Origin of the sequence: Pseudomonas sp. 37 R 15 (assembly GCF_900004865.1) — a bacterium.
Classification (GTDB): Bacteria; Pseudomonadota; Gammaproteobacteria; order Pseudomonadales; family Pseudomonadaceae; genus Aquipseudomonas; species Aquipseudomonas fluorescens_AM.
Window position 1 is genome coordinate 1 of sequence record NZ_CVTV01000024.1, and the last position, 43,995, is coordinate 43,995.

Consider the following 43,995-nt stretch of genomic DNA (forward strand, 5'->3'; position numbering starts at 1 on the left):
TGAACTGGTCAAGTAATCTTGGACACTGATTAAGGTTCACGCCGCCAACCTTTCCTTCACGACCGGCGACCGGTAGTCGTTGTAGCTATGAGGCCTGCTGATGTTGTAGCGCGAGACATAGCGCTGCACGTCTGCTCGGGCCTCATGTTCCAGTTTGTAGCCCGTTTCAGGCACCCACTCTGATTTCAAGCTGCCAAAGAAACGCTCCATCGGGGCGTTGTCCCAGCATTCGCCTTTACGGCTCATACTCTGCCTAAACCCCTGTTTCAGCAGCTCGTTTCGGAATTTATGACTGGTGTACTGACAACCTTGGTCAGAATGAAACAACACATCCTGGGGATGGCCGCGTAGCTCAACCGCCATGCGTAGCGCTTCGCAGGTCAGGTTGGCATCAGAAATCATCGAGAACGACCAGCCCACGATCCTGCGAGCGTACAAATCCAGAACGGCGGCGAAGTACATCCACCGCTTGCCGACCTTGATATATGTCACGTCGCCACACCACACCTGATTAACCGCCGTCACATCAAATTTTCGCTTGAGCACGTGCGGCGCCACCAAGGCCTCCACGCCCGGCGACCTGTACTTATGGCGCCTGCGCTGACGGCTGGCGATGCCAGCTTCGCGCATCAAACTGCGAGCCATATAACGCCCGATACGATGCCCTTTGGCTTGTAGCTCCTTGGACAACGTACGTGCACCGGCCGACTCTCTGGACGCCTTGTGGTGCCTGACCAGCGCGGCTTTGAGCTTATCCCTCTCAGGATTTGCTCTGCCTTGGCGCTGGCGCCAGGCGTAGAAGCTACTGCGGTTGACCCCAAACGCCTGGCAACACCTTTTAACGCCGTACTGCTCGTCCAGCTCATCGATCAACGTGAATGATCTTTGGCGTCCAAAAGCAGGAGAGCACTGGCCTTTTTTAGAATTTCGATATCCAGGTCTTTCTCTCTGAGCAGAGCTTTGAGCCTCTGGATTTCTCGTTGATCAGCAGTAATCGCCTTGGCCCCTACCGGGGTCGAGCCCAAGCGTTCTTTTTGCACTTGATCGACCCAGCGGCGCAGGGCTGTGGGGCCGATATCCAGGGTGGCACACACCTCGGTAACCGGCTGACCTTCATCCAACACCATGCTGGCAGCCTTGAGCTTGAACTCACTCGAATAAGATTTACGCATAACCAAACACCTCAGATTTGGGCGCTATCATAGCGCCCGATTGAAGTGTCCAAAATCATTAGGCCAGTTCAGCTTGCCCCCGATGGCGGTTTATCAGCATCACCTAGAGTGACTGACACACTGCAATCGGGGGCAAGCCCCCTCCCACATTGCGTCCTCTGTGCCTGAAGGGTCGATGTCAGGACTTGATGGCGAGTTCTTCCAGGTGGTCCATCAGTGCCTGCGGCTTGAGCACCAGCACGTCGCTTTCCACCGCATCGAGCACCACCTCCGCCGTATTGCCGATCAACGCCCCGGACATCCCGGTACGCGCCACGGTGCCGATGATGGTCACGGCCGCTTGCCATTTATGCGCCGCGAAGGGAATCAGCACATCCGCCGGCCCTTCCTCGATATGCAGGTGTGCATCATCCACGTCGAATTCGACCTGGAAGGCTTTGCATTGCTCGCGATAACGCGCCTCGATGGTTTCCCTGAGTTGGAAGGTCGGGTCCGCCGCCGACAGCATCGGCGATGGATGCGCGCTGATGACGTGCAACTGCGCCTTGGCCAGGGTGGCGATATCGAAACCGTGGTCGATGATGGCGTTATGCAGCGAGCGGTGTTCGCCGTCGGTATTGCCCACGTCGATGGCTGCCAGAATCACTCGTTCGGCCCATGGCGTAGCGGTCTTGACCAGCAGCACGGGCGTTGGGCAGTAGCGCAGCAGTTTCCAGTCCGCCGGGGTCAGCAGGGCTTTTTTCAACGGGCTGTCGGGAAAGTGCTGCTTGATCACCAGCCCGCAGCCTTCGGCCTGCTGTACCTCGATGATGGTTTCATGCAGGCTGTCGTTCCACGCTTGTTCGGTGGTGACGCTGTAGCCGTCGTTCTTTAAACCTTCCTTGAGCACGCTCAACAGCGCCGAATGCTCATGTTTCTTGTCGCATACCAGCAAGTGCAGGTGTGCGTCAGTTACCCCGGCGATCAGCTTGGCGCGCTTGAGGGCCAGGCTTTCGGAATGCTCGGGCTCGATGACCACCAGGATGCTGCGGATGGCTTGCATGGTCGGATCTCCAGGAAGGGGGCTCAAACAACTATAGTTGCTGCTGGCCTGGCGTCATCTTGATGTACATCAAGGCCCATGGCTGGCGGTCTGCGGCGGGGTCGGTATAATCGGCGCCCTTTTGTGATCCTTTGCCCGTGAGCCCGATGATCCTGCCCGAAATCCACGAATTCCTCGGCTGCCGCACCCCTGATGCCTGGGTGCAGGCCGCGTTGGCCGATCAGGACACCCTGCTGATTGATCACAAGAACTGTGAATTCAAAGCCGCCAGCACGGCCCTGAGCCTGATCGCCAAATACCATGGCCACGTCGACCTGATCAATATGATGTCGCGCCTGGCCCGTGAAGAGCTGGTGCATCACGAACAGGTCATGCGCCTGATCAAGAAACGCAAGGTCGAGCTGCGTCAGTTGTCCGCCGGCCGTTACGCTTCGGGTCTGCGCAAGGTGGTGCGCAACCATGAACCGGTCAAACTGGTGGACACACTTGTGGTGGGAGCCTTCATCGAAGCGCGCAGTTGCGAGCGTTTCGAAGCGCTGGTGCCACATTTAGACGAAGAACTCGGCAAGTTCTACTTCGGTTTGCTCAAAAGCGAAGCACGGCACTTCCAGGGTTACCTGAAATTGGCGTACCAGTACGGTGACGCCAAGGACATCGCCCAGGTGATCGAGCGGGTGAGGGCGGCCGAGCAGGCGCTGATCGAGTCACCCGACATCGAGTTCCGCTTTCACAGTGGCGTGCCAGCCTGAGGCCACGGCCACGCCGATCAAGGCGCTGATTGCGCTCAGCAGCAGGATCACCGTTTGCGTGCCGACGGGCGCGGCCAGAACGGCAATCATCAGGCCTGCCAAGGGCTGGGCCAGATTGTTGAGCAAGGTGATCACGCCCACGGTCTTGCCGAAATCCTGCACCGGAATGACCCGTTGACGCAGGCTGCGCATGTACACGTTGAACATCTTGTCGAAACCGGTCACCAGCAGAAAGCCCACGGCGTATGCCCACAGGCCGGGGCTGATGGCGGTGATCAGCGCGCCGACGGCAATCATCGAATACGACAGCCCGCCGAGCAGCTTCAGCGCCAGGGTCGAACGCGCCAGGTAAAACAGAATCACGAGGGTGACCACTGCGCCGGCGGCTTGCAGCAGGGCGTAGGCGTCTTTGTCGGCCGCGTATTGCCCGGTGACCATCGCCGCCGATGTAGCCAGCGTGACCCCGACAATCAGGTTCACACCGACCGCCAGGGTAATGATGCGTTTCAACTCCGTCCGGTTGCGGATGTGGCCGAAGGCGGTCCGCAAGGGTTGCAGCCAGATACCTGCGCGTTGTTCGTGCAGCGGCAGGTCCACCGTGGTGTGGCGCTGCCAGACCAGCATCGCCAGGTCCGCCAGCACAAACAGCGCAGCGATTCCCAGCACCACCCAAGGCCACTGCCAGACTTGCAGCATCAGCGCCGCCACCAAAGGCCCGAGTACCAGGCCGCTCTGGTCGGCGATCTGAGAATAGGACAAGGTCTTGGCGTAGGTGTAATGCTGGAAGATATGCGGCATCACCACTTCCCGCGCCATGATGCCCTGGGTGGTCAATATCCCGCATACCGCGGAGAGGATCACCAGCCACTGGATACCGTCGAACAGCCCGTACAGCGCTACCGCCATTGCGCAGGCCAAGGCCCGATACACCTGGCTGATGTGCAGGATGCGCACGGGGGAAAACCGGTCGCACAAGGCCCCGCATATGGGAAATGCCAGGTAGCGCGGCAGTGATTCGACAAAGAATGCCAGGCCTGCCCACGACACACTCTGGGTCGTCTGGAACACCACCAGCGGCACGATGAACAGCAGGATCTGGTCCGCCAGCCGCGACAGGAACAGCGAAACGAAGAACGCCAGGTAATCCCTGCGCATATGAGTCCCTGTGAATGGCGTAAAAGATTGCAGGCTATTTGTTAAAAACTCTTAAAAGCATGAAGCTTCCTGGCACGGTACACGGACGCTGCTCTCCTCGACCAGCTTGCCACCTATAATGCCGGCCTTTCAATCTGCATTCGCACACAGAGAACTTATGGAAAACCTGGGTCTGGGCAAGGTCCTGCTCGTTGAGGACGACGAGAAGCTGGCAGGGCTGATCGCGCATTTTCTGTCGCAGCATGGTTTCGACGTGCGCGTGGTGCACCGGGGCGATCAGGCCTTGACCGCGTTTCTGGCATTCAAGCCGAAAATGGTCGTGCTGGACCTGATGCTGCCGGGCCAGAGCGGGTTGCATGTGTGCCGCGAGATTCGCAATGTGTCGGACACGCCCATCGTGATCCTGACGGCCAAGGAAGATGATCTGGACCACATCCTCGGCCTTGAGTCCGGCGCTGACGATTACGTGATCAAGCCGATCAAGCCGCCGGTGCTGCTCGCCCGTTTGCGCGCGTTGCAACGGCGCCAGGCGCCCGAGCCCGTGGTGCGTGGCGCCCTGGCGTTTGGCCGGTTGTCGATCGATCGCAGTTGTCGGGTGGTCAGGCTGGGCGATGAACAGATCGACCTCACCACCATGGAGTTCGAGTTGCTGTGGCTGCTGGCGAGCAACGCCGGAACCATCCTTTCGCGCGACGACATTCTCAACCGAATGCGCGGTATTGCCTTCGATGGCCTGAACCGCAGCGTCGACGTGTATATCAGCAAGCTGCGCGGCAAGCTCAATGACAACCCGCGTGAGCCGGTGTGCATCAAGACCATCTGGGGCAAGGGCTACCTGTTCAATCCGTTCGCGTGGGAGGTTTAGGTGCTGCGCCTGTATCTGCGCCTCTATGTGATCCTCGCGCTCGGCCTGGCCGGGTCGATCTGGCTGGTCAACTACGGCCTGGACGCGTACATGCCCGAGTCCAACGAGACCTATAACCGAGAGGCCTTGCGCGGTCCGGCGTGGGCCCTGGTGGAGCAACTGCGGCCGGTACAGGGCGCGGCGCGCCAGGCGCGCCTGGATGAACTGCAACCGCATTATGGCCTGCGCCTGAAACTGGTGCAGCGCGGCGCCCAGCACCTGAGCGAGCGCGAACACAAGCTCCTGGCCAATGATCAGGTGGTGGTGCGCGAGGACTTCATGAAGTTTCTCGCGCCTATCGACGACGGCGCGCAATTGCTTGAGATCCAACTGCCGGAAGAGCCCAAGTGGCTGTACCTGTGGGCCTATGGCTTCCTCGGCGTAAGCCTGGCCATCGTCCTGTATTTCTGGGTGCGCCCGCACTGGCGCGACCTGGAGCACATCCGCCTGGCGGCGCAGCGCTTCGGCGACAACGACCTCGGTTCGCGCATCCTGCTGCCGCGCCGCTCCACCGTGCGCGCACTGGCCGGGCACTTCAACCAGATGGCCGAGCGCATCGAAAGCCTGATCGCCAACCAGCGCGAACTGACCAACGCGGTGTCCCACGAACTGCGCACGCCGATTGCACGCTTGTCCTTTGAACTGGATCAGCTCAAGCAGCAGTCCGATCCGCGCCAGAGCCGCCAGTTGATCGCCGATATGTACGGCGACCTTGGCGAGCTGGAAGACATGGTCTCCGAACTGCTGACCTACGCCAGCCTGGAGCGCGGCGCGACCCAGGTTACCCGCGAAACTATCGAGGCCCATAGCTGGCTGGACAGCGTGATCGGCAGCGTAGCGCTGGAGGCCGAGGCCGCAGGCGTGCACTTGTCGCTGCGCGCCTGTGAAGTCGATTTTATCCAGATCGAACCGCGCTTCATGGCAAGGGCGGTGATCAACCTGCTGCGCAACGCGATCCGTTATGCCGATCACCGCGTGGAAGTGTCGCTGGTGACGTTCGGCAGCGGCTATGAAGTGCGGGTCAATGACGACGGCCCGGGCGTGCCGTTGGAGGGGCGCACCAAGATCTTCGAACCCTTCCTGCGCCTGGATACCAGCCGCGACCGTCGCACGGGCGGCTTTGGCTTGGGCCTGGCGCTGGTCAAACGGGTCAGCCAATGGCATGGCGGGCAGGTGCAAGTGCTGGATTCGGAGTGGGGCGGGGCGTCGTTCAGGATGACGTGGGCGTATGCCGAACAGGAGAAATAGACATGCCAGCCTCTAAAGGACTGGCATTGGCTTAGCGTTTGAACTGGCGTGGCTGGTAAGTGATGACCGTGTCCCGCCAGACTTCCGGAGCATCCATAGGGGCTATGTTGACGCGAATTGTGCTCCCATGAGCTTTTTCTATATGGGGAGTGACCTGACCCTTGCCGAACATGGCGTCCATCAGCTTGTCGGCTTCTCTATTCACCGCGTGCGGGCCCAGGTGCGGCGAGTTTCGCGTCACTATCTCTTGGGCCTTTTTATGAAAGTTCGCCATGGGCGTCGAGCCGTGACTCATGAACACCGGTCCCTCAAAGGCTTTGACCGGCCGTTTTATTTCTTTTTGAAATAGACGTGCGAAGGGCCTGTGGCGTCCATTTGCCGAGTAGCAAATCAAAAGACGTACACTTTTGTACTTGGCCGGATCGACCCCTTTGCTCCGCAGCAATTTGACCAACCCAGGGGCGTCATAAGGAACATTATCCACATAAGCACGTGTACCCGTACCGAATCCCTGGTCCATCGCACTGGGCTTACGGCCGTGTGCGACGATGTTGAGTCGCGTCTTGCCTTTATCGGAGAACGTGTGCATTTCATGGCCCAGCATTTTCAAATCCTCCATCGGGCCCCCCATCTGAATCACGTTATCGCGCCCCAATGCGGTATCCAGCGCACGCTCCCTGCCCGTAAGGCTACTGCGACTGGTGCCGGGGAGTGCATTATCAACGTGCGCATGGGGCGTGAAGTTCTCCAGCGGTTTTCCATAGGTGCGGTTTTTCACCGGGTCGAATGCGTGAATTTTCCCGGTTTTTTTGTCCAGCTTCGCCTGCACTGAGAAAGTCGCACCGTTTTTCCTGTAAGTACCCTCTGCGACATCGGGGCGGGTGGCGAATTTCGAGAGATCGTTGCGCCCCGTACGCCCGCGCAATAGCCGGTCGACGTCAGTCGCTGGTGTCGATGACGTCAATGCCCGCGTGCGATTGAAGAAGCGGTTGCCAAAGGTCTGAGGTGTACGCTTTGTGGCGGCCCCCAGGATTTTAACCCCCTTGAGCCCACCTCCCAGGCCGGCGGTGGTGGCATACATCACCCCATCAAATATAAGCCCGGATGTCACGGCCAGCCAGTCTCCCTTGACCACGTTCCTGACCAGGTTCACGCCAGGTATCGATCCCAGCAACAGCTCCTTGCTATGTTCGAAGTCTTGATCTTCTTCACTGAAACGCGTGGTGTGACCGGTTGCGCTCACCCACTCGTCGAGCGGGCGATTGCCAAAGGTGTGCCGGGCCAGAAGCTCACCGAGAAACTGGCTGCGGGCGCTGGTATACGAGGCCGGGACAGCCCCTTCGCCAGGTGGGGTGGCGTCGAGACTGCCGGGCACGCCCGCCGGCACGTCAAAGGGCACGATGGCGGTGTTGGAGAATTTGTCGCCGCCGATAATGCCGGCTGGCTGGCGGGCCCAGTCGCCTTGCAGGCCGGGCTTGAAGTCGCTCAGTGGTTTCAACGTGTTCTGTTGCGGGCAGAATTCATAGGCCTTGACGCTGTCGCCATGGGTGGCCCTGACGATCAATGAGCGCTTGTCGCTCGCCTGTTTCGGGAATGGCTGGTCGTGATTGATATCGCCCGCCCGGGTGTAGCTGGTATGTTTGATGACGGTGCCCTCGATAAAGAGGTCGAGTTTGCCGAACTCAAGGTGCTGACGGTCCTCTATCGGCAGTTGCGCGATCAGGTGTTTGGTCAGGTTGACCAGGCCGCTGGCCCGGCTTTGCTGAAAGTTGGCCACCGCGTCGCGATGCCGGGACTTGATGTCAGGCAGATCGCCCAGCAGTTTGATCGCGGCGTCCGGCACCTTTGAGGGGTCGAGTGAATACCAGGTGTTATCGTCCTTGAGGTTAGGTGCATGCTCGGAGAGGTACATGTCCAACAACGAATAAGGGCCGGTATTGACGTGCAAAAGCCCGTCGTTGAGTGCGTTATTGGTTCTTGACTGGGGGTTTGTAATGACCGCTGCTTCAAGCGGGACATTTTTTATGTGCTGTCCCAGTACCTCCAGTGCCATCGACTTTTGCAGGGGCACAGGTGCGTTCACCTCCTGCTTGATCTTCTTCAGCCCGGTCATGACTTCAGTGAACGTCGTGTGCGCAGCGTTCAGCTGTTCGGCCGAATACTCACCCGTCGCCGAGGGTTTGAGTACGCCATAGGCCAAGGCCCAGTCAATGACTGCAGCCTGCTTGACCTCATTGAGCAAGGTTTGGTCGGCGTCGCTGATCGGGTTGACGTCGCCGTACTTGACCACTTCGGCAAAGCTCATCAATGAACTGCTTCCCGGGTGCTTCGCTTCGATGTAGGCCACCGTGGCTTTCAGGCTGAACCAGGCCGGTGAGCCATAGGTCACGTCTTTGGGGATGTCCTTGACCTGAAGCTCCGGCGCCGCGCTCGCCAGCAGCAGATGCGCGGCCACGGGCGCCATCTCTTGCGAGGCGCGCCGGGTCTGCACCAGATGCTCGACCAGCGCATGTTTGATGGTGTCGAGCGGTTTTCCGTGAAAGGCTTTGTCGGCCAGGTCGAAGCCTGCGGTTTGATTGGCTTTTTTAGGCGTGCGCAGCCAGGTTGGCGCGTCCAGCCCCAATAGCATGGCGGCCAGTACCCAGTCGCAGCTGTCGGGGTTTTCGGCGGCGCCCATTTTTTTCTGCAGCGAGGCTTCCAATTCCCTGGCCTTTGGCGATGCAAGTATCTCCCGCAGCACATGGGCAGGGTTGCGCAGCTCGGTGCTTGTCCAGTGTCGATTTTTGGTCAGGTAATTGAAAGCATCTGTTTTTTTTCCCGCGCTGAGACCTGGCAATTGCAGGTTGTTGTACGCAATGTGGGAATAAAGCTCCTGTTGCTCGGACGCGCTGACGGGCGCTTCCCACCCCAAGGCTCCGGTGTAATTGCCATGGGGGGGCGTCGCGGGTTCCGTTTGTTTGAGAAGGCCTATCAGGTTGAGGATTTCTGCTCTTGTCTCGGGAATCTTACCGAACTTGTCATGGATGAATTGCTCCAGCGTCACGTTGTCTTCGGGCATGAGTTGCTCATCCTGGAAGTACCAGGACGAAGGATCTATTTCAAGGTGAGTGCCTTTGAGCAGGTCTTTGATCCTGGCTTTTTCAGCCCCTTCGATCGCTTCGGCTGTAGGCAGTGTGGTGATGGAGTAGGGGCGGGTTTCGTCTGGCTCGGTGTCGGCGTCGATCAGGTCCAGAACATTGCTCAACTGTTGGAACAATCGGTTGTCATTACGTATGTCGCCCAGGGTTTTCTGTTGGTGCTCAAGCCGATCCCCGGTGCGCGTGTCGAGCTGCGCCGTCGAAAGTGAGCTATCACCGGCGGGAAACGAATCTGCCTGTTTGAGCTGAGTGGCTCGTTGCGCGGCGGTTTGCACGGTGGAGGGCAGCACCTCGCCATAAAAGCTGGCGATCTCTCTGATTGAGGCGGGGCGTTCGGCGTGCATGCTGGACGATGCTCGACCGGCCGCAGGCACCTCAAGTGAATGACCGTTGGGTGACAAGGTACTGGCGGCCTGCATGATGAGTGGCCACGTGTGCGGCAGCGTCTTGCCCTGGCCGGCCGCGAATAACACCAAGGGCGCCTTCTCGCGGGGTGAGGCTGCCTTGAGCGAGGCGACGATATGCGCCTGTGAGGTGCCATTGGCAGGGGCGATACGGATGGGTTTGGATTGATCGATATGCTGGGCGTCGGCCCACTGTCCAAAGTCGTGGCTCGCCAGCAGGGCGTCGAGTTGCTGGCGCCATTGCCCGAACGTCGAGTCTGGAGACACGGGCAAGTGCGGCGTGTCATAGGCATTGGTATCTGTGCTGGTCGCAGCCTCCACCAGCGCATCGGCATAAGCGGCCGAGAGCGCCATGTCAGCTTTGTAATCCGGGTTTTTCTTGATCAGTTTCACCCACGCAGGCACATCGGCGCTGGGGACTGGTGCAGGGGCGGGTACCGTCACAGCGGTTACCGGCGGGGACTGGGGGGGCGCTTGTACGGCGGGGCTGGGAATCAGAGCGGGAGAAACTGCCGGCATAAATGAACTCCAGGAAGACGACGATCGCTTCTGCACGCTTCGTACGTGCAGCAGCGAGATTCGTTGCAGGAGTCGAGCGCGACGTTCCAGGCTCAGTTATTTCAGCTTGCTTCCCCGGCGACGCCGGCTCGTGCGGGCTGGTTAGACATCAGCGATGTCGAGGCCTTGCTCAGCCACTCGGTTTCAGTGGTCCATGGCACGCAGGATTGAATGGGCCACTTTCACGCGTTCTGCATTCGGGTAATTTTTATTGGCCAGGATCACTACGCCTATTTTCCTGCTCGGTACGTATGCCACATAGGCGCCGAAACCACGGGTCGAACCGGTTTTGTTGAACAGCACATTGGCCGGTTGTACCTGCGGCGTCGGCAACCAGGTGACTGGGTGCGGCTCCATGGCCATCGGCGTGGAGTTTGCGTCGATCAGGGTTTGCAGCTTGACCGGGTACGCGTAGTACTCCCAGCCCAGTGCCTGGGTGGTGGCGCCGACTTGGTAGTAGCCGGTCTGGACGTTCGCGATGGCCTGTTGCACCGGTTTTTCCAGGCCAGCCGGGTTGAGGTTCGCTTCAACGTAGTGGAGCAGGTCCGCGGCACTGGTCTTTATACCGTAGGCTTCGCTGTCCAGGGCGCCCGGACTGACCCGCACCGGTTTGCCTTCAGAGCTGTAGCCCTGTGCGTACAGGCCGCGCTGCTCGGCGGGCACATGGAGGAAGGTGTGGTTGAGTCCGAGCTTGGGCAGCAGTGTGTCCTGCATCAGCGTGTCGAACGGTTGCCCGAGACTTTGTGCGGCCAGGTAGCCGAACAGCCCGAGGCTTGGGTTGGAATACAAACGCCGGGCACCTGGCGCGAAGTCGGGTTTCCACTGCTGGTAGTAACCGATCATGCGCTGCGCAGTGTCCGCCTCGGCGGGAAATTGCAGCGGCAAGCCGCCGGCGGTGTAAGTGCCCAGGTTGAGTACGCTGATGCGATCGAATGGGGTTCCACGCAATGCTGCCAGGTAGTGGCTGGCAGGGTCTGCCAGCTTGAGCTTGCCCTGCGCCACGGCGTACCCGGCCAGCGTGGCGGTAAACGTCTTGCTGACCGAACCCACCTCGAACAGGGTGTTTTCGGTCACGGCGCGTTGGGCATCCTTGTCGGCCATGCCGTAACTAAAGTATTGCGCCTTGCCATCTTGCACCACGGCGACCACCAGGCCGGGGATGGACTGCTGCTGCATCAAGGGCTTGACCCCGGCATCCACCACGGCACGCAAGTCGGTGGCGGCGAGGCAGTCGCCAGTGGCGATAAATAACGCAAGGGCGGTGAATTTACGCACTGCGGACAGGTTGTGTTGGGGCATCATAGCGCTTCCATGAATGTGATCGAATCAATGAGCAGCCTGCGCAGGCGGGGCAAATCTATACAGTTTGTCGACATTGGACAAAGGATCATATCTCGCGTCAGCCATTAGAAAATTTGGGGTCACCATGTTGCGTTCTCATTTGCCTCTCAACGCGTTAAGAGCGTTCGAGGCATCCGCCCGGCACTTGAGCTTTACCCGGGCAGCTATTGAGTTATGCGTTACTCAGGCGGCGGTCAGCCACCAGGTCAAAAGCCTGGAAGCGCAACTCAATGTCACACTGTTCAAACGCTTGCCGCGCGGGCTGATGCTCACGCGCGAAGGCGAAACCCTGTTGCCGGTGCTGCGTGAATCGTTCGATCGCATTGCCCATACGCTAGGCCAGTTCGAGGCCGGGCATTACCGTGAGGTGCTGGCGGTCGGCGCCGTCGGTACCTTCGCGGTGGGCTGGCTGTTGCCGCGCCTGCCGGAGTTCCAGAGTCGCTACCCGTTTATCGACCTGCGCCTGTCCACGCACAACAACCGTGTCGATGTCGCCGCTGAAGGCCTGGACTACGCGATCCGTTTCGGCGCCGGCGCCTGGCACGGTACCGAGGCCTGCCAACTGCTGGAAGCACCGCTGAGCGTACTCTGCGTGCCGCACCTTGCCGAACAGCTGCACACGCCGGCCGACCTGTTGAAACATACGTTGCTGCGCTCTTACCGCGCCGATGAATGGAGTCTGTGGTTCCGGGCCGCCGGCCTGCCGTCAGACACGCTGGTGCCGCGCAGCATCGTGTTCGATTCGTCGTTGGCGATGATGGACGCGGCGCTGCAGGGCATCGGCGTGGCATTGGCGCCGGCACGGATGTTTTCGCGGCAGTTGGAGAACGACAGGATTCGCCAGCCCTTCGAGGTGCAGATCAGCACCGGCAGTTACTGGCTGACGCGCTTGCAGTCACGGTCCGAAACGCCGGCAATGCTGGCGTTCAAAGGCTGGTTGCAGACGAGTGCTGGCTGATGCGGAAGGGGCAGTTGCCCTTCCACAGTTTGATTGTGTCTAAGCGAGGTACTTGCGAAACCATCCCAGGGTGCGTTCCCAGGCCAGGTTCGCCGCCGCATCGTCATAACGTGGCGTCGAATCATTATGGAAACCGTGATTGGCGCCCTTGTAGATATACGCCTCGTACGTCGTGCCCGCGGCCTTCAGCGCCTGCTCGTAGGCCGGCCAACCCTCATTGATGCGCGCATCCAACTCACCGTAGTGCAGCATGATCGGCGCCTTGATGCGCGGCACGTCCCCGGCCTCAGGCTGGCGTCCGTAGAACGACACGGCTGCGCCAAGCTCGGGGTAGGCCACCGCCGCAGCGTTGGTTACGCCGCCGCCATAACAGAAACCGGTGATGCCGACTTTGCCGGTGCTGCTGTCGTGGTGCATCAGCCACTCGATGGCGGCGAAGAAGTCGTTCATCAGCTTGGTCGGGTCGACGGTCTGCTGCAGGGCCACGCCTTTTTCATCGTTGCCGGGGTAGCCGCCCACCGAGGTCAGGCCGTCCGGCGCCAGGGCGATAAAGCCGGCCTTGGCCAGGCGCCGCGCGACGTCTTCGATATAGGGGTTCAGACCACGGTTTTCATGCACCACTACCACTGCAGGTAACTTGCCGACGGCCTTGGCCGGCCGCACCAGGTAGCCGCGTACCGTGCCGTTGCCCTGGGGTGATGGGTAAGTGATGTAGTCGGCGACGATATCCGGATCGGTGAATTTCACCTGTTCGGCCAGCGCATAGTCGGGGCTCAGGGCTGCGAGCAGGGCCGAGGCGGTCAGGCCGCCCAAGGTAAACAGTGCGGCGCGGTCGAGAAATTCGCGGCGGTTAAGCGTGCCGTGGGCGTAGCCGTCGTAGAGTTCCAGCAGTTCGGGCGCAAAGTCTTTGGCGGTGAGACGCGTCATCGGTGCAGTCCTCGATTGGCAATAGGGCGGGGGACGACACTTCTGTTTAGCAGGCCTTGGGCCGTCGCGCTAGCGTGCGAACCTTTTGGCCCCGGCCACGCAACCGATTACCGCCACCGTGACCAGCAGCATCCCCAGGCTCACCTGCTCACGCAGCAGGCCCGCCGCCAGGGCCAGGCCAAAGAACGGTTGCAGCAGCTGCAACTGGCCGACTGCGGCGATGCCACCCTGGGCCAGGCCGCGATACCAGAACACGAAGCCGACCAACATGCTGAACACTGCTACGTAACCCAGGCTCAGCCAGGCCGGCAGGCTGATGCCTGCGAACGAGGCGGGCGCCAGCAGCAGGCTCAACGGCGCGACGATGGGCAGCGCCACCACCAGGGCCCAGCAAATCACCTGCCAGCCGCCGAGACTACGTGACAGCGTGGCGCCTTCGGCATAGCCCAGGCCGCAGACCAGCACCGCCAACAGCATCAGCACATCCCCGGCGGGCGCGGCGCTCAGGCCCTGGGCGAAGGCGTAACCCATCACCAGCGCACTGCCCAGCACCGAAAACAACCAGAACACCCGCCTTGGCCGCTCACCGCCGCGCAGTACGGCGAAAATCGCCGTTGCCAGTGGCAGCAGGCCGATAAACACAATGGAGTGCGCCGAGGTGACGTATTGCAGCGCGAGCGCGGTCAGCAGTGGGAACCCGATCACCACCCCGAGTGCGACGATGGCCAAGGGCGCCCATTGTTGGCGAGTGGGGCGTTTTTCCTTGAACAGCCGCAGCAGGCACAACCCCAGGATGGCCGCGAGCGTCGCGCGGATCATGGTCAGGAACACCGGGTCGAACGCCATCACCGCCAGGCGCGTGGCCGGCAACGATCCGCTGAAAATCAGCACGCCGATAAAACCGTTGATCCAGCCCTGGGTGCGGGTGTCCAGAGTGCCGAGAAACGAGCTGCGTGCCATGGGGCGGTCCACAAAAGGGAAGTTGCGTAGGCGCCATCCTAGGGCTGAAGATTGGGGCAATCAAAAAATTGTCATGGATACATCCACTATGCCGCGCGCTCGTTACAAATCGCTGGTCGATACGTTCGCCGAAGGCATTCGCTCGGGCGACATGCCGCCCGGCACACGCCTGCCTACGCACCGCCAGCTCGCCGCCGACCATGGGCTGGCGCTGGCTACGGCGAGCCGGGTGTACAGCGAGTTGGAGGCGATGGGGCTGGTCAGTGGTGAGACCGGGCGCGGCACCTTCGTGCGCGAGATAGCGTTGCCGCCGGGGCAGGGCAGCGGGCAGATGCCTGTGGCGGCGGGCATGCTCGACCTGAATTTCAACTACCCGTCCTTGCCCGGCCAGACAGAACTGTTACGTAACGCACTGCGCCAGCTGGCGTTGTCGGGCGACCTCGAAGCGCTGTTGCGTTATCAACCCCATGCCGGCCGCCTGCATGAGCGTGCGGTGGTCGCGCGGCACCTGTTGCATCGCGGGCTGGCGGTGCAGGCCGAACAGGTGTTGCTGGTCAGCGGCGCCCAGCACGGCTTGGCAGTCACGATGATGGCGCTGCTCAAACCCGGCGACGTGATTGCCGTGGACGCGTTGACCTATTCGGGCTTGAAAGTGCTGGCCGAAACCTTGCACCTGGAAATCGTCGCAATCCCCGCCAGCGCCATCGGCCCGGACCTGGATCACCTGCAGGCCCTGTGCCGCAAGCGCCCGGTACGCGCGGTCTACAGCATGCCGACCGTGCATAACCCGCTGGGCTGGGTGATGAGCCTGGCGCAACGCGAGCACTTGGTGGCGATTGCCCGACAGCATCAGCTGATGATCATCGAGGACGCCGCCTACGCGTTTCTCGCCGAACACGCACCGCCGCCGCTGGCGACGCTGGCGCCTGAGCGCACGGTGTACGTCGGCGGGTTTTCCAAGAGTGTCGCCACTGGCTTGCGCGTGGGTTTTGTCGCGACGCCCCTGGCTTGGGTCAAGCGTTTGGAGCGCACCCTGATGGCAACCACCTGGAATGTACCGGGGGTGATGAGTGCGATCGCCGTGGCCTGGATCGAAGATGGCACCGTTGCGCGGCTGGAGGCGCAAAAACGCGAAGATGCCCAGGCGCGGCAACGTTTGGCGGCGCAAGTGCTGGCGGGGCTGAGCTATATCAGTCACCCCTCATCGTATTTCTTGTGGCTACCGCTGACCGAAGACGCCCGCGCTGATCAGGTGGCCATGAGCTTGCAGCGCGAGGGTATTTGCGTCTCCACCGCCGAACCGTTTGCCGTCTGCGCACAGGTGCCCCATGCCCTGCGCCTGGCCTTGGGGTCGGTGTCGATGACGGCGTTACACCAGGCGTTGATCACGGTGCGCAAGGTGGTGCAATGGTGAGCCGCGGCTGAACGGCTCACCGGCGAGGATCAGTATTTATAAGCCTGGCGACCGATCAGCAGCCATTTGCCTTGCTGCTTCTGCCAGACCTGGAAGTTGTCGATATCGGTCGGCACCTCCACGCCACTGTTCACCGCCAGGGCGTGAAAGTGGTTGCGCACCAGCGCGGTGTCGCCGTTCAGGGTGATGGTCTGGTTTTGCATTTCCAGGGTCTTGAACGCGCTGGTATGGCTTTCCAGATCTGCGATGAACTGTGCCTTGTTCTGCACCTTACCGCTGGAGTGGCCGTAGGTGAGGGTGTCCGAGGTCAGCGCTTGCAGTTGCTTGAGATCCAGGTGCAACATGGCCTGGGTCAGTTGATCGACCGCCTGGGCCACATCCTTCTCGGCGGGAGCCGGCGCGGCTGTGACGTAGCCGCAGAACAGGCACAGGAAAGCGATCAGCACTTTGAAGTTGGGCATGGGTGTTTCCTTGTTTTTGTGGGTGTAAATACGACGAGGTACGTCGTCGTACAACCATGCATTAAGTGCGAGGGAGAAGGAAAGTGAAATTTTGCAGTGATCTGATCGCCTTTGCGGTCATGTGGGTGACCAGCATCCCCACTCGCGAGGCATAAAATGGATTTTGACTGGCACAGTGGCGTTATCACCCGTGCTACACCCGTAACCCCAAGCTACAGGAATACCCAGAACGTGCGCCGCTTCATGCTTGAGCACTGCGGCCCGGCGTTCAAGTTCAACCGTCCATTCATGGCCTGGATACGCAATGGCGTGCCCAAGACGCTGGGCGATGTGGTGGACGAGTGGCAGCGTCGCGCTGCTTGAGGTGAATACAGCACCCGTGTGGGAGGGGGCCTGCCCTGGTACCACTCGATTAACGTACAGCGCCCACTGCAGGAGCGAGCTTGCTCGCGAAAAACGTCAACAATAACGCGTGCTTCCTGAATGAACGCGGTGCCTGTGAATTTTTCGCGAGCAAGCTCGCTCCTACACAACGCTGCAGCGCCCACCCGTAACCACGATGCGAAGCGAGTCGCTGTTGATCTCAGGCGCCCCGTCAAACCACGCTGGCCGCAGAGAGGGCACACCGCCATCGGGGGCAAGCCCCCTCCCACATTTGGACCTCGGAGCATCAGCTGGATACACGTTGCCTGTTAGGCTTGCAGCGGCGGTGTGCGCGGCGGGATTACGCGTTTGTTGCCAGTGGCTTCAAACGCCGCGGCAAAGCGCAGCAGCGCCGAATCGTTATAGGCCCGCCCGGCAAACGTCAGCCCGACCGGCATGCCGATGTCCGCCATCACGCCCATCGGTACAGTGACGGTGGGCACGCCGAGGTGGCGGATGGCAAGGTTACCGTTGGCCACCCATACGCCATTGCTCCAGGCAATATCGGCAGAGGCTTCGTTGACATCCGCATCGGCGGGGCCGACATCAGCCACCGTCGGGAACAGCACTGCGTCGAGGCCCAGGGTCTCCATCCAGTCTTCCAGGTCCAGGCGACGGGTTTGCTCAAGACCGCGCAAGCCATCGGGTAAGGTGCCGATCTCGTTCCACGGCGTGATGCCGCGCTGGGCCATGCGCACGTATTCGTCCATGCCGGCGGCCAGGTCGTCTTCGCGGTTGGGCAGGGTGCCGGGGTCGTGGGGGAAAATTTTCGCGCCATCGACATCCGCCAGGCGGTTCAGGGCCGGGTCGCCGTTGGCGCGCAGGAAATCATCAAAAGCCCAGGCCGAGAGTTCCCATAACTCATCGTGCAGAAATTGCCTGGACACCAGGCCACGGGTGAACACCGTGGGCGCGCCGGGGCGGTCGCCTTCGCAATTGGACACCAAGGGGAAATCCACCTCGATGACTTCGGCGCCGGCGGCTTCCAGGGCCTGGCGCGCGGCCTGCCACAGCTCGATCACCGAGGCGCGGGTGTGGATCTTTTGGCCGGTCGGCCCACCGATTCCCGGTTTTTCGCTGGTGCCGGCCTCGGGGTCGGCGTTGATGTACATGCGCGGCACGCCGAAGCGTTTGCCGGCGAGGGCCGTGCTGCCCTCTGCGAGTTCGGCATAAGACGCCGGGCGTACCGAGCTGACGCTGGGGATCGGCACCCAGGGCTGCAGGCGCCACAGGTCGCCGCGGGTGTCGGGGTCGTCGGCGACCACCACGTCGAGCACTTCCAACAAGTCGGCCATGGTGCGCGCATAGGGCACCACCACGTCCATGGTCGGGGTCAGCGGCCAGTTGCCGCGCACCGAAATCACCCCACGCGAAGGCGTGTACGCACACAAGCCGTTATTGGAGGCCGGGCCGCGACCGCTCGACCAGGTTTCTTCGGCCAGGCCAAACGCGGCGAAGCTTGCCGCTGTCGCCGTGCCGGCGCCGTTGGACGACCCCGAGGCGAACGGTGCGGTCAGGTAAGCGGCGTTGTACGGGCTTTCGGCACGGCCATATACACCCCGTTGCATGCCGCCGTTGGCCATGGGCGGCATATTGGTCTTGCCCAGGCAGATGGCACCGCCGGCGCGCAAGCGCTCAATGGTGAAGGCATCGCGCTGGGCGATCAGCCTGGCGAATGCCGGGCTGCCGGACGCGGCGGTGAGGCCCTTGACCAGGTAACTGTCCTTGGCGGTATAGGGAATGCCATCCAGCGGCCCCAGGGTCTGGCCTTGTGCCCGGCGTGCATCGGACGCTTGGGCTTCCTTCAAGGCTTCGCGATTGCGCACCACCACGGCGTTCAGCGCAGTAGCGGTCTGCGGGCCGTCATAGGCCTCGATCCGCGCCAGGTAGGCGCGGACCAGTTCAACGGCAGTGGTGTGGCCGGATTCAAGCGCAGCGCGCAATTGGGCAATGGAGACTTCGGTAACTTGCATCACGTTTTTTCGCCGCCTTCAAATGGGGGTATGGCGGCAGTCTACGTACAGATATTTGCCAGTGCCAGCTTACCGCTAAGGTAAGCGGCCTGATCATCCACATTGCGCTCCAAAGAGGAGAAACATACCAATGTGGGAGGGGGCTTGCCCCCGATGGCGGTGTTTCAGTCAAGTAGATGTCGACTGACACATCGCTATCGGGGGCAAGCCCCCTCCCACATTGTTCAAGTGTGCACCCACTGGTCAGCGGCAGGCTCAGACGCCTTTGGTCGCGGGCAAAAAGATCGTCAGGATACCCGCCAACGGCAGGAACGAGCAGAGCTTGTAGACGTATTCGATACCGTGGTGATCCGCGAGCAAGCCCAGCAACGCCGCGCCGATTCCGCTGAAACCGAACATCAGGCCGAAGAATATCCCGGCGATCATGCCGACATTACCCGGCACCAGCTCCTGGGCGAATACCACGATGGCCGAGAACGCCGAGGCGATGATAAAACCGATGATCACGCTGAGCACGGCGGTCCAGAACAGGTCGACGTAGGGCAGGGCGAGGGTGAACGGCGCGGCGCCGAGAATCGAAAACCAGATGACTTTCTTGCGGCCGATCCTGTCGCCGATCGGCCCGCCAGCGAAGGTGCCCACGGCCACCGCGCCGAGGAACAGGAACAGGTACATCTGGGAGCTGGCGACCGACAGCTGGAATTTTTCGATCAGGTAGAACGTAAAGTAGCTGGTCAGGCTGGTCATGTACCAGTATTTGGAGAACACCAACAGCGCCAGTACCACCAGGGCAAAGGTCACGCGGCCTTTGGACAAGCCGTGGGTCGGCTGACTGCCTTGCTTGAGCTTGAACAGGTTGAGGTGGTGACGGTACCAGCGGCTCAAACCGTACAGCACCCCGATTGCGAACACCGCGAACAGGCCGAACCAGGCGATATGGGACTGGCCGTAGGGAATGATGATGGCCGCCGCCAGCAACGGGCCGAAGGCGCTGCCGGTGTTGCCGCCGACCTGGAACGTCGATTGCGCCAAACCGTAGCGGCCGCCGGAGGCCAGGCGTGCCACGCGGGATGTTTCCGGGTGAAACGTCGATGAGCCGACACCCACCAGCGCCGCCGCCAGCAGGATCGCCGGGAAGCTGCCGACAAATGCCAGCATCAGGATGCCGATCAAGGTGCAGACCATACCCGCCGGCAACAGCCAGGGCTTGGGGTGACGGTCGGTGTGATAGCCGATCCACGGTTGCAGCAGGGATGCGGTCAGTTGGAAGGTCAGGGTGATCAGGCCGACCTGGGTAAACGTCAGGCCATAGTTGGCCTTGAGCATCGGGTAGATCGACGGCAGCACGGCCTGGATCAAGTCATTGATCAGGTGCGCCAGGGCACAGGCGCCGAGCACGCGCATGACCAGCGGGCTTATCTGGGGCGTAGTGGTTGCAGCGGCGGGTGTCGCGGTGAGGGTCGACATTCATGCATTCCATACAAGGCAGCTAACAGAGGCAGACAGTACTTGAGCTGACGGCCCATTTCTAATTGTTTCGGGCACTATGCTAGAGTCGACAAAAATGCCTGTCTCGCGAAATTCGGGCAGAAAACATCGCAAAAAGGGCGAAACCATCAAATCCCTCGACGAATTCCTAAACGAGATCGATGAAGGCGATTGGGCCGTCATCAGCTCGGCCACTGATTATCCGCAAAACTGGGTGATTCCCGAACACAGTCACAACAAACATCAGCTGCTCTACGCTATCGAGGGCGTGATGGTGGTGCATTCGGCGCTGAACCAATGGACGGTGCCGCCCAATCGGGGCTTCTGGATGCCCTGTGGGCATGTGCATGCGCTGCGCTGTGTGGGCACGTTGAAAATGCGCAGCGTCTTCGTGCGCCCGGACAGCTTTGCGAACCTGCCGACCGAGCCGAAGACGGTGACGGTTTCGCCGTTGCTCGGGGAATTGATCAAAGCCTCGGTCAGCTTGAAACCGCCGTATGCCGAGAACTCGCGCGACGCCAGGATCATGCGCCTGATGCTGGATGAGCTGGCGATCCTGCCTGCGCTGCCACTATCCCTGCCGCAGCCCGCCGACCCGCGTATCAACCGCATCTGCCTGACCTTGCAGCAAGACCCGGGTGATGCGTCCACGGTCGCCGATTGGAGCGCGCGCCTGGACCTGGATCAAACGACCATCCAGCGCCTGTTTCGTCGCGAAACCGGCATGACCTTCGGCCAGTGGCGCCAACAGGCACGCTTGCTGTTGGCGCTGGAGCGCATCGCAGTGGGCGAGAAGATTATCGATGTGGCCCTCGAGTTGGGCTATGACAGCCCGAGCGCCTTTACCAGCATGTTCAAGAAACAGTTTGGCAAGACGCCGAGTCATTTCTTCAAGTAGCACTGTTGACAACACGAGCATGCAGTGGGCGACGTGATGCCAGGTAGGCCAGCAACGTGGCGGCCACCAGCAATCCTGCGCTGAGCTCAAAGGTTGCCCGGTAGCCGCTCAGGTCGAAGGCCGCGCCGCCGACCGTGGCGCCCGCGGCAATCGCCGATTGGATAATGGCAACCATCAACCCGCCGCCGGCCTCGGCGTCATCCGGCAAGGTTCTCGACAACCATGTCCACCAGCCCACCGGTGCGGCGGTCGCCACCAGGCCCCAGCTGCCCAGCAATACAGCGGTCATGTGGGTTGATTCGCCGAACTCCAGCAATCCGAGCGCGATGCCTGCCATGATCAGCGGGATGGCAATCAGCGTCGGGTACAGGTTGTGCTTGAGCAAGCGTTCAATCAGGAACGTCCCCGCCAGACCTGCCAGGCCGAGCACCAGCAGCATCAACGAGAGTGTGGACACCTCGACCCTGGTGACACTTTCCAGGAACGGGCGCAGATAGGTGAACAGCATGAACTGGCCCATGAAGAACAGGCTGATGGCCGCCATGCCCAATGCCAGCGTTGGGTTTTTCATCAAGCGCAGTGCATTGCCGGTTTTTGCCTCGGCCCGGTTTTTCAGGGTGGGCAGGCTCATCAGCAGCCATAGCCATGCGATCACGGCCACTGGCACTACACAGAAAAACGCGCCGCGCCAGCCGATGATCCCGCCGAGAAAGCTGCCCAGCGGCGCCGCAATCACCGTTGCCAGCGCATTGCCGCCGTTGACGATGGCCAAGGCACGTGGCACCTGAGGCTCTGGTACCAGGCGCATCGCCGTGGCCGCCGAGAGTGACCAGAAGCCGCCAATCGCCACGCCAATCAACGCGCGCCCAAGCATGAACACCAGGTAATTGGGGGCGAATGCCACCACGCTGCCTGAGACGATCATCAGCAGCGTCAGTGCCATCAGCAGGCGTTTGCGATCCACACGCGCGGCAATCGAGGCGATCACCAGGCTGGTGAGCAGGGCAAACAACCCGGACACCGAAATGCCCTGGCCGGCCTGGCCTTGGGTGATATGCAGGTCAGCGGCCAGTGGGGTCAGCAGGCTGACCGGCATGAACTCGGACGCGACCAGGGCGAATGCCGCCAGCGACATGGCCAGTACGGCGCCCCAGCGTTGGGGGTGAGGGGAGGCCGGGATCATTTCAAATGGCTCTGGAAGAAAGTGGTGAGTGTGGCGAATGGGATCAGGTCGACCCGGTCATAGAGATCGACGTGCCCCGCATTCGGGATGATCAGCAATTGCTTGGGCTCGGCAGCGCGCTCAAAGGCGTCTTCGCTGCATTCACGGGAATGCGCGTCGGCCCCGGCAATCAACAACAGTGGACGTGGTGTTCGGCCATTTTGGTGGCGTAGAGGTTAGCGCTTTGTTGCCTGACGGCGCCCATTGGATGACCGACGACAATGGCCGGGTTCTTTGAACCAGCAACCCGATTTTTTGGCGCAAACAACGTGCCCGCGACCTGCATCCCATATTGGTTATTGAAGGTGACGTTCTCGGCGGTCACCTTATCGCTTGTGTAGAAGTTATCAGCACCGTTGGACATATCGGCTCCTGATGAGGACAGGGAGGTCACCAGCAAACCCAGAGCAAGCAGAAGGCGTTTCATCGGGAAGTTCCTTGCGAAGTGTCCGAGCATTTTCCCGGTGCCAGCAGAGCTTCTGTAGTGCATTTGAACGGATTACTTGCCTGATCCTCTGAGTTTCATGCTGTGGCGCAGACGTCGGTAGCCGGTGCGGGTACAGTCCTGTCAAGACATTCATTGATGCATTGGAAGGGCCCGCCATGACGATCAATCCACCGGCGCTGGACACGCTGATCCAGTCCATTGACTCGCGCATCCAGGCGCCAGGGGATTGCCCAATGCCGATACCCGGCCTGGGCTTCTATCGGCGTGAACGGCCGGCCGCACCGGTGGTGTGCATGGTCGAACCGAGCATCGTGCTGGTGGTGCAGGGCAAGAAACAGTTGTGGGTCGGCGGTGAGGGCTATCCCTACGACACGTCACGATTTCTGGTGACTTCGCTGGATATCCCGGCCAACTCCGAAGTGCTGGCCGCCAGCGCCGAGCAGCCGTGCCTGGGGCTGACGTTCAAACTCGACCTGCGCATGCTGGCCGAGCTGATCGCCCAGGGCGACCTGCCGCCCACGCGTGAGCGCGCGATGATGAAGGGCGTTGGCATCGGCTCGGTGACGGGTGGCATGCTGGCGGCCTTCGCGCGCCTGGTAGCGCTGCTCGATGAGCCCGAAGCGATAGCGGTATTGGCGCCGTTGATCCAGCGCGAGATTCACTACCGCTTATTGCAGAGCGACCAGGCCGGCCGGCTGCGCCAGATCTGCTCGGTGGACGGGCAGGGCTATCGGATCGCCAAGGCCATCGATTGGCTGAAACTGAATTTCGATAGCGCATTGCGTGTGGAAGAACTGGCGGCGCGCGTGCAAATGAGCGCGGCAACCTTTCATCATCACTTTCGGCAACTGACCTCGATGAGCCCGTTGCAGTATCAGAAATGGCTGCGCTTGAACGAGGCTCGACGATTGATGTTGAACGAGCACCAGGACGTGTCCAGTGCCGCGTTCAAGGTTGGCTATGAAAGCCCGTCGCAGTTCAGCCGTGAGTACAGTCGGCTGTTTGGCGTGCCACCCAGGCGCGACATCGCTGCGCTGCGGGGCGGGGCAGCTGTCACTGATCTGCCGGGGCCAGGTTAGCGTAGAAGATGCACCCGATCAGTCGGGCAAACAGGCTCAGGGTTTCCGGCAGGTTGGGATCGTCGAACAGCGTGGCGCGTGAATCGAGCGCACACAGCGCACCGAACAGGCGCCCGTCGGGCAGGAAAATCGGCGCACCGGCATAGCTTTCGATCGCGTATTGCTTGACCACCGGGCGCGAGGCAAAGCGGCCGTCGACGCTGATTTGCGGCACGAACAGAGTTTGGGGATTGACGCAGAATTCACTGCACAGGGTGGTTTCCAGGTCGAGTACGTCGTCGACGTGGATGCCCATTTGCATAGGGTCGTAGGCCGAGCAGACCACCCACTCCAGGTCGGTGAATTTGGCGATGCCGGCAAAGCGCATGCCGGTCAGGCGGGTGACCAGCTTGAGAATATTGGTGCTCGCTTCGATTTCGGCGATGGCCGCGCGTTCATCGGCGCTCAGCAGCGATTGTGCGTAGTTGACGCTTGGAACCATGTGATCACTCCAATGTGCGTGGCCGCGGGCCGCGACCACGCACAGTCAGGTCTTAATTAATCCGCGGGTGCTGCTGCACCAGGTTTTCGCGCTTGGCCTGGAGGGCTGCAATTTCGGCATCGATGTCCTCGATCTTCTGCTCGATATTGTCATGATGCTCCTGCAGCAATTCCTTGGCTTCTTCCATATCGGAAGCTGCCGGGGCCGCGCCGCGCAGTGGCTTATTGGCGGTTTCCTTCATGGTCAGGCCGGTAACCAGGCCCACCACGGCGAATACCATCAAGTAATAAGCCGGCATGTACAGGTCGTTGGTGCTTTCCACCAGCCACGCCACTGCGGTGGGCGTGACGCCGGCAATCAGCACCGAGACGTTGAACGCGCTGGCCAATGCACTGTAGCGCAGATGTGTCGGAAACATAGCGGGCAGCGTGGAGGCCATCACGCCGATAAAGAAGTTCAGCACGATCGCCAGGATCAGCAGGCCGCTGAAGATCAGCCCGGTCTTGCCGCTGGTAATCAGCATGAACGCCGGGATGGACAGGCACAGCAGGCCGATGCTGCCGGCGATGATGAACGGCTTGCGCCCGATCTTGTCGCTGACAAAACCGATGAACGGTTGCACGAACAGCATGCCGACCATGATCGCGATGATGATCAGCACGCCGCTGTTTTCGGCGTAATGCAGGTTGTGCGACAGGTAGCTGGGCATGTACGTGAGCAGCATGTAGTAGGTCACGTTGGTGGCCGCGACGATACCGATGCAGGTCAGCAGGCTGCGCCAGTGCTTGGTGGCGATCTCTTTGAACGACACCTTGGGGCCATGGCTGAGACCTTCGCGGTCACCCTGTTCGAGCTTGTCGACATGCTGCTGGAACGCCGGGGTTTCTTCCAGGGCGTGGCGCAGGTACAGGCCGATGATGCCCAGCGGCAGCGCCAGGAAGAACGGCAGGCGCCAGCCCCAGGCCTCGAATTCCGCCTCGCCGAGCACCGTGGAAATCAGAACCACCACGCCCGCACCCAGTACGAAGCCGGCAATCGAGCCGAAATCCAACCAACTGCCCAAAAAGCCGCGCTTGCGGTCCGGGGCATATTCGGCGACGAAAATCGACGCGCCGGTGTATTCGCCGCCCACCGAGAAGCCCTGGGCCATTTTGCACAGCAGCAACAGGATCGGCGCCCAGATACCAATGGACGCGTAGCCGGGAATCAGGCCGATGGCGAAGGTGCTCAGGGACATGATCACGATAGTGGCGGCGAGGACTTTCTGCCGCCCGTATTTGTCACCCAGGGCGCCGAAGAACAAGCCACCCAGTGGGCGGATCAGGAAGGGGACGGAGAACGTGGCCAGTGCAGCGATCATTTGTACGCTGGGGGACGCGTCCGGGAAGAACACCTTGCCCAGCACATAGGCGACAAACCCATAGACGCCAAAGTCGAACCATTCCATGGCGTTGCCCAATGCGGCGGCGGTGATCGCCTTGCGCATCTTGTTATCGTCGACAATGGTGATGTCGTTCAATCCGATCGGACTGACGCGTTTCTTACGTAATTTCATGCGGGCCACTCTAGAAGCTGAACGGGGAGGTGCCATCGTGGCGATGGCACCGCTCTGTCACTTCAGATACAAGCGGACACGAAATAATTCACCCTTCGGCAGATTTTTTCTCACGGCGGGCACCGCATGCGTCAGCAGCGCCGCGAAAATGTGCGCGCTGTGCTGGGCAATCCAGCGTTGCACAGCGCCTGGCAAAGCCACCCATTTTGACCCTGCAAACCCGCCCGTATCCACCAAGCAATTAATCACCTGTCCAGAAATATTCTCGCTACAATCCGCCGCTTTGCCACCCGGCCCGGGCTGTCAAACCGCGAGAAACCCCATGCTCACTGGTAGCTACACCACCTCCCTTGTCGTGATGTCCCTGTGTGTCGCCATCCTGGCGTCCTACACCGCGCTGGACCTGGCGGGCCGGATCGCCACCGCCCAGGGACGTACGGTTTATCTATGGATCACCGGGGGTGCCGTGGCGATGGGCGTAGGGGTGTGGTCGATGCACTTTATCGGCATGCTGGCCCTGCGCCTGCCGTTCGCCCTCGGTTTCGACTTGGACCTTACCGCGCTGTCATTGCTGATTGCCGTGTTATCCAGCGGGTTTGCGTTATGGCTGGTCAGCCAGCCGCGCCTGACGGCCTGGCAACTGGCATTCGGCGCGTTGGTCATGGGCGCGGGCATCGCCAGCATGCACTACACCGGTATGGCCGCGATGCGCATGACGCCGGGCATTGATTACGATCCCGCATTGTTCGGCGCATCGTTATTGATCGCGGTGCTGGCTTGCGGCGCGGCGCTGTGGATCGCCTTCAACCTGCGCCGCAATACGCCTTATGTGCGCCTGGCGCGCAGTGGCGCGGCGGTGGTGATGGGCGTGGCTATCGTCGGCATGCATTACACCGGCATGGCCGCCGCGCGTTTTGCCGACGACAGCTTCTGCACCGCCGCACAGACCGGCTTGAGCGGCAAGGGCCTGGATAACCTGGTGCTGGTGACTTCGTTGGCGGTGCTGGTCATCGCCCTGTTGACCTCGCTGCTCGACGCCCGGCTGGAAGCGCGTACCGCCGTGCTGGCTGACTCCCTGACCCTGGCCAACCAGGAACTGACCCACCTGGCCCTGCACGACATGCTCACCGGCCTGCCCAATCGCACGCTGCTGGCAGACCGAATTCAACAAGGTATCCAGGCGGTGAAGGAGCAGGGCGGTTGCTTTGCGCTGATGTTTATCGACCTGGATGGCTTCAAGCCGGTCAACGATGCCTTTGGTCACCACATGGGTGACCAGTTGCTGCGCGAGGTCGGCCTGCGCTTGCGCGAGGACCTGCGCAGCCAGGACACCTTGGCGCGCATCGGCGGTGACGAGTTTGTATTGATGGTGCAACTGACCCAGCCGGACGACGCCATGGGCCTGGCCGAACGCCAGGTCGGCCTGATCAACCGTGCATTCACGGTCGCCGAGCACGAGCTGAAAATCTCCGCCAGCATCGGCATTGCCATCTTCCCGGGCAACGGTAGCAACCCCCACGAGCTGTTGATGAATGCCGATGCGGCGATGTACCACGCCAAGGGCATGGGCAAGAACGGCTACCGGTTCTTCGATGTGTCGATGAACACCAACGCGCGCAAACAGCTGCAGTTATTGCAGGACCTGCGCAACGCTCTGGACAACGCGCAATTTCGTTTGTACTACCAGCCCAAGTTCGACGCGATCAGCGGGGTTGCGGTAGGGGCAGAGGCGCTGTTGCGCTGGGAGCATCCACAGCAAGGCCTGTTGCTGCCGGCCACGTTCATTGAACTGGCGGAAAAAACCGGGCTGATCATTCCCATCGGCGAGTGGGTACTCGATGAAGCCTGTCGCCAGATGCGCCTGTGGTACGCCCAGGGCTACGAAGACTGGCGCATTGCGGTGAACCTGTCGGCGTTGCAGTTCTGCCACGCCGGGCTGGTCGCCAGCGTGGCCGCCGCCCTTGAGCGGCACCAATTGCCGGCCAACAGCCTGACCCTGGAGATCACCGAAACCACCGCCATGAGCGATGCAGACGCGAGCATGACGGTGTTGCAACGGCTCTCGGACATGGGCGTCGACCTGTCCATCGATGACTTCGGCACCGGCTATTCCAGCCTGATGTACCTCAAGCGCCTGCCGGCCAATGAGCTGAAGATCGACCGTGGTTTCGTGCGCGACCTGGAGCACGACAGCGACGACGCCGCCATCGTGTCGGCCATCGTTGCGCTGGGCCAGGCCCTGGGTTTGCGGATCGTCGCCGAAGGCGTGGAAACCGATGCGCAGCAGCGCTTCCTGACCCGCCTGGGCTGTAACTCGCTGCAAGGCTATCTGCTGGGCCATCCGCTGCCGGCCGACGGGTTCATGGCCGACATCCAGCGCGCCCAGGGCGCGCAGGCGCCTGACAAGGGCCGTGCGTAACGAGTCATAGGGCAAAAGCGCGCACCTAGTGATGCTTGGTTAGCGTGATTCTCTCCACCAGCTCAGTTATTCTTTCTCGCAAATCAAGGATGTCGAGGTTGGCATTCTTGGCGCATATATAGTTGGCAATTTTAACTTTGTCGGCTTTTTTGAATAAGACGTCATCTGTTCGCGTGAAATACAGCGGATGGACAAAAGCGTTGGATGCTGGCCGGTCTTTGAATGTTGAGGCGTAGGTGCTCTTCAAGGCATCCAGTACGCTCTCCGGGTCCAAGTAGTTTTCAATTTCTCTACCGGCGGTGATCCAGCATAAGTCGCTATGGGTTTCGTACTGATTATTCTCGAGCGTCTGTTGAATCCTGGTTTTGGTGAGGTTGATGGGGTCGTCTGCCGTTTTTTTGTCGCTGTCGATAACAAAGGCCAAGTGGCGATTGAGTTTTTTAACATCGATCAGGGCTTTGATATCTTCGCTTGCGTCCTCCGCTTCATCTGCGCTGAGGTGGCTTAAAAGTCTTCCGCCATAAAACATGATGGAGTAGTCAATGCCTTCCTTGATCTCGATGTTGTGTTCGGCGGTGTAGTGCTTTATCCAGTGTTTCAAGTAGATTCGGTCCGATGGGCCTTCTACCCATATCACAAAATTTGACTGAAGTATGTCAGATGCTTTATAGCCGAGGTTCTGAATGGCGCTGAATTTTGATGAGGCGCAGAACGCATGGGAAATAGAGGTCTCGTCAGTCGCGGAGTACGAGCCGTCTTGATGCAGTGTCTTCTGGGTCCTGACATGAAAGACCGAGGCGTTACTCATGTCCATAATCGAGGCGGAGTGAGTCGCGATAAAATATTGATTTGTCGTTTCGTCGAGGAGGTATTGCATTAGCCTGCGCTGCAATGTGGGGTGCAAATGAAGCTCGGGCTCTTCAATACAGATGATTTGATGCTCCATTAAAGTGCAGGAGGCGGCGATGATGATAATCTCGTGCAAGCCCGTCCCTAGCAGATGCAAGGGAAGCATTTTGCCATCGATTTTCACCGATATATTCAGCTTGTGTGAGATATGGATCTGCGCCGAGTCGTTGCGAAGCACAGATTTTAAAAGCTTGTTTAGTTTGTTGAAGTCGGCGTGGGTTTCCAGTCCATGCGTGTCGGGGAGCTGAAGCTCAAAGATTTTATTTATAAGGCCTGCGCCGGAGTGTTGGTCGGTGACGCTTTCGTCTTTGGTTATCTTTCGCAGCGCGGGAATAAGTATGGGTTGTTTTTTTATTTTTACATTGACGCCTTCAAGCAGACGTTCCATCCAACGCTCAACCGTATTGTGCTGGCCGGGCGTGTGGTCTTTCCCGTAGGATGCCTTCACGATGTCATGGATGCGCTGCGCGACAGTTTCTGGAATGCTGGCGGCCGCGGTATTGATATTGGTTTGTAAGGGCCGTCGTGTGTTGTTGTCAGTTTTATAGGGGCTGACCCACACCCATCCGTTGTCACTCAAGGGCGCGAGGAGTTGCTTGCAGGTGGCGATAAAGTCTGGGTGGCTGGAATGTTCTGAAAGGCTGGAACTGGAGGTTGATGTAAACTCCAGGAGTTCACGCACGGAACAGCCGACACCCAGTGAAGGGTGCGCGTTGTTGGTGTTGATATTAATGTCCAGACCCGACAACTTCAGGAAGGGATCTTTGTCGCTACGTCTCGAGGGCGGGTCAAGGTGCCTGCCATGTTCCGATATGAAGTTGAGAATTATAGATTTGCCTGAGTTGTTCTCACCCACAAAGAAATTGAATCTGCCAAAGGGTGCCATCTTTTGCAGGGTGTTGCCCACGCCTCTGTAGTTAGACAGTGCCAATCCTTTTAGAATAATCGGGTCGTTCATCCTTACCTCCATGTTAGCGACGATAGCTGGCATGCCGCGCGGGCACGCGGGCAGTAGAAGAAGCCAGGGTTTCGACTTTATTAGGGGTAAGGGCGAAAAGCCACTATTCGTTATCAAAACGAGCGCACAATCCGCCCCAGCGTCTCCATCGCCTTCTCCGATGCTTCGGTCCACGGGCTACCGTAGTTCAAGCGGATGCAGTTGCGAAAGCGTCGGGTCGCCGAAAAGATCGGCCCCGGTGCGATGCTGATGCCTTGCGCCAGGGCCATCTGGAACAGCTTCAATGAATCGGTTTGCTCCGGCAGTTCCAGCCACAGGAAATACCCGCCGGCCGGCTGGCTGACGCGGGTCTGCGCCGGGAAGTAACGGGCGATGGCGGCGAGCATCGCGCTTTGCTGTTCTTCCAGGGCGTAGCGCAGTTTGCGCAGGTGCCGATCGTAGCCGCCGTGTTGCAGGTAGTCGGCAATCGCGGCCTGGGCCGGCATCGACGGGCACAGCGATGTCATCAGTTTCAGGCGCTCGACCTTCTGCGCGAAGCGACCGGCCGCCACCCAGCCAACGCGGTAACCTGGCGCCAGGCTCTTGGCAAAGGAGCCGCAGTGCATCACCAGCCCCTCGGTGTCGAAGGCCTTGGCTGGTTTCGGCGCGTGTTGCCCGTAGTACAGCTCGGCATACACATCGTCTTCGATCAGCGGTACCTGGTGGCCGCGCAGCAGTTCCACCAGTGCCTGTTTTTTTTCTTCCGGTACCGTCGCGCCCATCGGGTTCTGGAAGCTGGTCATGGTCCAGCAGGCTTTGATCGGGTAACGCGATAGGCTTTGCGCGAGGGCGTTGAGGTCGATGCCGTCGCGCGGATGCACGGGGATTTCCACAGCCTTGAGTTTCAAGCGCTCGAGCACTTGCAGGCAGGCATAAAACGCCGGGGCCTCGATCGCCACCAGGTCGCCGGGCTCGGTCACGGCTTGCAGGCACAGGTTCAGCGCTTCGAGGGCGCCATTGGTGATCAGCAGTTCTTCCATGGGCAGCATCAGGCCGCCGACCATGTAGCGCAGCGCAATCTGGCGGCGCAGTTGCGGGTTGCCGGGAGACATGTCGGTGACCACCAGGCGCGGGTCCATCTCGCGGCTGGCACTGGCCAGGGAGCGGGCCAGGCGCGGCAGCGGGAACAGCATCGGGCTGGGGAAGGCCGAACCGAAGGGCACGGTGTTCGGGTCCTTGATCGAATCCAGCACTGAGAACACCAGCTCACTCACATCGACTTCGGTGGACTCGTGCACCTGCTCGCTCACCACCGGCTCGGAGAACGGGCTGGGCGCGTGGGCATTGACGAAGTAGCCGGAGCGCGGCCGCGCGCGGATCAGGCCGCGTCGCTCCAGCAGGTAGTAGGCCTGGAATACCGTGGACGGGCTGACGCCGTAAGTCTGGCTGGCGTAGCGCACCGAGGGCACGCGCTGGCCGGGGCCAAGCACGCCCGAGCGGATCAGTTCTGCGATGTCATCGGCGAATTTTTCGTAGCGTTTCATGGGGAGCCTTGAACAGTTTTCAGTGTATGCGCCGGGCCAATGTGGGAGGGGGCTTGCCCCCTCCCACATTGGCACTCTATACATTCAGGGGATTATCAGCGGTTCAGTGGTGCGACGAAACGGCTGTCGGCAACGCTGTAAATCCACGGCTCATCCACATCCATCACCTTGAAGCGCAAGGTCTGCGAGCTGCTTGCCGGTGTGTCCGCCAGCAGCGCTACCGAGACAGGCACATTCACGATTTCCCCCGGCGCCAGGCTGATTCGGGTTTCGCCCTGCAACCGGAAACCTTCGGCGTCCACCAGCGCCAGGCGATAATCCTGGTGCTGCTGAGTCTTGTTGATGACCTTGAGGCTGTAGATGTTTTCGATCAAGCCCTCGCTGTTCTCGCGGAACAGGCCCCGGTCCTTGGTCACGTCCAGCGAGACCATCGGCCGTTCGACCAGGGCCAGCACCAACGCGGCTATCATGACCAGCAGCACGGCACTGTATCCGATCAGGCGCGGCCGTAGCAGCCGGGTCTTGCCACCTTGCAGTTGATGTTCGCTGGTATAGCTCACCAGGCCACGGGCATAACCCATTTTGTCCATGATCGAATCGCACGCGTCGATGCACGCCGCGCAACCGATGCATGCCATTTGCAGGCCGTCGCGGATATCGATGCCGGTGGGGCACACTTGCACGCACAGCTGGCAGTCGATGCAATCGCCGAGGCCGACATCCGCCGATTTGACCTCGCGTCTACGCGGGCCACGGCGCTCGCCACGGGCGCCGTCATAGGCAACGGCCAGGGTATCCTTATCGAACATCACGCTTTGGAAGCGCGCGTAAGGGCACATGTGCATGCACACCGCTTCGCGCAGCCAGCCGGCGTTGAGGTAGGTGGCGGCGGTAAAGAACAGCACCCAGAACAGACTGACGCCGCCCAGTTGCCAGGTCAGCAGTTCCGCGGCCAACGGGCGGATGGGCGTGAAATAGCCGACAAAGGTCAGCCCGGTCAGCACGCTGATGCCCAGCCACAGTGTGTGTTTGGCCGAACGCCGTGCCAGCTTGTTCAGGCCCCACGGCGCGGCGTGCAATTTGATGCGTTGGTTACGCTCGCCTTCGCTGATTTTTTCGCACCACATGAACAGCCAGGTGAACACGCTTTGCGGGCAGGTGTAACCACACCACACACGGCCGGCGAACACCGTGACCGCAAACAGGCCAAAGGCGCAGATGATCAGCAGTGCCGACAACAGGATGAAGTCCTGGGGCCAGAACGTTGCGCCGAAAATATGGAATTTGCTCTCGGCCAGATCCCACAGTACTGCCTGGCGCCCGCCCCAGTTCAGCCACACGGTGCCGAAAAAAGCGAGGAACAGCAAAGCGCCACCGCTCATGCGCAAGGTGCGGTAAAGGCCGGTGAAGCTGCGGGTATGGATCAGGTTATCGCGGGATGCGGCCTTCACCTTCTTCGGATGAATGGGCTCAAAAGTTTCCACGGTGGGGATTCGTTCGCTCATGGTCATTCGCTCATCAGCCTCCATCAGGCGGATGAACTATGCGCGGCGTGCTGTTTGCGTAACAGACTCAGGTTGGCGGTTAAAAAGCGGATCAGATGGGCAATCCGGGCCTTGATGCGAGACCTTGCAGGCGCGAACTTGCTCGCGAAAAACTCACAGGCACCGCCTTCATTCAGAAAGCACGCGTTATCGTTGACGTTTTTCGCGAGCAAGCTCGCTCCTACAGAGGCATCAGGGCATACAGATCAATTAAATGACCGAACCCGGTTCGTCGGCCTTCACATGCTGACGCCCGTCATGGGCGCCGGCGACGGTCAGTGCATCGGCCTCGGCCTCGGTGATGTAGATCCGTTCAGCCGCCAGTTCCACGTACGACATGGACTTCTCGGTATCGGTCACGACAGTGACGCGGGTCGCGGGCACACTCTGTTCCTGGCCATTGTCATTAAGCGTGAAATAGCACAGTTGGTTGTCGATACGGATAGGCATACCGGTCTCCTTTTCATGGGCTCTGATCATTTAGGAGCCAACCAGGCGTGAGGGTTCCACGCAACTGACTGACGGTCGCCGCTGTCCATCCTTTATCAATAATCACAAAAGGACAGCATCCATGGACGCTTGGCTAGAGGAAGCGTGGCAAACCCTGCAGGCTGAGTTTGCCGATATCGGCGACGCCAGGCAGCTCACTCAGATTACGGTGCGCCTGCTGATGGCCGCGATCCTCGGTGGCATCCTGGGGTTTGAACGCGAGAGCAAGGGCAAAGCCGCTGGCGTGCGCACCCATATGCTGGTGGCGCTGGGCGCCGCACTGTTCGTGATGGTGCCGCAGATGTCCGGCAATCAGGCTGATGCGATGAGCCGGGTGGTGCAAGGCGTGATTGCCGGGATCGGCTTCCTGGGGGCCGGCACCATTATCAAGGGCAAGGATGAGGACGCCGGTCACGTCAAAGGCCTGACCACTGCCGCCGGACTGTGGATGACCGCTGCGATTGGGGTCTCGGCCGGTTTGGGTCGGGAATCGACAGCGGTCCTGAGTACGTTGCTGGCCTTGGTGGTGTTCAGTGTGATGCCGAAGATCGTCAAGCGTTTCGACAAAGACTGACGATGACAGGCGGCATGGTAGTGGGTGGTTCCTGAACCGGTGGCGGCTCGTTCTCCGGCGGCTCCTGTTCCGGAATCGGCGCAGGCTCGGTGGGTGGCAGGGTCGGGTTGTCGATATTCGGATCGGGCGTCTCTGCCGGGATCGGGATAGTCATGGGTGTGGCCTCCTTTGTGCTTTGCTCTATCGGTGGACAGCCCCGGGAGGGAATTGATTCCCCGCCCGGTGGCGACATATCCGCCTGAACTTTTGCCCGCAGCCCAGGCTCGGACCTAATACGGGCCTGCTCAGGGAGTGCGCCGCCATCTTACGAATTCGGATCAAGCACAGAGCGTCCACTGGGCGTAAGGGGAATATGCTCGATGACTGCTGAAACACTGGTTCCAGAACATTCTTTGTTGCCGTTGTCCCAGGCACTGCTGTTACCCAGAATCGCCATTGAAAGCACCATGCCGGTGATCGACGGTGGTGAATTTGCCGTCAAGGCGGTGGTGGGCCAGCAGGTCAATGTCACCAGTAAAGTATTCGCCGACGGTCATGACAAGCTGGCGGTGTTGGTGCGCTGGCGCCCGCTCGGGCAGGAAAACTGGCACAGCGTGGTCATGAATGATGTGGGCAACAACGGCTGGGAAGGTGCATTTACCGTCACCACCCAAGGGCCCCACGAGTTTTGCATTGAGGCCTGGATCGATACCTTCGCCAGCTTCTGCTATGAGCTGCGTAAAAAGCATGAAGCCGGGGTGCCGGTCAGCCTGGAGCTGCAGGAAGGCCGCAGCCTGGTGTTGCAGGCCGCCGAGCGCAGTGACAACGAGTTGCGCGACCGCTTGATGCTGCTGCACCACGAACTCTCCGGCCTGCTGGAAACCGAGCAGGTTGCGCAGTTCCTGCACGAAGACAGTGCACACCTGATGACCCAGGCCGACCACCGCGCCTATTTGAGCATCAGCACGGTCTACCCGATCGACGTGGAGCGCGAGCGTGCCCAGTTCGCCAGCTGGTACGAGCTGTTTCCCCGCTCGATCACCGATGATCCGGCCCGTCATGGCACGTTCAACGATGTGCATTCACGCCTGTCGATGATCCACGACATGGGGTTTGACGTGTTGTATTTCCCGCCGATCCACCCCATCGGCCGCAGCCATCGCAAGGGCAAGAACAACTCCCTCACCGCCGGTCCCGATGATCCTGGCAGCCCTTATGCAATCGGCAGCGAGGAGGGCGGGCACGAGGCGATTCACCCGCAGTTGGGCAGCCGCGAGGATTTCCGCCGCCTGGTCAAGGCCGCCGCCGACCACGGCCTGGAAATCGCCCTGGATTTCGCCATCCAGTGCTCCCAGGACCACCCGTGGCTCAAACAGCATCCGGGTTGGTTCAACTGGCGCCCGGACGGCACGATCAAATACGCGGAAAACCCACCGAAGAAGTACCAGGACATCGTCAACGTCGACTTCTATGCGGCGGATGCGATTCCCGGCTTGTGGACCGAACTGCGCGACATCGTGGTGGGCTGGGTGGAAGAGGGCGTGAAGACCTTTCGCGTGGACAACCCGCACACCAAGCCGCTGCCGTTCTGGCAGTGGCTGATCAGCGATGTGCGTCGCCAATACCCGGAGGTTATCTTCCTGGCCGAAGCCTTTACCACCCCGGCCATGATGGCGCGCCTGGGCAAGGTCGGTTATTCCCAGAGCTACACCTATTTCACCTGGCGCAATACCAAGGCCGAACTGAGTGAGTATTTCACCCAGTTGAACCAGTCGCCGTGGCGCGAGTGCTACCGCCCCAATTTCTTCGTCAATACGCCGGACATCAACCCGGGCTTCCTGCATGAGTGCGGCCGGGCGGGCTTCTTGATCCGCGCCGCGCTGGCCACCATGGGCTCGGGCCTGTGGGGCATGTACTCCGGGTTCGAACTGTGCGAGTCCGCACCGGTGCCGGGCAAGGAGGAGTACCTGGATTCGGAGAAATACGAGATCCGCCCTCGCGACTTCACCGCGCCCGGCAACATCATTGCCGAGATCGCCCAGCTCAACCGTATCCGTCGTCAGAACCCGGCGTTGCAGACTCACCTGGGGCTCAAGCTCTACAACGCCTGGAACGACAACATCCTGTACTTCGGCAAGCGCAGCGAGGACGGCAGCAATTTCGTGCTGGTGGCCGTCAACCTCGACCCGCATAACGCCCAGGAGGCGCACTTCGAGTTGCCGCTGTGGGAGATGGGCTTGCCGGACGATGCCCAGACCCAGGGTGAAGACTTGATGAACGGCCATCGCTGGACCTGGTACGGCAAGGACCAGTGGACCCGGCTGGAGCCGCAGATGCCGTTCGGGATCTGGCGCATCACTGCTTCCTAAACGACTGGAGAACAGAGTGTGGGAGGGGACAAGCCCCCTCCCGCATTGATCGCATTTGCGCCTGCAGCATTTCAGGAGTTTCCAATGGCGAAGAAACCCAAGGCAGCTACCTTTATCCAAGACCCGCTCTGGTACAAGGACGCGGTGATCTATCAGGTGCACGTCAAATCCTATTTTGACTCCAACAATGATGGCATTGGTGACTTTCCCGGGCTGATCGCCAAGCTCGACTACATTGCCGACCTGGGCGTCAACACCATCTGGCTGTTGCCGTTTTACCCCTCGCCACGCCGCGATGACGGCTACGACATCGCCGAATACCGTGGCGTCCACAGCGACTACGGGACCATGGCCGATGCCAGGCGCTTCATCGCCGAGGCCCACAAACGCGGACTGCGCGTGATTACCGAACTGGTGATCAACCACACCTCCGACCAGCACCCGTGGTTCCAGCGCGCCCGCAAGGCCAAACCGGGCTCGGCGGCGCGGGACTTCTACGTCTGGTCCGATGACGACCAGAAATACGACGGTACGCGGATCATTTTCCTCGACACCGAGAAGTCCAACTGGACCTGGGACCCGGTGGCCGGCCAGTACTTCTGGCACCGTTTCTATTCGCACCAGCCGGACCTGAACTTCGACAACCCGCAGGTCATGAAGGCCGTGCTGTCGGTGATGCGCTATTGGCTCGACCTGGGCATCGACGGCCTGCGCCTCGACGCGATTCCGTACCTGATCGAGCGTGACGGCACCAACAATGAGAACCTGCCCGAGACCCACGGGGTGCTCAAGCAGATCCGCGCTGAAATCGACGCGAATTATCCTGATCGCATGCTGCTGGCCGAAGCCAACCAGTGGCCGGAAGACACGCAACTCTACTTCGGTGACCGCAAAGGCGACGACGGCGATGAATGCCACATGGCCTTCCACTTCCCGTTGATGCCGCGCATGTACATGGCCCTGGCCCAGGAAGATCGCTTTCCCATCACCGACATCCTGCGCCAGACCCCGGAAATTCCGGCCAATTGCCAGTGGGCAATCTTCCTGCGCAACCACGATGAACTGACCCTGGAAATGGTCACCGACAAAGAGCGCGACTACCTGTGGAACTACTACGCCGCAGATCGCCGTGCGCGCATCAACCTCGGCATCCGCCGGCGCCTCGCGCCGTTGGTGGAGCGTGACCGGCGCCGCGTGGAACTGCTCAACAGCCTGTTGCTGTCGATGCCTGGCACGCCGACCCTCTATTACGGCGACGAAATCGGCATGGGCGACAACATTTATCTGGGCGACCGCGATGGCGTGCGTACGCCGATGCAATGGTCCATCGACCGCAATGGCGGCTTCTCCCGCGCCGACCCGGCCAGCCTGGTATTGCCGCCGATCATGGACGCGCAGTACGGCTACCAGTCGGTCAACGTCGAAACCCAGGCCCAGGACCCGCATTCATTGCTGAACTGGACGCGGCGCATGCTGGCTGTGCGCAAGCAGTCCAAGGCGTTTGGTCGCGGCAGCCTGAAAATGCTGTCGCCGAGCAATCGCCGCATCCTGGCGTATACCCGTGAGTACACCGGGGAGGGCGGTCGCAGCGAAATCATCCTGTGCGTGGCCAATGTCTCGCGCAGCGCCCAGGCGGCGGAACTGGACCTGTCGGCATTCGCCGGGATGGTGCCGGTGGAGATGCTGGGCGGTAACGCATTCCCGCCCATCGGCCAATTGAATTTCCTGCTGACCCTGGCGCCCTATGGCTTTTATTGGTTCGTGCTGGCGGCGGAAAACCAGATGCCCAGCTGGCATGTGGAACCGGCCCAGAGCATTCCCGACTTCACGACATTGGTGTTGAAAAAACGTATGGAAGAGTTGCTCGAAGAACCCTGTCGCACCACCCTGGAACACACTTCGTTGCCGGCCTGGCTGCCCAAGCGCCGCTGGTTCGCCGGCAAGGACGCCACCATCGACAGCGTGCACATTGCCTACGGCGTGCGCTTTGGCGATGAGCAGCACCCGGTGCTGCTCAGCGAGATCGACGTCACCAGCGCGGGGCAGACCAGCCGCTATCAGTTGCCGTTCGGTTTCCTCGGCGAAGACCAGCTCACCAGCGCCTTGCCGCAGCAACTGGCATTGGCGCGGGTACGGCGTAGCCGCCAGGTGGGGCTGGTTACCGACGCGTTCAGCCTCGAGCATTTTGTCCGCAGTGTGATTCAAGGCATGCAGGCCGCTACCGTGCTCAATTGCAGCGAGGGTGACCTGCGCTTCGAAGCGACCCCGCACCTGGCCGCCTTGCAACTGACCGATGAATCAGCGGTGCGCTACCTGTCTGCCGAGCAGTCCAACAGTTCGGTGGTGGTCGGCGAGAGCCTGGTGCTCAAGCTGATCCGCAAAGTCAGCGCCGGGGTCCACCCGGAACTGGAAATGAGCGCCTATCTGACCGAAGCCGCCTACCCGAACATTTCGCCGCTGATGGGCTCGATGAGCCGGCGCGACGCACAGGGCCAGGACAGCCTGCTGATGATTGCCCAGGGCTATCTGAGCAACCAGGGCGATGCCTGGAGCTGGACCCAGAACAACCTCGAGCGGGCCATTCGCGACGAGTTGGCCGAAGCGATTTCCGAACAGGAGCAGCACTACAACGCCCTCGGCGAGCTGGCGGATTTCGCCGGCCTGTTGGGTCAGCGACTGGGTGAGATGCACCTGGTGCTGGGCGCGCCCACCCAGAACAAGGACTTCAAGCCCGAAGTCACCTCGGCCAGGGACACCCAGGCCTGGGCCAAGGACGTGGGCGCGCAGATCGAGCGTGCCTTGCACCTGCTCAAACTAAATCAAAGCCAGTTGAACCCCGCCGATCAGGCACTGGTCAGTGAATTACTGGCGCAGAAAAAAGCCATCGGCAGCCACGTCCAGGCATTGGCGAAAGCCACGCTGGGCGGATTACGCATTCGCGTCCACGGTGACTTGCACCTGGGCCAGGTATTGGTCGTCAAGGGCGACGCTTATTTGATCGACTTTGAAGGCGAGCCGGCGCGACCGCTGCATGAACGGCGTGGCAAGCACAGCCCGTACAAGGATGTCAGCGGGGTGTTGCGCTCCTTCGATTACGCGGCGGCCATGGCCCTGAATGTGCAGGGGGTTGATCATTCGCCGCAAGCGCAGGCCTCGCGGCGACGCGTGACCGAGCGCTACCTGAGTGAAGCGCGCCAGGCATTTACCCAGGCTTATCAGGCCGCGACGGCTACACTGGCGCATGACTGGCAGGATGCCAACGGCCAGGACGCCGCGCTGACCTTGTTCAGCCTGGAGAAGGCCGCGTATGAAGTGGCCTACGAAGCGGAAAATCGCCCGAGCTGGTTGCCGGTGCCCTTGCAAGGGTTGCACGGTTTGCTCAGCGGGCTTACACCTGAATCGACAACTGCACGCGGTGGGGAGACGTCATGAGTTTTACGCATAGAGAACCGCTGCAGCCCAAGTTGACTGCAATGCCGGCGTCCAAGGACGTCGAAGCGCTGGTGCGTGCCGAGCACCACGATCCATTCTCGATCCTTGGGCCGCACGATGATGAACAGGGCGGGCAATTTATCCGCGCATTCCTGCCTGAAGCCCTGAGTGTCCAGGTCCTGGCGCGTGACAGTGGCGAGCCAATCGGCAGCCTTGACGCGACCCAGGTGCCGGGCCTGTTCGTCGGGCACTTCGGCACGCGCCAGGATTACCTGCTGAAAATCCAGTGGGCCGGCGGCGAGCAAATCACCGAAGACCCGTATAGCTTCAGTCAATTGCTGCTGGGTGAAATGGACCTGTACCTGTTTGCCGAAGGCAACCACCGTGACCTGGGCAACTGCCTGGGCGCCCAGGTCACCACGGTGGACGGTGTGCAGGGCGTACGGTTTGCCGTGTGGGCGCCGAACGCCCGACGCGTTTCGGTGGTCGGCGACTTCAACATCTGGGACGGTCGCCGTCACCCGATGCGCCTGCGCCATCCCTCAGGCGTATGGGAAATCTTCATCCCGCGCCTGCAACCGGGCGCGGCCTACAAATATGAAATTCTTGGCGCTCACGGCATCCTGCCGCTCAAGGCCGACCCGATGGCCCTGGCCACCCAACTGCCGCCGGATACTGCCTCGAAAGTCGCCGCGCCGTTGCAAGTGGACTGGCGGGACCATGAGTGGATGCAGGCGCGTGGCGACAAACAGAAATCCACCGCGCCGCTGTCGATCTATGAGTTGCACGTTGGGTCCTGGCAGTGCGAGCTGGACGAGGCCGGCGAAGTGTCACGCCAATACGGCTGGCGCGAACTGGTCGAGCGGCTGATTCCCTACGTGCAGCAACTGGGCTTCACGCACATCGAACTGATGCCGATCATGGAGCATCCTTTCGGCGGTTCCTGGGGCTATCAGGCCTTGTCCCAGTTCGCGCCGAGCGCACGCTTTGGCTCGCCGGAAGATTTCGCCTACTTCGTCGACGCCTGCCACCTTGCGGATATCGGCGTGATCCTCGACTGGGTGCCGGCGCACTTTCCTACCGACACCCACGGCCTGGCGCAATTCGACGGCACTGCGTTGTACGAATACGCCAACCCGCTGGAGGGATTTCACCAGGACTGGGACACGCTGATCTACAACCTGGGCCGCACCGAAGTGCACGGTTTCATGCTGGCGTCGGCGCTGCACTGGCTCAAGCACTTCCATATCGACGGCCTGCGCGTGGACGCGGTGGCCTCGATGCTGTATCGCGACTATTCACGCAAAGCCGGTGAATGGGTGCCCAACCGCCACGGCGGCCGGGAAAACCTGGAAGCCATCGATTTCCTGCGCCATCTGAACGACGTGGTCGCGCTGGAAGCGCCGGGCGCGCTGGTGATTGCCGAGGAATCCACTGCGTGGCCAGGCGTGAGTCAAAGCACCCAGCAAGGTGGCCTGGGCTTCAACTACAAATGGAACATGGGCTGGATGCATGACTCACTGCATTACATCCAGCAAGACCCGGTCTACCGTGCCCATCATCACAACGAACTGAGTTTTGGCCTGGTGTATGCCTGGTCCGAGCGGTTTATCCTGCCGATTTCCCATGATGAGGTGGTGCACGGCAAGCACTCGCTGATCGACAAGATGCCTGGCGACCGCTGGCAGAAATTCGCCAACTTGCGCGCCTACTTGAGTTTCATGTGGATGCATCCGGGCAAGAAACTGCTGTTCATGGGCTGCGAGTTCGGCCAGTGGCGCGAGTGGAATCACGACCAGCAACTGGACTGGTACCTGCTGCAATACCCGGAACACCGTGGGGTGCAAAAGCTGGTGGGCGACCTGAACCGCTTGTACCGCGAGGAACCGGCGCTGCACGAGCAGGACGACGCGCCCCAGGGCTTTCAGTGGCTGATTGGCGATGACGCCATCAACAGCGTCTACGCCTGGCTGCGCTGGAGCAAGGACGGCAAGCCGGTGCTGGTGGTCGCCAACTTCACCCCGGTGCCGCGTGAGGCCTACGCCGTCGGCGTACCGTTTGCAGGGCGCTGGAGCGAAGTGATCAACAGTGATGCCGACATGTATGCCGGGTCCAACTACGGTAATGGCGGTGCGGTACAGACCGTGGATGAACCTCGTCACGGGCAACCGGCGTCGCTGTCGTTGAACCTGCCTCCCTTGGGCGTGCTGATTCTGCGACCACAAGAGGCATAGGTATCTATAAAACGCTGCAACGCCAAAACGTAACCACGATGCGAAGCGAGCCGCTCTTGATCTTGATCTTGATCTGCTTTTGATCCTAGGCGCCCCGTTAAACCACGCTGGCCGAACGCAGGCTTGAATCCGTGGGTAACCCGGCAGGACGCCGGGTTAGCCGCACTGGGCCAGGGATGGCCCATTGCGGCGGCCCACGGATTCAAGCCGGAGTGAGGGCACACCGAGCCTGAGCGAGGTGCCGAGTGGTGGGGCATGTACGGCATGTACGGGTCAACCACATGGGTTACAAAAAAGTGCACTCACATAGGTGACACTTTGATTGAGACATAACCGTTCTTTGCATCTCTCGCATTCACATGGCCCAAGATCACAGGACCGAAGATTACATTCCATACCCCATCACCGATCATCTCCATTCCGATGGTCTGGTGACAAAGTAGATTGCCAACATAAACCCGCATGCCTCCTCGATTGATGATTCCGCTACTGTCGGCCAGGTAACTCTCAATATGACTCGCATAGATCATTTCCGGTAGCGTCTCTGGGTACATTCGAGTTGAAGGCGTATAGCAAGCAGCAGGCGTTTTCTGGCCAAGCGCCTCATGTCCACGCTCGTAATTGTAGTGCTGCAGGAAGCGATCAAAGTGTCGCTGCTGGGCTTCCCACGCAATTGCCGACGGGTGAGGTAATGTACTTTTCAGCGTCCGGTGCATGCGCTCATGCCGCCCATTCTGATCTGGGCGACCTGGCTCGATCCTCTCAGGAATGATCCCAAGTCTCATCCACCAAATCGACAGCTGTGACAGCCCTGCACGACTGGTGCTGGCAAACGGTATCCCATTGTCAGTACGAATACGCTCTGGCAGGCCGTATTCGCGAAAAACCCTTTCGAAGGTTTGCTGGGTTTCCTTCAGATTGGTGCTGCTCATGCTCTGGCACGCCAGCAAAAACCGGCTGGCATGATCCATGATCGTCAGCGGATAACACCAAATCCCTGCTCCGGTCAGGTATTGGCCCTTGTAATCAGCGCTGAACAACTGGTTGGGATTTTCTGCCTTGCGTAAAGGCTTGGGATACACAGCCACCCGTCGGCGCAATGGCTTGGGGGTAATCAAATCAGCTGCCTTGAGAATGTTGTAAATGGTCGTCTTCGAGGGCGGATCCTGATCTGGGAAACGCTGCATGAGGCTATTCTGAATCTTTTTCGGGCCGGGGATCGTCTCGCCACTTAAGCGAAATTCAACGATTGCCTGTTTCACAGCCAAGGGCACCACGTAGGTTTGGTTGTGGCGGCAGCGGCTACGTTCATCAAGCCCACTCGGGCCCTCTGCCTCGTAACGCCTGATCCACTTATACCCAGTCTTGCGGCTGACCTCATAGTCCCGGCACAGCTGGCTAAGGCTGTGCTTCTGGGACAGGTAATCGGCAATGAACATTACTTTAAGGTCCATAGGTTTCAGCTCTTTCCAGGGCATGGTCAGATCCTCGCGAAATCGACCCTGCCAGTTAAAAACTGTTACCTATGTGCGTGAACTGATTTGTAACCCATGTGGGTGAGTCATACC

33 protein-coding genes and 1 pseudogene are annotated in these 43,995 nt (G+C 60.5%); 13 read left to right on the forward strand and 21 right to left on the reverse strand.

Translation table 11 applies throughout. The features are described from left to right. Nucleotides 1–36 precede the first annotated feature (36 nt). From BFQ04_RS08055 to BFQ04_RS08065, 3 genes are all read right to left on the reverse strand, one after another. Nucleotides 37–873 carry an IS3 family transposase gene (locus BFQ04_RS08055; RefSeq protein ID WP_065949523.1) on the reverse strand — a complete coding sequence of 279 codons (837 nt, stop codon included), beginning with the start codon at nt 871–873 and terminating at the stop codon, nt 37–39. Further along, nucleotides 870–1,172 carry a transposase gene (locus BFQ04_RS30360; RefSeq protein WP_065949522.1) on the reverse strand — a complete coding sequence of 101 codons (303 nt, stop codon included), beginning with the start codon at nt 1,170–1,172 and terminating at the stop codon, nt 870–872. The genes BFQ04_RS08055 and BFQ04_RS30360 overlap by 4 nt, the downstream gene beginning before the upstream one ends. Nucleotides 1,173–1,350: 178 nt before the next feature. Further along, on the reverse strand, nt 1,351–2,214 hold the full coding sequence (locus BFQ04_RS08065; RefSeq protein ID WP_065950358.1) for a universal stress protein: 864 nt from the start codon (nt 2,212–2,214) through the stop codon (nt 1,351–1,353). A 146-nt stretch (nt 2,215–2,360) separates the two neighbouring features. Between BFQ04_RS08065 and BFQ04_RS08070 the strand changes: the two genes are divergently transcribed. Continuing rightward, entirely contained in the window at nt 2,361–2,963 is a 603-nt protein-coding gene (locus BFQ04_RS08070) for a tRNA-(ms[2]io[6]A)-hydroxylase (RefSeq protein ID WP_065950359.1), read from the forward strand. Here the strand turns inward: BFQ04_RS08070 and BFQ04_RS08075 are convergent. Beyond that, a complete protein-coding gene (locus BFQ04_RS08075) occupies nt 2,919–4,118 on the reverse strand; it encodes an MFS transporter (protein ID WP_065950360.1) in 1,200 nt (399 codons plus the stop codon). The genes BFQ04_RS08070 and BFQ04_RS08075 overlap by 45 nt on opposite strands. A gap of 157 nt (nt 4,119–4,275) precedes the next feature. Here BFQ04_RS08075 and BFQ04_RS08080 point away from each other — a divergent pair, with 157 nt between their 5' ends. Beyond that, nucleotides 4,276–4,983, forward strand: coding sequence for a winged helix-turn-helix domain-containing protein (locus tag BFQ04_RS08080; RefSeq protein ID WP_065950361.1), 708 nt, complete (start codon nt 4,276–4,278; stop codon nt 4,981–4,983). Then, complete coding sequence (locus BFQ04_RS08085; protein ID WP_065950362.1) at nt 4,984–6,270, forward strand: ATP-binding protein; 1,287 nt, start codon at nt 4,984–4,986, stop codon at nt 6,268–6,270. A 31-nt stretch (nt 6,271–6,301) separates the two neighbouring features. Here the strand turns inward: BFQ04_RS08085 and BFQ04_RS08090 are convergent, their stop codons facing one another. Both BFQ04_RS08090 and ampC read right to left on the reverse strand, forming a co-directional pair. Next, nucleotides 6,302–10,204: a hypothetical protein gene (locus BFQ04_RS08090; protein WP_065950363.1), complete on the reverse strand. Its 3,903-nt coding sequence runs from the start codon at nt 10,202–10,204 to the stop codon at nt 6,302–6,304. A gap of 309 nt (nt 10,205–10,513) precedes the next feature. Next, the gene (ampC, locus tag BFQ04_RS08095) at nt 10,514–11,671 is read right to left on the reverse strand and encodes a class C beta-lactamase (RefSeq protein WP_065950364.1); all 1,158 of its coding nucleotides are present in this window, start codon (nt 11,669–11,671) and stop codon (nt 10,514–10,516) included. Nucleotides 11,672–11,795: 124 nt separating this feature from the next. On the opposite strand from ampC, the gene BFQ04_RS08100 reads away from it, so the two are divergent. Then, entirely contained in the window at nt 11,796–12,668 is an 873-nt protein-coding gene (locus tag BFQ04_RS08100) for a LysR family transcriptional regulator (protein ID WP_065950365.1), read from the forward strand. 39 nt (nt 12,669–12,707) lie between these two features. Here BFQ04_RS08100 and yghX read toward each other — a convergent pair whose 3' ends face one another. Both yghX and BFQ04_RS08110 read right to left on the reverse strand, forming a co-directional pair. Further along, nucleotides 12,708–13,595, reverse strand: coding sequence for a YghX family hydrolase (yghX, locus tag BFQ04_RS08105; RefSeq protein WP_065950366.1), 888 nt, complete (start codon nt 13,593–13,595; stop codon nt 12,708–12,710). A 69-nt stretch (nt 13,596–13,664) separates the two neighbouring features. Next, complete coding sequence (locus tag BFQ04_RS08110; RefSeq protein WP_065950367.1) at nt 13,665–14,555, reverse strand: DMT family transporter; 891 nt, start codon at nt 14,553–14,555, stop codon at nt 13,665–13,667. A gap of 88 nt (nt 14,556–14,643) precedes the next feature. Between BFQ04_RS08110 and BFQ04_RS08115 the strand changes: the two genes are divergently transcribed. Next, a complete protein-coding gene (locus tag BFQ04_RS08115) occupies nt 14,644–15,969 on the forward strand; it encodes an aminotransferase-like domain-containing protein (RefSeq protein WP_065950368.1) in 1,326 nt (441 codons plus the stop codon). Between the two features lie 29 nt (nt 15,970–15,998). On the opposite strand, the gene BFQ04_RS08120 is transcribed toward BFQ04_RS08115, so the two are convergent. After that, a complete protein-coding gene (locus BFQ04_RS08120; RefSeq protein ID WP_065950369.1) occupies nt 15,999–16,430 on the reverse strand; it encodes a nuclear transport factor 2 family protein in 432 nt (143 codons plus the stop codon). A 156-nt stretch (nt 16,431–16,586) separates the two neighbouring features. Here BFQ04_RS08120 and BFQ04_RS08125 point away from each other — a divergent pair, with 156 nt between their 5' ends. After that, a complete protein-coding gene (locus BFQ04_RS08125) occupies nt 16,587–16,793 on the forward strand; it encodes a DUF6434 domain-containing protein (protein ID WP_065950370.1) in 207 nt (68 codons plus the stop codon). Nucleotides 16,794–17,122: 329 nt separating this feature from the next. On the opposite strand, the gene BFQ04_RS08130 is transcribed toward BFQ04_RS08125, so the two are convergent. Together BFQ04_RS08130 and BFQ04_RS08135 are read right to left on the reverse strand one after the other, a co-directional pair. Further along, complete coding sequence (locus BFQ04_RS08130; protein ID WP_175413262.1) at nt 17,123–18,829, reverse strand: amidase; 1,707 nt, start codon at nt 18,827–18,829, stop codon at nt 17,123–17,125. Between the two features lie 252 nt (nt 18,830–19,081). Continuing rightward, a complete protein-coding gene (locus tag BFQ04_RS08135; protein ID WP_065950372.1) occupies nt 19,082–20,293 on the reverse strand; it encodes an MFS transporter in 1,212 nt (403 codons plus the stop codon). A 97-nt stretch (nt 20,294–20,390) separates the two neighbouring features. Between BFQ04_RS08135 and BFQ04_RS08140 the strand changes: the two genes are divergently transcribed. Next, nucleotides 20,391–21,212: an AraC family transcriptional regulator gene (locus tag BFQ04_RS08140; protein WP_065950373.1), complete on the forward strand. Its 822-nt coding sequence runs from the start codon at nt 20,391–20,393 to the stop codon at nt 21,210–21,212. Here BFQ04_RS08140 and BFQ04_RS08145 read toward each other — a convergent pair. Together BFQ04_RS08145 and BFQ04_RS28385 are read right to left on the reverse strand one after the other, a co-directional pair. Further along, nucleotides 21,205–22,395 (reverse strand): MFS transporter, encoded by a 1,191-nt coding sequence (locus tag BFQ04_RS08145; RefSeq protein WP_065950374.1) that lies wholly within the window; start codon nt 22,393–22,395, stop codon nt 21,205–21,207. The genes BFQ04_RS08140 and BFQ04_RS08145 overlap by 8 nt on opposite strands. Then, nucleotides 22,392–22,861: pseudogene (locus BFQ04_RS28385) on the reverse strand (alpha/beta hydrolase). Before BFQ04_RS28385 ends, BFQ04_RS08145 begins: the two are co-directional and overlap by 4 nt. Before the next feature lie 176 nt (nt 22,862–23,037). Between BFQ04_RS28385 and BFQ04_RS08160 the strand changes: the two are divergent. Beyond that, nucleotides 23,038–23,961, forward strand: a complete 924-nt coding sequence (locus BFQ04_RS08160; RefSeq protein ID WP_065950377.1) for an AraC family transcriptional regulator — start codon at nt 23,038–23,040, stop codon at nt 23,959–23,961. Here the strand turns inward: BFQ04_RS08160 and BFQ04_RS08165 are convergent. After that, nucleotides 23,936–24,442 carry a GAF domain-containing protein gene (locus BFQ04_RS08165; protein ID WP_065950378.1) on the reverse strand — a complete coding sequence of 169 codons (507 nt, stop codon included), beginning with the start codon at nt 24,440–24,442 and terminating at the stop codon, nt 23,936–23,938. The two genes, BFQ04_RS08160 and BFQ04_RS08165, sit on opposite strands and share 26 nt — an antisense overlap. Before the next feature lie 52 nt (nt 24,443–24,494). Then, nucleotides 24,495–25,997, reverse strand: a complete 1,503-nt coding sequence (proP, locus tag BFQ04_RS08170) for a glycine betaine/L-proline transporter ProP (protein ID WP_065885310.1) — start codon at nt 25,995–25,997, stop codon at nt 24,495–24,497. Nucleotides 25,998–26,319: 322 nt separating this feature from the next. Between proP and BFQ04_RS08175 the strand changes: the two genes are divergently transcribed. Then, the gene (locus BFQ04_RS08175) at nt 26,320–28,416 is read left to right on the forward strand and encodes a putative bifunctional diguanylate cyclase/phosphodiesterase (protein ID WP_065950379.1); all 2,097 of its coding nucleotides are present in this window, start codon (nt 26,320–26,322) and stop codon (nt 28,414–28,416) included. Between the two features lie 25 nt (nt 28,417–28,441). On the opposite strand, the gene BFQ04_RS08180 is transcribed toward BFQ04_RS08175, so the two are convergent. The 4 genes from BFQ04_RS08180 to BFQ04_RS08200 all read right to left on the reverse strand — a co-directional run bounded on the left by BFQ04_RS08180 (nt 28,442) and on the right by BFQ04_RS08200 (nt 33,800). Next, nucleotides 28,442–30,283 carry an AAA family ATPase gene (locus BFQ04_RS08180; protein ID WP_065950380.1) on the reverse strand — a complete coding sequence of 614 codons (1,842 nt, stop codon included), beginning with the start codon at nt 30,281–30,283 and terminating at the stop codon, nt 28,442–28,444. Nucleotides 30,284–30,396: 113 nt separating this feature from the next. Further along, nucleotides 30,397–31,806: a GntR family transcriptional regulator MpaR gene (gene mapR, locus BFQ04_RS08185; protein ID WP_065950381.1), complete on the reverse strand. Its 1,410-nt coding sequence runs from the start codon at nt 31,804–31,806 to the stop codon at nt 30,397–30,399. Nucleotides 31,807–31,901: 95 nt separating this feature from the next. Beyond that, nucleotides 31,902–33,311, reverse strand: a complete 1,410-nt coding sequence (gene ccoG, locus BFQ04_RS08190) for a cytochrome c oxidase accessory protein CcoG (protein WP_065950388.1) — start codon at nt 33,309–33,311, stop codon at nt 31,902–31,904. Nucleotides 33,312–33,560: 249 nt separating this feature from the next. Beyond that, complete coding sequence (locus tag BFQ04_RS08200) at nt 33,561–33,800, reverse strand: DUF3203 family protein (protein ID WP_065950383.1); 240 nt, start codon at nt 33,798–33,800, stop codon at nt 33,561–33,563. Between the two features lie 121 nt (nt 33,801–33,921). On the opposite strand from BFQ04_RS08200, the gene BFQ04_RS08205 reads away from it, so the two are divergent. Beyond that, entirely contained in the window at nt 33,922–34,413 is a 492-nt protein-coding gene (locus tag BFQ04_RS08205) for an MgtC/SapB family protein (RefSeq protein ID WP_065950384.1), read from the forward strand. On the opposite strand, the gene BFQ04_RS29625 is transcribed toward BFQ04_RS08205, so the two are convergent. Continuing rightward, on the reverse strand, nt 34,391–34,567 hold the full coding sequence (locus BFQ04_RS29625; protein WP_175413263.1) for a hypothetical protein: 177 nt from the start codon (nt 34,565–34,567) through the stop codon (nt 34,391–34,393). The genes BFQ04_RS08205 and BFQ04_RS29625 overlap by 23 nt on opposite strands. Nucleotides 34,568–34,772: 205 nt before the next feature. Between BFQ04_RS29625 and BFQ04_RS08210 the strand changes: the two genes are divergently transcribed. The 3 genes from BFQ04_RS08210 (at nt 34,773) to glgB (ending at nt 42,427) form a co-directional block, all read left to right on the forward strand. Then, nucleotides 34,773–36,761, forward strand: coding sequence for an alpha-1,4-glucan--maltose-1-phosphate maltosyltransferase (locus BFQ04_RS08210; protein ID WP_065950385.1), 1,989 nt, complete (start codon nt 34,773–34,775; stop codon nt 36,759–36,761). 84 nt (nt 36,762–36,845) lie between these two features. Beyond that, a complete protein-coding gene (gene treS / locus BFQ04_RS08215; RefSeq protein WP_065950386.1) occupies nt 36,846–40,193 on the forward strand; it encodes a maltose alpha-D-glucosyltransferase in 3,348 nt (1,115 codons plus the stop codon). Further along, nucleotides 40,190–42,427, forward strand: coding sequence for a 1,4-alpha-glucan branching protein GlgB (glgB, locus tag BFQ04_RS08220; RefSeq protein WP_065950387.1), 2,238 nt, complete (start codon nt 40,190–40,192; stop codon nt 42,425–42,427). Before treS ends, glgB begins: the two co-directional genes overlap by 4 nt. Nucleotides 42,428–42,729: 302 nt before the next feature. Here glgB and BFQ04_RS08225 read toward each other — a convergent pair whose 3' ends face one another. Next, nucleotides 42,730–43,905 carry an integrase core domain-containing protein gene (locus BFQ04_RS08225; protein WP_065949219.1) on the reverse strand — a complete coding sequence of 392 codons (1,176 nt, stop codon included), beginning with the start codon at nt 43,903–43,905 and terminating at the stop codon, nt 42,730–42,732. Nucleotides 43,906–43,995 lie beyond the last annotated feature (90 nt).

What these genes read in the sequence shown, in the direction of transcription:
- BFQ04_RS30360 (WP_065949522.1), bottom strand. Translation starts at nt 1,172, where the DNA reads ATGCGTAAATCTTATTCGAGTGAGTTCAAGCTCAAGGCTGCCAGCATG.
- BFQ04_RS08065 (WP_065950358.1), bottom strand. Translation starts at nt 2,214, where the DNA reads ATGCAAGCCATCCGCAGCATCCTGGTGGTCATCGAGCCCGAGCATTCC.
- BFQ04_RS08070 (WP_065950359.1), top strand. Translation starts at nt 2,361, where the DNA reads ATGATCCTGCCCGAAATCCACGAATTCCTCGGCTGCCGCACCCCTGAT.
- BFQ04_RS08075 (WP_065950360.1), bottom strand. Translation starts at nt 4,118, where the DNA reads ATGCGCAGGGATTACCTGGCGTTCTTCGTTTCGCTGTTCCTGTCGCGG.
- BFQ04_RS08080 (WP_065950361.1), top strand. Translation starts at nt 4,276, where the DNA reads ATGGAAAACCTGGGTCTGGGCAAGGTCCTGCTCGTTGAGGACGACGAG.
- ampC (WP_065950364.1), bottom strand. Translation starts at nt 11,671, where the DNA reads ATGATGCCCCAACACAACCTGTCCGCAGTGCGTAAATTCACCGCCCTT.
- BFQ04_RS08100 (WP_065950365.1), top strand. Translation starts at nt 11,796, where the DNA reads ATGTTGCGTTCTCATTTGCCTCTCAACGCGTTAAGAGCGTTCGAGGCA.
- yghX (WP_065950366.1), bottom strand. Translation starts at nt 13,595, where the DNA reads ATGACGCGTCTCACCGCCAAAGACTTTGCGCCCGAACTGCTGGAACTC.
- BFQ04_RS08110 (WP_065950367.1), bottom strand. Translation starts at nt 14,555, where the DNA reads ATGGCACGCAGCTCGTTTCTCGGCACTCTGGACACCCGCACCCAGGGC.
- BFQ04_RS08115 (WP_065950368.1), top strand. Translation starts at nt 14,644, where the DNA reads ATGCCGCGCGCTCGTTACAAATCGCTGGTCGATACGTTCGCCGAAGGC.
- BFQ04_RS08120 (WP_065950369.1), bottom strand. Translation starts at nt 16,430, where the DNA reads ATGCCCAACTTCAAAGTGCTGATCGCTTTCCTGTGCCTGTTCTGCGGC.
- BFQ04_RS08125 (WP_065950370.1), top strand. Translation starts at nt 16,587, where the DNA reads ATGGATTTTGACTGGCACAGTGGCGTTATCACCCGTGCTACACCCGTA.
- BFQ04_RS08135 (WP_065950372.1), bottom strand. Translation starts at nt 20,293, where the DNA reads ATGTCGACCCTCACCGCGACACCCGCCGCTGCAACCACTACGCCCCAG.
- BFQ04_RS08140 (WP_065950373.1), top strand. Translation starts at nt 20,391, where the DNA reads ATGCCTGTCTCGCGAAATTCGGGCAGAAAACATCGCAAAAAGGGCGAA.
- BFQ04_RS08145 (WP_065950374.1), bottom strand. Translation starts at nt 22,395, where the DNA reads ATGATCCCGGCCTCCCCTCACCCCCAACGCTGGGGCGCCGTACTGGCC.
- BFQ04_RS08160 (WP_065950377.1), top strand. Translation starts at nt 23,038, where the DNA reads ATGACGATCAATCCACCGGCGCTGGACACGCTGATCCAGTCCATTGAC.
- BFQ04_RS08165 (WP_065950378.1), bottom strand. Translation starts at nt 24,442, where the DNA reads ATGGTTCCAAGCGTCAACTACGCACAATCGCTGCTGAGCGCCGATGAA.
- proP (WP_065885310.1), bottom strand. Translation starts at nt 25,997, where the DNA reads ATGAAATTACGTAAGAAACGCGTCAGTCCGATCGGATTGAACGACATC.
- BFQ04_RS08175 (WP_065950379.1), top strand. Translation starts at nt 26,320, where the DNA reads ATGCTCACTGGTAGCTACACCACCTCCCTTGTCGTGATGTCCCTGTGT.
- BFQ04_RS08180 (WP_065950380.1), bottom strand. Translation starts at nt 30,283, where the DNA reads ATGAACGACCCGATTATTCTAAAAGGATTGGCACTGTCTAACTACAGA.
- mapR (WP_065950381.1), bottom strand. Translation starts at nt 31,806, where the DNA reads ATGAAACGCTACGAAAAATTCGCCGATGACATCGCAGAACTGATCCGC.
- ccoG (WP_065950388.1), bottom strand. Translation starts at nt 33,311, where the DNA reads ATGAGCGAACGAATCCCCACCGTGGAAACTTTTGAGCCCATTCATCCG.
- BFQ04_RS08200 (WP_065950383.1), bottom strand. Translation starts at nt 33,800, where the DNA reads ATGCCTATCCGTATCGACAACCAACTGTGCTATTTCACGCTTAATGAC.
- BFQ04_RS08205 (WP_065950384.1), top strand. Translation starts at nt 33,922, where the DNA reads ATGGACGCTTGGCTAGAGGAAGCGTGGCAAACCCTGCAGGCTGAGTTT.
- BFQ04_RS29625 (WP_175413263.1), bottom strand. Translation starts at nt 34,567, where the DNA reads ATGACTATCCCGATCCCGGCAGAGACGCCCGATCCGAATATCGACAAC.
- BFQ04_RS08210 (WP_065950385.1), top strand. Translation starts at nt 34,773, where the DNA reads ATGACTGCTGAAACACTGGTTCCAGAACATTCTTTGTTGCCGTTGTCC.
- treS (WP_065950386.1), top strand. Translation starts at nt 36,846, where the DNA reads ATGGCGAAGAAACCCAAGGCAGCTACCTTTATCCAAGACCCGCTCTGG.
- glgB (WP_065950387.1), top strand. Translation starts at nt 40,190, where the DNA reads ATGAGTTTTACGCATAGAGAACCGCTGCAGCCCAAGTTGACTGCAATG.
- BFQ04_RS08225 (WP_065949219.1), bottom strand. Translation starts at nt 43,905, where the DNA reads ATGCCCTGGAAAGAGCTGAAACCTATGGACCTTAAAGTAATGTTCATT.